We start from the raw sequence: 55,232 nt of genomic DNA on the forward strand, positions 1-55,232 counted from the left end.
AAGTAATTTTTACATACGCAAAACCAGTCTCGACTTCGTTTGGCAGGGAAACCGCCCCAACCGCCGCTGGTGCGCATCGCATTGTCGCCGGCCTTCAACCAAAGGCTGCGACGGGTCTGGCTTTTTGGAACTTTCGCGACGAACATACGTTCGGTTGGCGCAACCATCTTGAGCAGCATCATTGGGCAGCGTCACTGGATTCAGCGCCGAGTCGTAGGGAGCGGACGAAATGGCCCAACTGTGGGCGCGGCCATGAACCGGTTTGCCGCCTTGGCATTCGCCACGTTTCTGGCGATAACTTCGATCTGGGTACTGTTTCTGGTTTCTTAAGATTTGGCTTTGGTTGCGTGGGATTTGCCGCTGGTTTGTTAGGATTTGGAGGGGTTCTCGACAGGTTGACCGCTTAACGACATCCACGGCATGTGGTTCTGCCAGCCGGAGCCGCGTGCGTGAAGAAACTGTCGCCAGGAGCACACCGGCGCGCACATTCGGGGTTGGCAGCCACGCTGCCTGCAACGTTCCAATCGGTTTTCAGGAAACGGCGAGATCTCATGTTGCTGAGGGCGATCGTTCGAAACTGTGCCGTTCTTGGCCGCGTCGGCGCGACGACGCTACTTGCCGGGCTGCTTGCCGGCTGCCAGGGCGGCGTGCTCGACCCTCACGGGCCAGTCGGCGCGGCGCAGCGCACGATCCTGCTCAATTCGGTTGCCATCATGCTGGCCATCGTCATCCCGACGATCGTGGCGACGCTCGGCTTTGCCTGGTGGTTCCGGGAAACCAACACAAGAGCGCGGTATCTGCCGGAATGGGCCTATTCCGGACGCATCGAACTGGTGGTCTGGTCGATCCCCATCCTCGTCATCCTGTTTCTGAGCGGCATCATCTGGATCGGGTCGCATGACCTCGATCCAATGAAGCCGCTGGATTCCCAGCAACAGCCGCTTGAGGTGCAGGTCGTCTCGCTCGACTGGAAATGGCTGTTCATCTACCCCGAGCAGAACGTCGCGAGCATCAACCAGCTCGTGGTGCCGGCGGGCAGGCCGGTGCATTTCTCGCTTACCTCGGCAAGTGTCATGAACGCGTTCTTCGTGCCTCAGCTCGGCGGCATGATCTACACGATGAACGGCATGACGACGCAGCTTCACCTGCAGGCGGACCAGCAGGGCGAATTCTATGGGCGGTCGGCCCATTTCAGCGGCGACGGCTTTCCAGGCATGCAATTCGTGCTGCATGCTGTCGCGGTGGACGACTTCGACGCGTTCGTCAATTCGGCGCGAAGCCAGGGACAGGCACTCGACAAGGCCAGCTACCAGGAACTGGCCCGACAGAGCCTGGACGTGCCGCCTTCGACCTATCGCTCGGTCGAGCCGGATCTTTTCCATGAAATCGCGACGCAGGGCGTTCCGCCCGCGCCCGGCCCCCAGGCCGGTCGCCCCGAGCCGAGCGTATCGCCCAAGACAGGAGGCTGACAATGCTCGGAAAATTGAGCTGGGACGTCATTCCGTTCGATCAGCCTCTGCCGATGATCGCCTCGGCGGTCGTCGCCCTGGCAATCCTCGGCGTGCTGGCCTGGGTCTTCCTGGCCGGCCATTTCCCCTATCTGTGGCGCGAATGGATCACAAGCGTCGATCACAAGCGGATCGGCGTCATGTACACGCTGCTGGCGCTGCTGATGCTGCTGCGCGGCTTCAGCGACGCCATCATGATGCGGTCCCAGCAGGCCCTCGCCTTCCAGGCGCCCGGCTATCTGCCGCCCGACCACTTCAACCAGGTCTTTTCCGCCCACGGCACCATCATGATCTTTTTCGGGGCGATGCCGTTCGTCATCGGCCTGATGAACCTGGTCGTGCCGCTGCAGCTCGGCGTCCGCGACGTTGCCTTTCCAACGCTCAACTCGGTGAGTTTCTGGCTCACCGCCACCGGTGCGCTGCTGGTCAACATCTCGCTGGTGATCGGCGAATTCGCGCGCACCGGATGGCTGCCCTATCCGCCGCTCAGCGAGACCGCCTACTCGCCGGGCGTCGGCGTCGATTATTATCTGTGGGCAGTGCAGATAGCGGGCGTCGGAACGCTGCTCACCGGCATCAATTTCGTCACCACGATCCTGAAGATGCGGGCGCCCGGCATGAGTTACCTCAGGATGTCGATGTTCTGCTGGACCTCACTCGCCGCCAGCTTGCTCATCGTCGCCGCGTTCCCGGTCCTCACCGCGACGCTCGCGATGCTGACGCTCGACCGCTATTTCGGCTTTCATTTCTTCACCAATGAAGCCGGCGGCAACATGCTGATGTTCGTGAACCTGATCTGGGCCTGGGGCCATCCCGAGGTCTACATCCTCGTCCTGCCGGCGTTCGGCATCTTCTCGGAGGTTATCTCCACGTTCTCCAGCAAGCCGCTGTTCGGCTACCGCTCGATGGTGGCCGCGACGCTCTTCATCTGCATCGTCTCCTTCATGGTGTGGCTGCACCACTTCTTCACCATGGGAGCCGGCGCCGACGTCAACGCCGCGTTCGGCATCGCCACCAGCATTATCGCTGTCGGTACCGGCGTGAAGATCTACAACTGGATGTTCACTATGTATGGCGGCCGCATCCGCTTCGCGACGCCAATGCTGTGGTCGCTGGGCTTCATGGTGACGTTCGTCATCGGCGGCATGACGGGCGTGTTGCTGGCCGTGCCGCCGGCCGATTTCCTGCTCCACAACAGCCTGTTCCTGGTGGCGCATTTCCATAACGTCATCATCGGCGGTGTGCTGTTCGGCGCCTTCGCGGGATATACCTACTGGTTTCCCAAGGCATTCGGATTCCGGCTGCACGAGGGCTGGGGCAAGCTGGCCTTCTGGCTGACGCTGATCGGCTTCTACGCCACCTTCGTGCCGCTCTACACCGTCGGCCTGCTCGGCATGACCCGCCGCATGCAGCATTTCGACGTGCCGGCCTGGTATCCCTGGGTGCTGGTTGCCGGCGCCGGCATGTTAATCACCACCGCCGGCGTGGTCGCCCAGGTCATTCAGCTCGTCGTCAGCATCCGACAGCGCGCGGCGCTTCGCGATGTCACCGGGGATCCCTGGGACGGGCGTTCGTTGGAATGGGCCACACCCTCGCCGCCGCCGGTCTTCAACTTCGCCGCGCTTCCGCATGTCGAGGGCGAAGAGCCCTACTGGAGCATCAAGCAGCGGGCACGCGAGCAAAACCGGCTGCGCGACGAGCCTGAATACGAGCCGATCGAGATGCCGCGCAACAGTCCCACCGGGTTCATCTGCGCCTTCTTTGCGACCGTGATGGGTTTCGCCCTCATCTGGCACATCTGGTGGATGGTGGCGCTCGGCGCGCTCGGTGCTTTCGCCACCTTCGTCGTATTCGCGTGGCGCGACATACCCGAATACGTCATTCCTGCCGCCGAAGTCGCCCGGATCGACCGCGCCAACCGAAGTGCCCGCCGCGAGGCGCTGGCCACGTATACGGGGCCAAGGCCATGACCGCGATCGACGTTCGAGAGCGTGACCCCTACCACCTCGGCCATCGCGGGCACGGCCATGCCCCCGGCCATGGCGACGGCGGACCGGCACCGATCCGGATCGTCGTCGGCTACGGCTTCTGGATCTTCCTTCTGAGCGACATCGTGATGTTCTCGGCCTTCTTTGCGGCCTACGCCGTGCTGGCGGGCAAGACGGCGGGCGGACCAAGCGGAGCCGAGCTGTTCGACCTGCGCAACGTCGCGATCGAGACGGCGGCCCTGCTGTTGTCGAGCTTTACCTGCGGTCTCGCCAGCCTCGCCGTGACCGCGCGGCGAAGCTCCTGGTTCTATGTTGCGATGGCTGTCACTTTCGTGCTCGGCGCCAGCTTCATCCTGCTCGAGCTGCGCGAGTTCGCGCATATGATTGCCCGCGATGCCGGACCGACGCGCAGCGCCTTCCTGTCGGCGTTCTTCACGCTGGTGGGATGCCATGGCCTGCACGTGACGGCGGGGCTGCTGTGGCTGCTCACGATGATGGCGCAGATCTTCGCCAAGGGATTCCGCGACGATATTCTTCGGCGTTTCATGTGCTTCAGCCTGTTCTGGCACGCCCTCGACATCATCTGGGTCGCCCTGTTCACGGTGGTCTATCTCCTGGGAGCAAGTCGATGAGCAATGCTGACGACCGCCATGCGCAAAGGCGCGACACCGATGGCCTGGAGCGCTACGACATCGATACGGCGCCGGGTGACGAATACCTCGGCGACGCCGAGGTCGGATCCGGGTTACGCGGCTATGTGATCGGCCTCGGGCTGGCAACGCTGTTGACCATCGCCTCGTTCTGGTTGCTCGGAACCAACCTTATATGGGCACCGGGCATCCCGGTGGCGCTGATTGTGCTGGCGATCGCGCAGATGGGCGTGCATCTCGTCTTCTTCCTGCATATCACGACGGGGCCGGACAACACCAACAACGCCCTGGCGCTTGCCTTCGGCGTGCTGATCGTCGTCCTGGTGATCGGCGGCTCGATCTGGATCATGGCCAACCTCGACCACAATTTGATGCCGACGAATGCGATCATGAACATGAACCGCTAGTGACAGTTCCGGCCGTTGGCCGCAGTTCATGCGACAGCCAGCTCGGTCTCAAGCCCGTTCGAATGTGTCGACGACCTCGGCCGCTCCCAGGGCGCGGGGCGCGGCCTCCTTGAGCACATCCATCACCCTGTCTGAGGCTCCCGCATAAAAACCATGAGCCGCCGATGTTCCGATCGCCGCAACTCGGTCAAACCGGATAGCGCGCCGTTGCCCGGAACATTCGCCGAGGAAGCGGGTTTTTCGGTTCGGACGCATCGCCGCGGAATAACGGCAATGGGCCCGGCAATGGACGAAGGGCGGCGCGACATGACCGGGCTAAGCGGCACACAATCGGGCGGAGCAAAAGGTGTTGTGGTCGCGTTCTCCGCGCCGGGCGGCGAGACCATCTATGCCCACGAATGGGAGACCGTCGCTGCCGTCGCGCGCACGATTGCGGCGTTGAAGGGATTTTCCTTCCGCCAGGGCCTGCGTGACTGGGGCGGTGACAACGGCGGGCTGTATTTCGTGCCGGACGACAGCCTGCTTGCCGCCGATGCGGTCCAACTGGGCATCAACGGGCCCGACGACCTCTTCGGCGGTGTGGTGCCCTGGCGCCTCGCAACCACCAAGGCCATAACCCACGAGCTGGTGGACGGGTCGGCGGCACGGCCAAAAGATTGGCCAGCCGGCTTCGGCAGCGCCGTCGGCGCGGCCGTACTGCCCGGCTACACCGCATTTTCACGCGATGACGCGCTGCGCGCAGCGGAACGTCTGCTGCAGCTCGGGCTGGTCCGGTTCAAGCCACCGCGCGCTTCGCGGGGCCGCGACCAGCACACCGCCGCGACGGTCGCCGATATCGAAAGGCTGCTGGAACGATATCCATCCTCCGACCTAAGCGAATACGGGCTTGTTCTCGAAACGGAGCTTCGCGACATTGTCACGCTGAGCATTGGCAGAACCGCGATCGACGGAACATCGGTCAGCTATTACGGCGTGCAGCGGATGACCGCCGACAATGCCGGACAGCCCGTTTACGGCGGATCCGATCTGGTCGTCGTGCGCGGCGGATGGGAAGCGCTCGACAGGCTGCAGCTGTCTCCGGCGCTGACTTTGGCTGTGGCGCAGGCGAGGACCTACGACGCGGCGATGCTTGGCCATCCCGGATTCTTCGCCTCGAGGCGCAACTACGACATCGGCCAAGGTGTCGATTCCTCGGGCATCTGGCGATCGGGTGTGCTGGAAGCCAGCTGGCGGATCGGCGGCAGCAGCACGGCAGAGCTTGCGGCAATGGAGGCCATGACGCGTGACCCCGACGTACAGCTCGTGCATGCGTGCGCGGTCAAGCAATTCGGCAACACCGCGCAGATGCCGCTGGATGCAGAAATCCACTTCCACGGAGAGGACCCCGTGGAGGGCCAAATCACGCGTTATACCGTCGTCACGCAGGCGATCCGAGGACCCGTCAGGAAGCCAGCCGATCGTCATTTTAGGTCGAAGTGAACACGCTTTTGGCAGGGAACATCCGCGAATGGCCCGAGTTTGTTTCAGGCAGCCAGCCATTCAGAAACCGGAGGAAAAAATGATCGAGATGATTTCCGCTCCCCAAAACGTCGCTGCCTTTCGTGTCGCCGGCACTGTGACGGCGGAGGACTACGAAAAAATCATCCCGGCCATCGAAGCGAAACTGAGCGACCACAAGGACATCGGCGTCCTGACTGACCTTACCGACTTCGAAGACATGACGGCTGGCGCCTTACGGCGCGACCTGCAGTATGGGCTGAGCAAACTCCGCGAGCTCCACCGCTTCAAACGTGCCGCCGTGATTTCCGACAAGCAGTGGATCAAGGCAGCCACGGAAATGACGGACGCGCTGTTTCCGCAAATCGAGGCGCGGGTGTTCCCGGAAGACGAAAAGGCTCAGGCCCTGAAATGGGTAGCGGCCGTACAATAGCGGCGTTGCCTGGAGGAGTGGCCATGCCCTACGACAAACGACAGGATCCGGAAGGCCTCTGGGAGGTCTATGACAGCGAGAGCGACGAAGCCGTCGTGGTCGGCGGGTTGCCGCTTTCCGGTCTCGACGAGAGCGAAGCCGGTGAAGCGATTGAAAAGCTCAATCGGGGCGAGCTGACGTCGGACAACATCCCCGAGACGGTTCGGTCAGGGTGGCCTCCGACCAAGGACGGATTGTGATGACAACCGGACGGACGTCACCGAGGACGACCGGTCGCGGATCTACGGCGAGGCCTTGACGCCTAACGCGCGGGCCTTGTCCTCGAAGTCGTCGCGAATGTCCTCGATCGTCGGCAGATGCAGGCGTCGCAGCTGGGCGTGCAACTTTTTGGCAGCGTCGGAATTCAGGTCGCGCTTGAAATTGGTCGCGACCTCCTCAGCCGAGCCGTAACGGCGATAGCGCTCGATCTCGGTCTTCGTGGCCTGCTGAACATGTTCGAGCATCTTGCGCTCGGCATCGGATTTTCCGTCGGGTTTGGCCCGCATGACCGGATTGAAGGCTTTGCTGATAACGAATTCGACGAGTTCTTGCTGGGCGTGAGCCATGCTTGTTCTCCCTCGAAGAAGGCCTGTGTGGGCTTGGAACGGTTTCGCGGAAACGCCGAACCGCTCAATCTTTTTGTTTTGACGCAATTCCGAACGGAAAATCGTTCCACGCTTTTCCTGGAATTGCTCTAACCGCGGCAGCAATTGAAGGTTCCGTAGCTTCGTTACCGCTACAGGTCACGGGCGAAGGTCACAGCCGCGCTTTGGTGGTGCGCGGCGTTGCCAGGAGCAGGCTTGTTTCGCTGCCGGTAATTCCGGGGATCAGGCGGATACGTCTCAGCACCGCATCGAACTCGCTCAGCGTCTGGGTTCCGAGTTCTATCACCAGATCCCAACGGCCATTGGTGGTGTGGATCGTCGAGACCTCGGAGAAGCCGCCCAGCGCCCGGATGACGCGATCTGCGGCATGGCCTTCGATTTCGATCATCATGATGCCACGCACCCGCTGATCGACCGCGTCGGCGCGTAGAATGACGGTGTAGCCGACGATGACGCCTCCTCTTTCAAGTCGCTCGATCCGGGACCTTACCGTTGCCCGGGAGACACCCAGGCTAACGGCAAGGTCGGAAATGCTGCGCCGGGCGTCATGCCGCAAAGAGGTGATGATCTGCTCGTCGAGCTGGTCCATGATTGCTCACAACGGAAGTAGATGCTGCCACTATGGTAAGGCACTTCGACAAATTTGCCAATTTGATATGTTCATTCTTCCAGCGATGCGGGGTTCACTAAAGGCATCGTAATTTGGTGGGGTACGAGAATGCACTGCGTGATCGTGGGAGCACCGATCCAGGCCGGCTCTGGCCGGATGGGCTGCGAGATGGGGCCGAGCGCGCTGCGCACGGCCGGTCTGGCCGGCGCGCTGACCGAGCTTGGCCATACGCTGACCGACCTCGGAACGATTGTCCCTGCCGACATGCGCCCTGTCGTACACGGCAACGCGGTGGTGAAGGCGCTGCCGGAAATCGCCGCCTGGACGGCAGCGATCAGCGAAACCGCCTATGCTGCGAGCGCCGACGCAATGCCGATCTTTCTCGGCGGCGACCACAGCATTTCGGCCGGCACGCTCGCCGGCATTGCCCGCCGGGCAGCGAATGCCGGCCGGCCGCTCTTCGTGCTGTGGCTCGACGCCCACCCCGATTTTCATACGCTCGACACGACGACCAGCGGCAATCTGCATGGCGTGCCGCTGGCCTATGCCAGCGGGCAGCCCGGCTTCGAGGGCTATTTCCCCCGCCTCGCGGCGCAGGTGGACCCGGCTCGCATATGCGCGCTGGGAATCCGCAGCGTGGACCTGGCGGAACGGGATGCGTTGCGCAGAGCCGGCGTGACGGTCCACGACATGCGTTCGATCGACGAGCACGGCATCGCGCAACTGCTTCGCGCCTTTCTCGAACGGGTGAGCGCCGCCAACGGCATGCTCCATGTCAGCCTCGATGTCGATTTTCTCGACCCGTCGATCGCGCCGGCGGTGGGCACCACCGTTCCCGGCGGCGCCACCTTCCGCGAGGCGCATCTGGCGATGGAAATGCTGCATGACAGCGAGCTCGTCACCAGTCTCGACCTGGTCGAACTCAACCCCTTTCTCGACGAGCGCGGCCGCACCGCCACGCTTTTGGTCGACCTGACCGCAAGCCTGATGGGCCGGCGGATCATGGATCGCCCGACGAGGGGGTTCTGAGCCATGACCGTCAATTTGAACATCGTTCCGTTCGTCAGCGTCGACCGCATGATGAAGCTGGTGCTTGCCATCGGCATCGAGCGCTTCCTGGTCGAGCTTGCCGCCTATATCGAAGAGGATTTCAGGCGTTGGGAGCTGTTCGACAAGACGCCGCGCGTCGCCTCGCACAGCATTGACGGCGTCATCGAGCTGATGCCGACCAGCGACGGGCAGCTTTACGGCTTCAAATACGTCAACGGGCATCCGAAGAACACGCGTGACGGCCGCCAGACCGTGACCGCTTTCGGCGTGCTTGCCGATGTCGGCAACGGCTATCCGATGCTGCTTTCGGAAATGACCATCCTGACTGCCCTGCGAACGGCGGCCAGCTCGGCGGTCGCGGCGAAATACCTCGCTCCCGGGGCCGCCAGATGCATGGCGATCATCGGCAACGGCGCGCAATCGGAATTTCAGGCTATTGCGTTCAAGGCGCTGCTTGGCGTCGACAGGCTGCGCCTCTACGATATCGACCCGGCGGCCTCGACCAAATGCATGAAGAACCTTGCCGGCATGGGTTTCGACATCAAGCTCTGCGCGTCGGCGCAGGAGGCCGTTGAAGGTGCACAGATCATCACCACGGTAACCGCCGACAAGCGATCGGCAACAATCCTGACCGACAACATGGTCGGGTCCGGCGTGCACATCAACGCGGTCGGCGGCGACTGCCCGGGCAAGACCGAGCTGCATCGCGACATTCTGCTGCGCTCGGATATTTTCGTCGAATATCCGCCGCAGACGCGCATCGAAGGCGAGAGCCAGCAGCTCGATGCGGACCATCCGATCACCGAATTGTGGCAGGTGATGACAGGAAAGGCAGCAGGCCGGACGGACGCCGGACAGATCACGCTGTTTGATTCCGTCGGCTTTGCGATCGAGGATTTTTCCGCGCTACGCTACGTCCGCGATCAGCTTCAGCGGACCGGCCTTTACGAGGAACTAGACCTTCTGGCCGATCCCGATGAGCCGCGTGACCTGTTCGGCATGCTGCTGCGCGCCGAAAAAGTGGCCGGGCTGGCGGTTGCCCGCAGCTGAGCTGCGATCCCGTCGGTCAGTCCTTCTTTTCCTGGTACAGGCGCTCGGTCGCGCGCTCGCTTTCCCTGCGCTCCGCCGGGCCGCGACGGCGCTGGGTGAGCAGGGCGTAGGCGATCAGGATTGCCAGCAGCAGTGGACCGCCTGCAACAACGAGCAACCACAAACTAGTCTCAAACATCGAACCGTCTCCTTTCCCTCACAACCGGGAAGGACCAGAACCGTTCCTCCGTCTTGTCGGAGGTCGCCCGCACCGCGTGGCGTGATTCAGGATTTTGTGCCTCGAGCAGGACGTTCCACGCCTTGTCGGCATGCAGGATGCTCTTATCTAGAGTCTTATCATTCGGTCACAGGCACTCTCTGCAAAGTGAAGGGAACCACAAGGGCTTTCCGACATTTGGTTGTTCAAGAGACAAACGTGCAGCCACACCGGCTCCGGGGCTAGGAATACCATGCGTGAGAATCAATCCGACGTCTTCGATCTGTTTTCCGAGGTTTACAAGAATGCGGCGCAGGAGGAGATAAGCCTCCAGCAATATCTGCTTGCCTGCCGCGAGGACAAGTCGATGTACGCCTCGGCGCCCGAGCGGATGGTCGAGGCGATCGGCGAGCCGACCTTTGTCGATACCAGCAAGGACGAGCGGCTTGGCCGTATTTTTTCGAACCGGACGATCAAGATCTATCCGACCTTCGCCGACTTTTACGGCATGGAGGATACGATCGAGCGTATCGCCGGTTATTTCCGCTATGCCTCGCAAGGGCTCGAGGAACGCAAGCAGATCCTGTATCTCCTCGGCCCGGTCGGCGGCGGCAAGTCCTCGCTTGCGGAGCAGTTGAAAAGGCTGATGGAGCAGCGTCCGATCTATACGCTGAAGGTCGGCGGCCAGGTCAGCCCGGTCTTCGAATCGCCGCTCGGGCTGTTCGACCCCGACCGCATGGGCGACCTTTTGGAGGACAAATACGGCATCGCCCGGCGGCGGCTGAACGGCCTGATCTCGCCCTGGGCGGCCAAGCGCCTCGACGAATTGTCCGGCGACATCTCCAAATTCAGCGTCGTCAAGCTGATGCCGTCCAGGCTTCGCCAGATCGGCATCGCCAAGACCGAGCCGGGCGACGAGAACAACCAGGACGTTTCGGCCCTGGTCGGCAAGGTCGACATCAGGCAGCTGGAAAACTTCAGCCAGTCCGATCCGGATGCCTATTCCTATAGCGGCGGCCTGAACCGGACGACGCAAGGACTGCTCGAATTCGTCGAGATGTTCAAGGCGCCGATCAAGGTGCTGCATCCGCTGCTGACCGCGACCCAGGAAGGCAGCTACAACGGCACCGAGAATTTCGGCGCTTTCCCCTATCAGGGCATCATCGTTGCCCATTCCAACGAATCGGAATGGCTGCAGTTCAAGAACAACAAGAACAACGAGGCGTTCCTCGACCGCATCCTGGTGGTCAAGGTGCCGTATTGCCTGCGGGTCACGGAAGAGCGGCAGATCTACGAGAAGCTGTTGCGCGAAAGCGAATTGGCCTCCAGCCCCTGCGCTCCGGAAGTGCTCGATATCCTCAGCCGGTTCACCGTTTCGACCCGCCTGGCCGAACACGACAATTCGCCGCTCTACACCAAGATGCGCGTCTATGACGGCGAGAACCTCAAGGAAACCGATCCCAAGGCGAAGTCGGTCCAGGAGTACCGAAACGCGGCCGGTGTCGATGAAGGCATGACCGGCGTCAGCACCCGCTTCGCCTTCAAAATCCTGTCGCAGACCTTCAACTACGACACCGAAGAGGTCGCCGCCGATCCGGTGCATCTGATGTACATCCTGGAAGAGGCGATCAAGCGCGAGCAGTTCCCGAAGGAAACCGAGGCGGACTATCTCGATTTCATAAAGTCGGAGCTCGCCACCCGTTATGCCGAGTTCATCGGCCACGAGATCCAGAAGGCCTATCTGGAATCCTACAGCGAATACGGCCAGAACCTGTTCGACCGCTACATCGCCTATGCCGATGCCTGGATCGAGGATCAGGACTTCAAGGATACCGATACCGGCCAGATCCTCAATCGCGAGGTTTTGGACAACGAACTGTCGCAGGTCGAAAAGCCGGCCGGCATCGCCAATCCCAAGGACTTCCGCAACGAAGTGGTGAAGTTCACGCTGCGCGCGCGGGCCAGAAACCACGGCCGTAACCCGTCATGGACAAGCTATGAAAAGCTGCGCGAAGTCATCGAGAAGCGGATGTTCGGGCAGGTCGAAGATCTGCTGCCGGTGATCAGCTTCGGCTCCAAGCAGGACAGCGTGACGGAGAAGCGGCATACCGAATTCGTGCAGCGGATGATCCAGCGCGGTTACACCGAGCGCCAGGTCCGCCGGCTGGTGGACTGGTACATGCGGGTGAACAAGGCGGGTTGAAGCCAGCCCGGGGTAACATATGCCGATCTTCATCGATCGCCGACTGAACCCGAAGGACAAAAGCCTCGGCAACCGGCAGCGTTTCCTGCGGCGGGCGCGCGAAGAGTTGAAGCGCACCATCCGCGATCAGATCCGCACCGGCAAGATCGCCGACGTGGACGCCGAGCATGCCGTTTCGATGCCGGCGCGAGGCACCGGCGAGCCGAGCTTCAACGATGCCCGGAACAGCGGCAGCCGCCAGCACGTCCTGCCCGGCAACAAGCATTTTGCCCCAGGCGACCGGCTGCCCAAGCCGGGCCAGGGCGGCGGCATGGGATCCGCCCCGGGGAGAACCGAATCGGAGGACGATTTCCGTTTCGTGCTGTCGCGCGAAGAGGTGCTCGACCTCTTCTTCGAAGACCTCGAACTGCCTGATATGGTCAAGCTCAACCTCAAGGAGATCCTCGCCTTCAAGCCGCGCCGGGCCGGCTTCGCCGCGACCGGCTCGCCGACCAACATCAATGTCGGACGCACGATGCGCAACAGCCATGGCCGCCGCATAGCGCTCAGGCGTCCCAAGCAGGAGGCGGTCGACGCTGTCGCGCAGGAGATCGCGACGCTGGAGGCCAAGCCGCAAAACGCCGAGATGCGGCAGCGCATCGTGGCGCTGCAGGAAGAGCTTGAGCGGCTGGAGCGCCGCCGCAAGCGGATCGCCTTTGTCGATCCGGTCGATATCCGCTTCAACCGCTTCGACGCCCAGCCGGTGCCGAACGCCAATGCGGTGATGTTCTGCCTGATGGACGTGTCCGGTTCGATGGGCGAACGCGAGAAGGATCTGGCCAAGCGCTTCTTCGTGCTGCTGCACCTGTTCCTGAAGCGGCGCTATGACCGGACCGAGGTCGTCTTCATCCGCCACACGCACGAGGCGCAGGAGGTGGACGAGGAAACCTTCTTCTACAACACCCAGAGCGGCGGCACGGTGGTTTCCACGGCGCTCGAGGAGATGCACCGCATCGTCGAGCAACGCTATCCCAGCCGCGAATGGAACATCTATGTCGCCCAGGCCTCGGACGGCGACAATTTCGTCACCGATTCCGAGCGCTGCATCGCCCTTCTCGACGAACAGATCATGCGGCTTTGCCAGTATTTTGCCTATGTCGAGATCCTCGACGAGCGTGAGAGCCACATCTTCGGCGCTACCGACAACGGCACGTCGCTGTGGCGTGCCTACAGTGCGGTCAAGCTGAGATGGTCGAACTTCCAGATGAGCCGCATCGCCACGGCGGCCGACATCTACCCGGTTTTCCGCCAACTCTTCGCCAGACAGCCGGGTTATCAAAAGAGCGGTGAAAGAGGGGGCTGATGGCGAGCAAATCCGGGTTGCTGTTTTCCGGTTCCGACTGGGATTTCAGGACGCTGTCGCGCGCCTACGAGACCATCGAGGCGGTCGCCACCGAAGAGCTCCACCTCGACGTTTATCCGGTGCAGATGGAGATCATCTCGTCCGAACAGATGCTCGACGCCTATTCCTCTGTCGGCATGCCGCTGATGTACCGGCATTGGTCGTTCGGCAAGCACTACCTCTACCAGGAATTGCTCTACCGCAAAGGTGGGCGAGGGCTGGCCTACGAACTCGTCATCAATTCCAATCCCTGCATCGTCTATCTGATGGAGGAAAACACCATGGCCCTGCAGGCGCTGGTGACGGCGCACGCGGCGCTCGGCCATAACCATTTCTTCAAGAACAATTATCTTTTCCGGCAGTGGACGGACGCCGGCGCCATCCTCAGCTATCTCGACTTTGCCAAGGGCTATATTGCCCGCTGCGAAGAGCGGCACGGCGTCGATGCGGTGGAAGAGATCCTCGATGCCGCACATGCGCTGATGGAACAGGGCGTGTTCAGATATCACCGGCCGCCGAAGCTGTCGTCGGAAAAGCAGCGCGAGGGGATTCGCGAGCGCCTGGAATACGAGGAACGTTCCTACAACGATCTGTGGCGCACGCTGCCGCCTTCCAAGGACGGCACCAAGGTCCGCGAAACGGATACCATGACGGAGCGCAAGAAATCGCTCAAGCTGCCCGAGGAGAACCTGCTTTATTTCCTGGAGAAGAACAGCCTGATCCTGGAACCGTGGCAGCGTGAGGTCATCCGGATCGTCCGCGTGATCGCGCAGTATTTCTATCCCCAGCGGCAAACGCAGGTGATGAACGAGGGCTGCGCCACCTTCGTGCATTACACGCTGATGAACCTTTTGTTCGACCGCGGCCTGATCGGCGAAGGTGCCATGCTGGAAATCCTGCGCAACCATTCGAACGTGATCTTCCAGCCAGGGTTCGACGATACGCGCTTTTCCGGTATCAATCCTTACGCGCTGGGTCTCGACATGATGCAGGACATCCAGCGCATCTCGACCGCGCCGACGGCTGAGGACCGCGACTGGTTTCCCGATATCGCCGGCAATGGCGACTGGCGCCAGACCTTGCTGGACGCCTGGGCCAACCATCGCGACGAGTCCTTCATCCGCCAGTATCTGAGCCCTACCCTGATACGGAAATGGCGGTTCTTTGTCCTTGCCGATGCCGCCAACGACCCGCATTACGAAGTCGCCTCGATACACAATGAGCGCGGCTACGAGAGCGTCCGCGCCGCACTCGCCCACAGCTACGACATCGGCGCCAGCCGGCCGGACATCCAGGTGGTGGACGTGGACCTGCTCGGCGACCGGCATCTGCGCCTGCAGCACAAGGTCAAGGACGGCATCGTGCTGGAAGGCGGCAGCCGTGACGCCACGCTGCGCCATATCCGCAAGCTCTGGGGCTACGAGGTCAGCATGGTCGCGGTCGACGCGCAGACCGGCGCCACACTCCACGAACGGTCGACCAGCCAGATCGGGGAATGACCGAACCGGCCTGCAGGGAAGTCGGGTGGCGTCGCCTTTACCGGATCACCAACCACGCTGTGGTCAGGGAGCAGGAACATGCGCGTATTGATGATCGCCGCCTTCTTCTGGTCGCTGTCACGATGGCGCTGTCGCTTGCGCACGCTTTGGAGTTGCCGGGCAAGTTGCGCCTCAAGGAGGCTACCTACAAATCAGTGCAGGCGATCTACTATCCCGGCTTCACGATCGGCGGGTTTGCCGAGATCGGCGGCATCATTGCACTCGCCATCCTGCTCTACCTGACACCTTATCCAAGCGCTCGATTCTGGTGGACCTTGGCGGCGCTTGTCTTCCTGCTGGCGGAACATGCGACCTATTGGTTGGTCACGCATCCCGTCAATAATTTCTGGGTGCAAGACGTTGCCATGCCGCAATCAGCCGCGACGTTTTTTTCAATGTTTTCTCGAAAGCAGACCGGCGACTGGAGAGATTTGCGCAACGTCTGGGAGACTTCGCATGTCGCCAGGGCAGGCCTGGCGATGCTGAGCCTCGTCTCAATTGCTGTCGCCGCGACATTTTTTGCTGAATAGCGCCGAGGGGATCAAGACGGCGCCCTCGTCCGCCAATTTGCGGCCACGAACGCTGCATCCGTCAGATCGGGGAACGGGAACCGGCGCCATACTGTCTTAACGTTAAGCGATCCCGCCGTTTCAGCGGTCGGCGCGATGCTTGTTGTGGGCGCTTTCCTGGTGCTCGCCGCGGATGATGTTGCGGTCGTCGGGATCGGCAATGTCCTTGGGGTCCGATCTGAGCTCGGCACCGCGCCGGAACGCCTCGCGCTCTTGCCTGGTCTTTTTCAAATCCGCTTCCGCGTCGAAATCCTTGCCAGCGTTTTTCGTGTTCTCGCGCTCTTCGATGATGCGCAATTGCTGCTCATGAGTCTTCTTTCCGGCCATTGGTGACGTCCTTCTTTCGATTTTCCGCTTCCCCCAGGGTCCAAATTCGCTACAGCCCGAAAGGATAGGTCTCGGGAAGGCCTGTCCCCGCATGTTCCGGCCCAAGCGGCGTCACGGCACTGGTTTCATCGAACCAGACGAAAGCATCGAACTGGCGGGCGAGCGAGGCATCCGCATAGTGGCTGTGCAACTCGGTCTCCGGCCGGTAGATAACGCCGATAAAGCGTTCCAGCCGGCGCTCCAGAAGCCGTTGGCGCAGCGTGTCGTCGCGCTCGAAATCGAGCAGGAAAGGCGAGACGCCGCTGTCATGGCAAAGCCGCTCATAGCTGTCGTTGTGGGAAGGACGAACCGGTTTCACTTCCATGTCGCCGTCCCAGTCGGTGGCGGCGGCCACCGTCCCGGAATGCGTGCTGAGCCCAATCAAAGCAACCTCGTCGCCAAAACGCTGGCGGCAGAGCTGGCCGATGTTCACTTCGTCCCTGACGATCCCCATCTCGGTATAGCGGGCATCGCCGATATGGGAATTATGTGCCCACACCACCGCCTTGGCGGCCGGGCCGCGGGCCTGCAGCAGGTGCTCCAGTGTTTCGAACATGTGGGTGTCGCGCAGGTTCCAGGACTGCGCGCCGCCGTAATACATGGTGCGGTAATAGCGTTCGGCGGAGGCGACCAGGCGGGCGTTTTGGGTGGCGTCGAGGAAATCGATGCCGTCCTGCTGCGCATAGTCGAGCTCTCTGGAAAGCAGTTCCCGGCATTGCTCGAGCACGGCCTTCTCGCATTTCTGGTAGCCGGAGGTGAGTGCGACACGGCCATAGGTGGCCGGGTCGTTCTGCCACGGCGTCAGGCAGCCATAGCGCTCGCGTGCGATCCTTGCCGCCTGCGGATCGATCCGGTCGAGATATTGCAAGACCGCCGCGATCGACCCGCCCATATTGTAGATGTCGAGGCCATAGAACCCGGCCCGCCGGGAGGATATCCTGATCCGCTCATTATGCTCTCGCATCCAGTCGACGAACGCCGCGACGTCGGTGTTGCGCCACATCCAGGTGGGAAAGCGCTGGAACGGCGGATCGGCGCCCGGCCGCGGTGGCCGGTGACGGACGTAGCGGTCGATCGCCGCGGCATCGGGCCAGTCGGCCTCGACCGCGACGATGGTGAAGCCATGCTTCTCGATCAGCCTGCGAGTGATCGCGGCGCGCGCGCGGTAGAACTCCGACGTGCCGTGGCTGGCTTCGCCGAGCAAGACGACGCGGCGGTCGGCAAACCGGTCGAACAGCGCACCGAAGGCGGGATCGTCGAAATCCGGAAGCGGTTCGGCGGCGGTCGCTATCATCTGCGGCAGGCTGCTTCTGCGCTGATGCCGGTGCGGAAGATCGGCCGCTATTTGGCTGTCGCTGCCTGGCTCGCCCCAGCCTTGCTCGCCGATCAGTGGAACAAACCGCACGCCGCCGAAATCCTCCTCGGTGTAAGTTGCTGCGCCAGTCCGGGTGACTTTGAGCAGGCGCTGCGAGTCGAATTCGTCGCCGACCGGGATGATAAGCCGGCCGGCGACGTCGAGCTGTTCTTGCAGGGCGAGCGGTGCGCCGGGCCCGGCGGCCGCAACCAGGATCGCATCGAAGGGTGCCGCCTCGGGCCAGCCCTTGGTGCCGTCGCCGGTGCGGACTTCGATATTGTCGTAGCCAAGCTTTTTAAACCGCTGCCTTGCCGTTTCAGCCAACGCGGCGTGGCGCTCGATCGTGTAGACGCGTTCGACGATCCGGCTCATTACGGCAGCCGCATAGCCCGAGCCGGTGCCAACCTCGAGGACGTGGTCACCGGCTCCGATCTCCGCCATTTCGATCATCAACGCAACGATGTAGGGCTGCGATATCGTCTGACCTTCGGCGATCGGCAGCGGCCCGTCCTCATAGGCAAATTCTTCAAAACCAGGCTCGACGAAAGCCTCGCGCGGCACCTCGCGCATCGCCTGAAGGACATTGCGGTCGCGAATGCCACGGCGGCTTAAGTGAATGTCGACCATTTGGTTGCGGGCATGGGAGAGATCGAGCATTTTTCTGCTCCTCCTATGGGCCTCCGCCACAATCGCCCAAGCTGCTCAAACGGCACTTTGGCCGGTCCATGTCCCAGGGCCTCGGCAGTCCGCCTGGATTCATACAATGCGGTGCACCTTCCTAACCGTTGGCAAGCCCCGAGGTTCCCCAAAGACCGACCCGCTTTTGTCGGGCTCGCCAGGTTGCAGGATCGGCAAGCGGCGCTGGCGGCCGCCCAAACTTATTTCGAGGCAAATCCTTTCTCCGGCGCGACGCCACCCCAGATAACGACGGACGAGGGTATTCCGGAGGCATTTCTATGAACGACGAGGCCCGCACCACTGCGCAAACAACCGGCCTTGACCAGATCGATGTGATGGACCGCTACTGGCGCGCCGCGAACTACATTTCGGTTGGCCAGATCTATCTGCTCGACAATCCGCTCTTGCGCGAGCCTTTGCTGCCCGAGCACATCAAGCCGCGGCTGCTCGGCCATTGGGGCACGACACCCGGCCTCAATTTCATCTATGTGCATCTGAACCGGATCATCCGTGAACGTGGTCTCGATGTTCTGTTCATCTGCGGTCCGGGTCACGGCGGCCCGGCAATGGTCGCGAACACCTGGCTCGAGGGGACCTACAGCGAGATCTATCCCGAGGTCGGCAAGGACGAAGACGGCTTGCGAAAGCTGTTCCGGCAGTTCTCGTTTCCCGGCGGAGTGCCGAGCCACGCGGCTCCGGAGACGCCCGGCTCGATCCACGAAGGCGGAGAGCTCGGTTATGCACTGGTCCATGCCTTCGGCGCCGCCTTCGACAATCCGAACCTTGTGGTCGCCTGCGTCGTCGGCGACGGCGAAGCCGAGACCGGTCCGCTCGCCGCGGCCTGGCATTCCAACAAGTTCCTGAACCCGGCATCCGACGGCGCCGTCCTGCCGATCCTGCATCTCAATGGCTACAAGATCGCCAGCCCGACGATCCTCGGCCGCATGGAAGACGAGGCGTTGCGCAGCCTGTTCCTCGGCTATGGCTACGAAACCTTCTTCGTCGAAGGTCATGAACCTGCTGCGATGCATCGGGAGATGGCCCGCACGCTCGATACCGTGCTCGACCGGATCCACTCCATCCAGGAGCCTGCACGAGCCGCGGGCTGGAAGGGAGAGCGGCCGCTGTGGCCGATGATCGTGCTGCGCAGCCCAAAGGGCTGGACTGGGCCGAAAGAGGTCGACGGTAAGAAGGTCGAGGATTTCTGGCGTTCGCACCAGGTACCGGTATCGAACGCACGCGGCGATGCGGCGCACCGCCAGATCCTCGAAGACTGGATGCGCAGTTACGAGCCGGAAAAACTGTTCGATAAAGGCGGCCATCTCCTGGCGGAGCTCGCGGCGCTGGCACCTACGGGGTCACGACGCATGGGCGCAATCCCCTACGCCAATGGCGGCCTGCTGAAACAGGACCTCGTGCTTCCCGACTGGAAAGGCCTGGCGCTCGACGTACCGCGTCCGGGCGGCACTGTGGGAGAGGCGACGCGCACGGTCGGAAGCTATCTTCGCGACGTGGTCCGCTTGAACGCCGAGGCCAGGAATTTCCGGCTGATGGGACCGGACGAGACATCCTCCAACCGCCTCGACGACGTGTTCGAGGTTACGGACCGCGTCTGGATGGAGCGGATCGAGCCCTACGACGTCCATCTTTCCCGTGACGGCCGCGTCATGGAAGTGCTCAGTGAACATCTTTGCCAAGGCTGGCTGGAGGGCTATCTGCTGACCGGCCGCCATGGCCTGTTCTCGTGCTACGAGGCGTTCGTCCACATTGTCGATTCCATGGTCAACCAGCACGCCAAATGGCTGAAGACCTCCGGCGAACTTGCCTGGCGCAAGCCGGTCGCCTCGCTCAACTACCTGCTGACCTCGCATGTCTGGCGGCAGGATCACAATGGTTTCAGCCATCAGGACCCGGGCTTTGCCGATTTCGTCGCCAACAAGAAGGCCGACACGGTCAGGCTCTATTTCCCGCCCGACGCCAACACGCTGCTGTGGATCACCGACCATTGCCTGAAAACCTACAACCGCATCAACGTCATCGTCGCCGGCAAGCAGCCGGCGCCGCAATGGCTGTCCGCCGAAGACGCGGAAGCGCACTGCAAGGCCGGTGCCGGCATCTGGGAATGGGCCGGGACGGTTGCCAAGGGCGAAGATCCGGATGTGGTTCTCGCTTGCGCCGGCGACGTGCCGACGCTGGAGACGCTTGCCGCAGCCGACATCCTGCGCTCAGGCATTCCGGACCTGCAGATCCGCGTCGTCAATGTCGTCGACCTGATGATTTTGCAGTCGAATTCCGAGCATCCGCATGGCTTTGCCGACGACAGATTCGACGCGCTGTTCACCAAAGCCAAGCCGGTCATCTTCGCCTATCACGGCTACCCCTATCTCATTCACCGCCTGACCTACCGGCGCGCCAACCACGACAACATGCATGTGCATGGCTTTCGCGAGGAAGGCACGACGACGACGCCGTTCGATATGGTGGTGCTCAACCAGCTCGACCGCTATCATCTGGCGCTCGCCGCGATCGCGCGCGTGCCGGGGCTGGCCGAGCGGGCGAAGGATCTTGCCGCGGCGCTGCATGGGAAATTGGCTGAGCACACGGCCTATGTCCGCGAACATGGCGAGGACATGCCCGAGATCCAGAAATGGTCCTGGCCACAGGACAGCGCGACGAGGGCCGGCGATTGATGCGACGATCGATCCTTGCGTTGAATGCCGGCTCGTCGAGCATCAAGTTCCGACTTTACGATCTTGCAGCGTCCGCCGAGCTGGATCTTGCCTCGCGCGGTTCACTGGATCTGGGCGATGCGCCAAGGCTGACCGCGAAAGCCGCCGATGGGGAGCTGCAGTGCGATCGGCCACTTGCCGCAGACGCATCACGCGACATGGGCATCGGCCAGATGCTGCAATGGATCGAGAACGAACTTGGCGGAAGGAAACTGATCGCCGCCGGACATCGCATCGTCCATGGCGGACGCGAGTTCGTCGAACCTGTCCGCCTGATGCCGACAATTATCGAGGCTCTCGACAGGCTGACGCCGCTTGCGCCACTGCACCAGCCGCGCAGCCTCGCGCCGATCCGGGCGCTTGCCGCGTTGCGACCCGACCTGCCGCAGGTCGGATGCTTCGACACGGCCTTCCATCGGACCATCGAGCCTCTGGTCAGCCGTTTCGCGCTGCCGCGCCACTATGAGGCAGACGGCATCCACCGCTACGGCTTTCACGGGCTTTCCTACGAATATGTCGCCGGCCGGCTCAAGCAGATATCGCCCGATCTGGCGGCGAAAAGAACCATCGTCGCCCATCTCGGCAACGGGGCGAGCCTGTGCGCCATGCGCGACGGGCGAAGCGTCGATACGACGATGGGCTTTTCGGCGCTTGACGGCCTGGTCATGGGCACACGCTGCGGCGCCATCGATCCGGGCGTGCTTTTGTACCTGCTATTGGAAAGAGGGATTTCGGGAGAGGCGCTGCAAGACATGCTCTACGAGGAATCCGGCCTGCTCGGCGTGTCCGGCATTTCCGGCGACATGCGCACGCTGGAAGCCAGCGACGACCGCCGGGCGCGCGAAGCGGTGGAGCTTTTCGCCTTCCGCGCCGCCAGGGAGATTGCCGCCCTCGCCAACACGCTGGGCGGGTTCGAATGCCTGGTGTTCACCGGCGGCATCGGCGAGCACTCGGCTCCGGCCCGCAAAGCGATTTGCGACAGGCTTGGCTGGCTCGGCGTGGCGATCGACGAGGCAGCCAACAGCTCCCATGCCGCGCTGATGAGCCAGGCGGAGAGCAAGGTCGAAGTCCGCGTCGTGGCGACCGACGAAGAAGGTGTCATCGCCCGCCACACGCGCAAGGTGATGGAGGGGCCCGGCTGATGCGGATGGCCTCGAATGACCCCGCTTGCGGCAGCCCTGCTCGTGCGGCTACGAAGCGAGCGCGGCCGATCTGTTGAAGACGATGGTCACTCGCGTTCCTTTGCCGGGGGTCGAGTCCACCTCGAACCGGGCTTTGGCGTTCTCGGTCAGCGATTGCGCGATCAACGCTCCGAGCTTGCCGGGTTTCGGCCAGGTCTCGCCTTCGGGCAGGCCGATGCCGTCATCGGCGACAACGATGCGAAAGCCGTCGCCGTCGACAACACTGCGCAGCGTGATTGTCCCGCCTTCGCGACCCAGAAAGGCGTGTTTCAGCGCGTTCGTCAAAAGCTCGTTGACCACCAGGCCGGTTGGCATCGCCACGTTGATGGACACGGGATAGGTGTCGACCTTCATATCCAGCCGGATGCCTTGCACGGCGTGCGACGTCATCACTGCGGAAGCGATCTGGCTGAGATAGACGCCGAGGTCAACTTCGGCCTTCTGTTCGTCGGCCGACAGCGCCTGATAAAGAATTGCGAGTGCATCGACGCGGCCGGCGAGACGCTCGAAGCGTTTCTGATCGGGTGACGCCGCGCTGCGGGCCTCCAACCTGATGAGAGCCGTGATCATCTGGAGATTGTTTTTCATCCGATGCTGCAATTCGCGCAGCAGCATGTCCTTTTCACGGATGCGTTGTTCGAAGGCCTCGCTGTCGCTTGCCTTGTGCGCGGTGACATCGACAAGGGCGACCAGTCGAAAGGACCGTCGCCCGCGCTCGTCCTCGATCAGGTTCGAATAAACGTCGACCATGACCGGCTCTGTGCCGGCACGTTGCATCCTGAAAGTCCCCGCGCGATCGATATCCTCGACGATGGCCCGGGCCAGCGGCCGGTCCTTGTATTCGCCCAAGCCTTGTCCGCTCAGCGCAGCCCAGTTGCGGCGCTCCAGCTCTGCGACGGAAACGCCTGACAGTTTCTGGAACTCGGAATTGACGTAAACAACACGTTCATCGCCGCCCAAATCGGAAATTGCGATCGCAATCGGCAGCTGGTCGAGGAACCTTTTATAACTGTCACTGTCCAGGGCGCCCGCCAGGTCGAGGTTGTCGAGCAATTGCTGGAGCTGCTCGGTTTTTTCGGCTTCGGCGGACATTCCAGGCTTTCGATGTTTCGGGTAGGACCATGGTCAATATCAGGTCGCTCGCCAACTGCGAAGTCCGCTCATTGCCACCGCGCGGCTAGGCATGGCGGAGAACCGAGACCGTGGTTGAGAAGCGCCTGAAGGCTCAGTTCGAATGGCTCTGCTCGACCAGATGGTATCTGTACCGGTCACGAATATGCTCGTTGAAGAACCGGCCCTTTGACGAGGCTTTGCGGAATGCCGCGTGGACCTGCGGCGGCACGTCCTCGTAATCATAGCGGTTTCCGCTCGGGACGAACCATACGGAGAGTACCCTCGTCGCCGGCTGGTAATCGATGTTCCTGATTGCAGTTGAAGGCATCCTCGACAGGTCCAATGCTCGGCAGTGCTCCATTCCATGCCGTCGTGTGAATAACCCTGCACGGAGAGCGAGGTTCCTTGCTGCCGAAGCAGCCTTGCCGCTACGGGGCGGCTTCACCAAATACGGTTGATGCCATCGCCCAAGACATCGGCTGCAGCCCGCCAGGGCGATCTCTTTGCCGCCACCGACGACCGGCCGGAAGGATTCCGCTACCGGCCCGAACTGATCACGCCGGACGAAGAAGCAGCGTTGGCGAGCCAGCTCGCAAGCCAGCCATTTCAGGCTTTCGACTTTCATGGCCATCTGGCAAACCGGCGGATAGTCGGCTTCGGGCTGCGCTACGACTACGACCGGCGCGCAGTCGTCGAGGCACCGCCGATACCCGGCTTTCTGCTGCCGCTCAGGGAAAAGGTTGCAGCCTTTGCCCGCCTGCCCGCCGAGACCTTCGTGCAGGTTCTGATCAATGAGTACCGGCCGGGCGCCGGTATCGGTTGGCACCGCGACAAGCCTCACTTCGAGGCGGTCGCCGGCGTTTCCCTGCTGGCCGCGTGCAGCTTTCGCCTGCGCCGGAAAAACGGCACGCGATGGGACCGCAAGACGGTCACCGTCGAGCCAAGATCGGCCTATCTGATGACGGGCGCCGCGCGCAGTGAATGGGAGCACAGCATCCCGCCGGTTGCCGAGCACCGCTATTCGATCACGTTGCGCACGCTGCGGCCGCAACGCGCTTAAAGCAGAGCGGTGAGGAAGCCCAAGCACTGCCCTTAAGAACTGGGCTGAAACAAATTCATCCGTCGCCATGCCGACTGGCAAAGTCCGCCAACATGGCGCGCTGGCCTTTCAGGATCTTATGGTTGGCTTCAGGCAGGGAGAACCAGCCCGCTCTGTCGACTTCGGCGAATTCCTTCATCGAGCCGGACCTTGGCGGCCATTCCATGACGAAGGTGTTGCTGCTGATGGCGTCGCTGTCGAAATCCGCCTCGACGCACCATGCGATGACGAGCTTGCCGCCCGGCTGCCGGTAGCTGCCAAGGTGTTCGAAACCTCCATCGATGGCGACGCCGAGTTCCTCTTCGGCCTCGCGTTTTGCCGCCGCTAGCTCGTCCTCGTTCTCGTCGATCAAGCCCTTCGGGATCGACCATGCGCCGTCGTCCTTCTTCGCCCAGAATGGGCCGCCCGGATGCACCAGCAAGACCTGGAAATGTCCTTCGCTTCGGCGAAAGATCAGCAACCCTGCGCTGCGTTTGGCCATTGCGCTATTCCCCTGACGAAAATGAAACGAACGTTCTCGTCCGGGCGGGCCTATGGAATAGCCTGCCACGGCGGAACGATTTCCGCTCGCAGCCGTTCCGTCCGTTCGGCAAATGAGTGATCGACATGGCGACGCCACGAGCTGCCTGGAAGGGCTTTATGAAAGTCGGATCTGTTTCCTGTGGCGTCAAGATCATCGGCGCCGTCAGCGAGGCCGAGAAAGTGCATTTCAGGATCCTGAACCGCAAGGACGGTCTTCCGGTCAAGAGCGCCTATATAGACGAGGAGACCGGCGACACGGTCGAGGCGGCCGAGCAGGTAAAGGGCTACGAGGTCGAAAAGGGCGAGTTCATCCGCATTGAGCCGGACGAAATCAAGAAACTGAAGATGGTATCGCAGCATACGCTCGAGATCGGCGAGTTCGTGCCTGCCGCCGAAATCGACGCACGCTACCTCGAAAAACCCTACTATCTCGTTCCGGCCGACGCGCCCTCCACGGAGGCTTTCGCGGTGATCCGGGACGCCATGGCCAGGAAAAAGGTAGCAGCCCGCTCCTGCGTCGTGCTCTACCAGCGAGGCCGAGAGGTGCTGATCCAACCGCTGGGCAAGGGCATGGTAATGACGGAATTACGCAACCACAATGAAGTGGTCGCGGCGGACGCGGTGTTCGAAGGGCTGAAGGATCGCAAGGTCGATCCGGAGATGCAGGAAATCGCGCAATTGCTGATCGACAAGAAGCCGGCCAAATTCGACCCGTCGAAGTTCGAAGATACTTATGAACAGGCGCTGGTTGCGATGATCGAAGCCAAGCGCAAGGGCAAGAAACCGCCCAAGCCGGCACCCGAGCCGAGGACGAACGTCGTCAATCTCGCCGATGTTCTGCGCAAGAGCCTGGCGCAAGAAGGCGGCAAGGCTCCGAGCAAAGGTCCGGGAACGGCCGCGAAACGCAAATCAGCCTGAATGTCCGAAAGCAGACCGAACGGAACCGAAAACGCTCGCGCGCATTTAGATGACGAAGCAATCCGTCGGCAAGCCAAGCGGAGCGGGGGACTGGTGGACGTCGTTGAACTAAAGACTGGCGGAATCCCGCAAGTTTCCTCCGCCGATCTGATGCAGGCGTTGCCTGTGGCCGTCTACACCACCGACAGACAAGGCTACATCACCTTCTTCAACGAAGCCGCTGCCGATCTTTGGGGATATCGTCCGGTTATCGGCCAGGACCGCTGGTGCGGGTCATGGAAGCTTCGCCACCTCGACGGGCGACCGATGGCGCACGACGAATGTCCGATGGCCGTTGCCTTGCTGGAAGAGCGGGACGTTCGTGGGGGCCGGGCGATCGTCGAGCGGCCGGACGGCCAGTTCATCCCGTTCAGCGCGCACCCGGCCCTGCTTCGCGATGCGACCGGCGAGGTCGTCGGCGCCATCAACACCTTGCTCGACCTCCGCACCCAGGCGCTGGCTGACGACGTCGGCATAAGGCTCGCTGCCATCGTCGAATCCTCGATGGACGCGATCGTGTCGAAAGACCTGAACGGCATTATCACCAGCTGGAACGACGCCGCACAACGCCTGTTCGGCTACACGCCCGCCGAGGCGATCGGCCGCCCGGTGACGATCCTCATCCCGCCCGACCACGTGGATGAGGAAGCCATGATTATCAGCCGCATTCGCGCCGGCGAACGGATTCCCTCATACGAGACTATCCGGCAGCGCAAGGATGGCACCCTGGTACCGGTTTCGCTCACCATCTCGCCGATACGCGACGGCATCGGGCGTATCATCGGCGCCTCCAAGATCGCGCGCGACATCAGCCCCCACAAGGAAAGCGAACGGCGCATCCGCACACTCATGCGCGAAGTCAACCATCGCGTTAAAAACCAGTATTCGGTGATCGTCTCGATGATCCGCGAGACCAGCAAGCTGGCGGGTACGCCAGAGGCCTTCCTTTCACGGGTCCGGGAACGCATCATGGCGCTTTCGGAATCGCACGACCTCCTGGTCGATGCGGAATGGCGTGGCGCGACCATCGGCGAATTGATCCATGCCCAGACCAAGGCCTTCGCGACACAGGCCCGGCTGTCGATGAGCGGGCCGATGATCATGCTGCAGCCGAACGCCGTGCAATATCTCGGCATTGCCTTTCACGAGCTGGCCACCAATTCGGTAAAGCACGGAGCGCTGTCGCGCCATGACGGACGGGTCGAGGTCGAATGGACCGTGATGCCAGCCGCCGATGGCAGCGACGGCTTCCGCCTTGTCTGGCGGGAACTGGACGGGCCATTGGTGGATGAAAACACGCGACGCGGTTTCGGAACGGTTGTGCTCAAACGCGTCACGCCGCAGGCGCTCAGCGGCACCGGACGCCTGGAATTCGACAGGAGCGGCATCACCTGGACGCTGGAGGCGCCGCTGCACTTCGTGCAGATGTCGATGACTGGCATCGCGGCTGATTGAAGGCCGCTACACCGGCCGCGGCTTGGCGGCCGTGTGGCAACGCAATCCCTGTGGAGGCAATCAGGAGGAGCAACGATGAGTTGGCTGGGCACCTGGCGGAACCAGTACGGGTCGGTGGTCGAAATAACCGGCGAAGAAGGCGGACGGATCAGCGGAACCTTCAGGACGGCGCTGGAGGACAGCGCCTTCTTCGGCATGACGGTGCCGCTGTTCGGTGCCTGCCATGGAGACGTCATGGGCTTCACCTGCGCGGCCGAAGGGCGGGTCGGAGCCGCAGCGGTGAGCTATACCGGCATCCTCAGGAACGGGAAGCTGGAGATGCTGTGGCACACTGTTGCCGATGCCGCTTTGTCGGCGGAAAAGGAAGGGGCGCCGGCCCGAGCCAGGAAACTCCCCGCCTGGCGCGCCTTTGGAACCAGCCTCGACAGTTTTGAACGCGTCTCCTGACGTGTCGCGCCTGCTGCGGCGGCATTCAGCACGCAAGTGAGGGAGCAGGGCGTCCCGTTGTGCATCGGAACTCGCGCTGACTATGGCGCGTTGGTGCGCCAGGAATGCGCTGTTCGTTACGGGGTCGATCCGATGAGCGTGCTGTATCGCGCGGCAAAAATCGCCGAACAGGCCCATGCCGCACAGGCGGACAAGACTGGAAGGCCTTATATCGAACATTGCCGCCGGGTCGTCGATGCCGTCGAAACGCTCGACCAGAAAGCCATCGCCTATCTTCACGACGTCATCGAAAAAGGCGACGGCTGGAACCGCGACCGGCTTGAGGCGGCCGGGTTTGGACCGTCCATCGTATCTGCCGTCGATGCCATGACGCGGCGGCCGAACGAGGACGATGCCGCCTTCGTTCGCAGGGCCGCGGCTAACCCGCTGGCATTGCCGGTCAAGCGCGCCGATCTCGCCGACAATCTATGGCAGGCACGGCAGATCGGTGCCTCGACGGCGAAATACGAAGACGGCCTGCGCATCCTCAAGGAAGAGTTCCCGAGCTGACGGACAGCTGGCGGCTGTCGCCGATGTGGGTCTACTCGGTGACGTGCGGCGTGTGCCGCTTGTCTTCCGCGGGATCGGCGTCGATCCGCGCCCTGCCGGGATCGAACGCACCATGGCGGGCGATCGCCAATGCCGGGGTGTCGGGCGTCTCGTAGGCCCACATGAAGTCTTCTGCCGACGAACCGACCGCATGAACACGCCAATAGCTTGCCGTGCCCTTCAGCGGGCCGTGGCTCGTCGTGTTCGTCTTCTCCAAGAGGTCGAAATAGATGTCCTCGAAGGGTATGTAGAAAACAGGATCATGGCCGTCTTCATAGAGCACCTTTGCCCGCTCGCTCGACGCAATAATGGCATCGGAGAACCGGACGGTCACGGTTCCATCAAACGGGACAATCCTGAGCGGGCCTGGGCGGGGGGCGGAATCTGCGGCTAAGGACTGCATTCGACTTCTCCGTTGACTGCGCTGCCTTCCCGAAACGTGTTGTTGCCCGTCTGAGTTCCAGACCGCGGGCGCGCCGAGGCCGGTGGTGGAACGGTTTTGCAAGGTCGTCGTTGTTTCAGACCTCCGCACGCGCCATAATCGCAATGGCCGCCACTCACCGACTCAACCGCAAATGGATCACATGCTGGATCGATCGCCTACCCTTCCAAGGTCGCTTGGCGCTGCGCTGCGAAGGGAAGTGCCGCGGTTTACGGTACCCGGCAATGAAATTTCGTGCACCACGGTCGCATCCTACAATGTGCATAAATGCGTCGGCACCGACGGCAGGTTCGATCCGGAGCGGGTCGCAGCCGTGGTCAAGGAACTCGACGCCGATATCATTGCTTTGCAGGAGGCCGACGAAAGAACCGGAAGCAGGCAGGGACTGCTGGATCTCGCAGCGCTCGAGCGGGACAGCGACCTCGTCCCCACCCATGTCCCGGAAAACCGCCGCAGCCATGGCTGGCACGGAAATCTGATCCTGGCGCGACGCGGCGTGGTCGAAAGCGTGAACCAGATCCGGCTGCCCGGCCTCGAGCCGCGCGGCGCGGTTATCGCGGACCTGGAGCTGAAGGGCGTCTCGCTCAGGATCATAGCCGCGCATTTCGGCTTGCTGCGGCGCTCGCGCTCGCAGCAAGCCAACGCGCTTGTCGAAGCCACGCACCCGGTTCTGCGGCCGACAATCTTGCTCGGCGATCTCAACGAGTGGCGCGTCCGCAACAGGTCTTCGCTGCTGGCCCTGCTGCCGCATTTCGGTCCGATCGATGCGGTTCTGCCGAGCTTTCCGTCGCGCTTTCCGCTGTTTGCGCTCGACCGCATCCTGGCCAGGCCGCCGCACCTCATTTCCAGCATCGAGGTGCACAAGACGCCGCTGGCGCAGCGCGCCTCCGACCATCTGCCCATCAAGGCCCGCCTGAACCTGGACGCGATAAGGCAGCCGCGACTGCAACCAGAATGAACCTGAAGGGTTGTTAGTCAGATTTTCAGATCGTTTGCTTCGCTGACGTTCGCCGGTGCATTTCATGGATACAGCCATTTCGCGGTTTGCCCAGGACAAGATCGCGGCCGGTAATAGCGGACTGCTGCTGATCGCCGACAATTATGACGCGTTTGCCGCGCGAATCCTTGCCGCGCGCAGTGCTACCAGCAGCCTCGACCTGATGTACTATCTCTGGCACGACGACCATAGCGGCCGGCTGCTTATGCAGGAGGTCGTCAAGGCGGCGGAGCGCGGTGTCCGCGTCCGCCTGCTGCTGGACGATATCAATCCGCGCAACAGCGACGCCGCTTACCTGGCGCTCAACAGCTACAAGAACATCGAGCTGAGGCTATTCAACCCCAGCGGCATGAGGAACGGCAGCATCTTTCGCTCGCTGGAGATGGTCGCCCGGCTGTTTGCGATGACCCGCCGCATGCACAACAAGGCCTGGATCGCCGACGAGAGCCTGGCCATCGTCGGAGGAAGAAACATCGGCGATGCCTATTTCGACGCTGCGGAGACGAATTTTCGTGATCTCGACCTGTTGCTTCTCGGTCCTGCCGTAGGGCAGACGATGCAGATCTTCGAGGCGTTCTGGAATTGCGAGGCGGCAAAGCCGATCCAACTGCTCAATCCGGCTACGGCGGGCTCGCGCGCCGATTTCCTCGACAATCTCGATGCGACCGCGGACGGCCAGCTTTTGAACAGCCTGCGTGCCTGGCGCACGATCACGGAGTTCATTGTAGCGCACAGCGACGTCTGCTGGACGAAAGGCGTTCGCGTCATTTCCGATCCGCCGGAAAAGGTGCGCGGCAAGAGGCGCAGGAACTGGCTGACAAAGGAGCTGCTTCCCGCTATCGCGGCGACCAGGCAGCGCCTCGAAATTGTCTCGCCCTATTTCATCCCCAGCCGCACCGGGTTGGCCATCCTGTCGAAGCTGGTGGACCGTGGCGCCGAGGTTGCAATCCTGACCAACTCGCTCGCCGCGACGGACGTCGCCGCCGTGCACGGCGCCTATGCCAAATACCGCCGCAAGCTGCTTAAAAAGGGTATCCAGCTTTTCGAATTGCAGCCATTCGACCGCCAGGCCAACATCTCCGTTTTCGGCTCAAAGGGAGCCAGCCTCCACACCAAGGCCTTCACGGTCGACGACACGTTGGGGTTTGTCGGTTCCTTCAATTTCGATCCGCGTTCGGTGTCGTTGAATGCGGAAATGGGCGTGCTTTTCCATGATACCAATCTGGTGATGGAGTTGCGCCGGCGGTTCGAGCGCGAAAAGTCGGCGCAGACGAGCTACCAGCTGGTCTTGGACAAAGGCGCCTTGCGGTGGCTCGGCATGGCGGATGGCGAGATGCGGCAATACTCGCATGAACCCGAGGCCAGTCTCTATCGGCGCATCGTTGCAGCGCTGGTTGGATGCCTGCCTATCGAATCGCAATTGTAGAGGCGACGGATTTGCCGGAACGCAACTCTTTGCTGGAACGGAACTCCGGGATGACGAGTTGTAACCGTTGTCCGGAGCATGCCGATGAAGACCACGATATACAGTTTTCTTGCCGAGCTCTTGCCATTCTGGATGGCGCATAAACGCAAAATGCGCGCCGACCGTGTCGCTGAGCGGCCGACACGATCTGCCGCAGATGACGATGTTCGGCCGTCCGGCGACCCGAATCGCGCAACACCGGCGCGACGGCGCAACGCGTCTTAGGGCGGGATGCCTTCAAATTACATCCCGCTCCAACTGTCTGGTTAGCCGCATTTCTGCGACGCCAAATGATTTCCCTGGCTGCAAAGCTCTAGCTCCTTGGCGATCACGCTATTGTCAAGTATCGCTATTCGAAATCCGGCGTTGCCAAGCATCCATTTTGCAGCACGTACGTTAATGGCACTACAGTTTGCCGCTACAGGTGAGCCCCATGAGTGATAGTGCGATAGAATTCTTGCAGGACTGGATTCACGAAAACGTTCATGTGCCGCCGCCTCCGATCAGGCTTGAAAGAGAGGCGGAAATCCTCGCCAGGGAATGCGAGGAAGAGGCGGCCGACGCCGGCGTACCCATCGAAGACATCGAGGAAGAGGTTGGCGACCTCAAGGATCTGCTCGTCGCCAAGCTTGAAGACGCAGCCGAGGACGAGGCCCGGCATCTGAATGGCGATGGCCAAAGGGCTTCCATGCCCGCGGCCGAGCAAAAGCCGTCCGTGCAAAGCCGTTCCGGAGCCGCTGTAAGGGTATGAACGAGGTGCGCCGCTTCGGCCTATTGTCCGATCAGCGTCAGCCCGAACAGGATCATCAGCCAAAGCCCGGCAGCAGCGACCGCAAGACGCGGCAGGACGCCGGCGCTGGGCAGATGCATGAACAGGATGGCGATGACGGCAGCCTTGGCCGCGGCGATCGTCAGGTTGAGTGCCGAATTGAAGGCGCCAAGCGCCAGGAAGGACGAGCCGACAGTCAGGGCCAGCAAGGCCAGAAGCCCGACATAGGCAAGCGTGAGTTTGCGGAACTCGCTCATCTGTTGATCAGATAGAGGACGGGGAACAGGAAGACCCAGACGATATCGACGAAATGCCAATAGAGGCCGATTGCCTGCACGCGGCGGAACCGGCTGGCCTCGATCGTGCGCGGCCACAGAGCGAGGATGCCGCCGATGACGATTACGCCGCAAATCAGATGCAAGGCATGCAGTGAGGTCATCGCGAAATAGAGGCCGAAGAAGAATTCGGCATGGACAGGATCCGGGCCCTTATAGATGAAAGGCGCGCCGAGCACCGGCGCCAGCCCTTCGCCGAATTCCCTGGCGTACTCCGTCGCCTTGATCGCCAGGAAGACGACGCCGAGCAGCGCCGTCGCAGCCAATGCCCGGCCGGCGGCGCGCCATCGCCGCGCGGCCGTGTACATATGGGCGAGCGCCATGGCGAAACTGCTGGTGATCAGGACGACGGTATTGGCCGTGCCCAGTGGCAGCGACAGATGCTTCGCCGCGCCGGCGAAGGCGTCGCCATAACTCAACCGGGCAAACATGAAGACGAGCAGGATGGCGCCGAACAGCATCGCCTCGGAGCCGATGAACACCCACATGGCAAAGCTGGCGGCTGCCGTTTCGCGAGCCGGCCGGTCGAAGGCGATGCTTGTCATCGGTGACTTCAAACCAGATCCTCCACCGGGTCCGACCGTTTCTCGGTCAGGCCTTTCATCGGATAATCGTAGGCTGGCCTGGTGACGGTCGGCATGCGATCGAAATTATGCGCCGGAGGCGGCGAGCTTGTTTGCCATTCGAGCCCGGTGGCTCGCCATGGATTATCCGGCGCCCGCGCGCCTCGAAACAGCGACCACGCCAAATAGAGGAGCGGCATCAGATAGCCGATCGCCAGCACCACGGCGCCTGCCGACGACAGGATGTGCCAGAAAGCGAATTCCGGCGGATAGGTATGGTAGCGCCGCGGCATGCCCAAAAAGCCGAGCACATATTGCGGAAAAAAGGTCAGGTTGAAGCCGATGAAGGTCACAGCCGCGGCTATACGGCCCCAAATCTCCGAATACATGCGGCCGGTGAGCTTCGGCCACCAGAAATGCAGCCCGGCCATGTAGGCGGTCACCATGCCGCCGACCATGATGTAGTGGAAATGGGCGACGACGAAATAGGTGTCGTGAACGTGGACGTCGACGGCGAGGGCGGCAAGGAAAAGGCCGGCCAGCCCGCCAAAAGTGAATAGCGCCAGGAAGAACAGGGCATAAAGCATCGGCGTCTCGAAGCTGATTTCGCCCTTGCGCAGCGTCAGGCTCCAGTTGAACACCTTTATCGCCGATGGGATCGCGACGCAGAAGGACAGGAACGAAAACACCACGCCGGCATAGGCCGACTGCCCGCTGACGAACATGTGGTGGCCCCAGACGAGAAAGCCGAAGACGGCGATCGCCATTGAAGCCAGGGCGACGGCCTTGTAGCCAAACAGTGGCCGGCGGCTGAAGCACGGCAGCACTTCCGAGACCACCCCCATGCCCGGCAGGATCATGATGTAGACGGCGGGGTGCGAGTAGAACCAGAACAGATGCTGGAACAACAGCGGATCGCCGCCGAGGTCGGGATTGAAGATGCCGATGCCGAAGACGCGCTCCAGCACGATGAGGATCAGCGATGCTGCAAGCACCGGCGTTGCCAGCACCATCACCAGGCTGGTGGCGTACAGCGTCCAGACGAAGATCGGCAGCCGGAACCAGGTGAGGCCGGGCGCCCGCAAGGTGTGGACGGTAACGATGAAATTGATGCCGGTCATGATTGTCGAAAAGCCGACGATGAAAACGCCAAATGCCGCGGTCGAGACAAAGCCGTTGGCATAGAGCGTCGACAGCGGCGTGTAGAAGGTCCAGCCGGTGTCGACGCCGCCCAAAAGCACCGAGGCGAGCGCGAACAGGCTGCCGAACATGAAGACATACCAGCTGGCCAGGTTGAGGCGGGGAAAGGCAAGATCGCGCGCGCCGATCATCAGCGGCAACAGGAAATTGCCGAGCGTCGCCGGGATCGACGGCACCAGAAAGAACCATACCATGATGATGCCGTGCAGCGAAAACAGCCGGTCGTAGACATCGTCGGAGACCAGGTCGCCGGCCGGCGTCGCAAGCTCGATGCGCATCAGCACGGCAAACGCACCGCCGAGGAAGAAGAAGGCCGTCAGCGAGACGAGATAGAGCCACGCTACCCGTTTGTGGTCGGTTGTCAGCAGCCAGGCGCGCGGCCAGGCACCCTCACTGAGATAGTTTGCCGGCGCCAAATCGCGATTCATTGCGGCGCCTCGCTGTTTGCCGCCGGGAACGAGGGAAATTGGAACGAACGCGACTTGAGATAGGCCATCAGCATCTGCAACTCGGCTTCATCGACCAGACCGTCGAAGCTCGGCATCACCGGCTGGTAGCCGGCGGCGATTTCCTTGTTCGGGACAAGGATCGAATCGCGCAGATAGCGTTCGTCGGCGATGACCGTCTGCCGGTTCGCCAGCGCCACCGGCCGGCCGAAAATCCCATCGAGGCCGGGCGCCCGCACCTTACTGGAATTGCCATGACAGCCGGAGCAGCCGAGCGCGCGGAACAGTTTCCCGCCGCTCGCGGCGAGGCTTTCGCCTTCATCTTGGCTGCCCAGCCACGACGCATATTGCTCCGGAGCCAGCACCGTTACCCAGCCGCCCATTTCGGAATGCTGGGTGCCGCAATATTCGGCGCAGAACAGATGGTAGCGGCCCGGTTCGGTGGCAATGAACCAGACGTTGGTGGTGCGTCCCGGCACCGCATCCTGCTTCACCCGAAAGGCCGGCACATAGAAGGAGTGGATGACGTCCTGCGATGCCAGCGACACCACCACCGCCTTGCCGACCGGCACGTGCAGCTCGTTGATCTCACGCTGGCCGCCGGAATGGCGGAACTCCCACATCCATTGCTTGCCGAGGCCGGCGATCTCGATAGCGTCCGGCGGCGGATGGTCGCGCCGCACAAACAGGACTGCGCCCCAGCCGAAGAAGATGAAGGCCATCACCAGGCTGGCAATGCTCCATGTCATCTCCAGCGGCAGGCTGCGGGCACGCGCCCCGGTACGGTCGGCGGCGGAGCCGACGCGATATTTGACGGCGTAGCCGACCACGAGAACGGTCAGGAACAGGCCGAGCGCGGCCGCGAAGGCCAGCAATGTATAGAACAACGCATCGATGCTGCTTGCGATCGACGAGGCTTCCGGCGGGAAAAACCGGATACCGAAGCTCACGCCCGCCTCCTGCGCGCCAGCTGCAGTATGGCCGTCGCCAACCCCACCACCATCACGATGCTGGCGAGCTTCAAGGCAGCCCAAATCGCCGGCGTATATTGCCCCTTAGAGGTATCGAAGCCGGCGCAGAGCAGGAAGGCATGATCGGCGATCGAGCCGAGCTTGCCGGAAGATGCCTCGACAAGGGCAAGCTTAAGATCGCGCGGCGTGAAGCTCAGCGCCGGCAGCACCTGCGCTATCCGGCCTTTCGGCGTCAGCGCGATGACGGCGATCGGATGGGCGAACTGGTCGATCCTGGCGCGTGTGTCGAAGCTGATGCCAGCCTCCGCCGCAAGGGCGGCACCGGCGCCGTCGGCACTGGTCAGGAACCGCCATGCCGACAGGTTCCTCGCGTCGGCCACAGCGGCGACGGTGGTTTGCGCATCGCTCGCATCACCGGCCGTGTCGGCGGCATCGATCGAGACGAACAAAGCGCGATAGGTTTCGGGATCGAGCGACGTCTTTTTCAAATCCGAAGCGACCGCCTGTTGGGTCACACCACAAAGGTTCGGGCATTTGTCATAGCCGAAAATCAGCAGCGCCGGCCGGCCCGCAAGCGTTTGGCCGATCGTGCGCTGCACGCCGGATGCATCACGAAACACCCGGTCGAGGCTGAGCTGTGCGCCGATCTCGGGATCGAAGGCCGGGCGTGCGACGGCTGAGGCGGGCAGCACCACGAGGAGGGAAAAAGCGGTTAGCCAAGCCTTCACGGCCGGCCTCCCTGGCCTGGCGCGGTCCGGCAGCGAGCGGCCTGTGGCGCGCGTGGTATCTCGGCCTCGACCAATCCGCAGTCGGCGCCGGCGGCCGCCGGCGGCTGCCCCCAGTTCGGCAAACCGTGGCTGACGATCGCCCACATGGCGTCCTCGATCGGAATGCGAGCAATGCCGGCGGTGCGGTCGACCCAGCCGACTTTGTTCAGTGCCTGCTCCTCCGCCTTGCGGAAGGCGGCTAGGTCGTCTTCCGGAAAGCGCTGCAAGGCGGGACTGGCTCGGTTGCCGGCCGACGATGGCCCCGGCAGCGGCCACAACGGTCTGGTGTCGAAGACGAGCCCGAGGACGATGGCTGATGCCGCCAGGAACAGCAGCAAGCCGGCCGCGAAGGCAAGCAGCGCGCCCGGCCAGATATCGCGCGTTTCGGGATGGCGGGCCGCCCTAGCCATGCGCCGGCCCCCGGCGCCAGAAGCCGATACCGTCCGGCCGGCCAAGCACGAAAAGCAGCAGCGCAAGCCAGAGGCCGCCGGCTCCTGCCAGCGCGGCAAGGTCGCACCAGAACGCTGTCACACCGCCACCGGCAAGCGGCGGTCTGATCCGCCACAGGACATCGACATAATGGCCGGCCAGCACGATGCCGCAGATCGACAGAAGGCCGGCATGGCTGCGCTTTAGATCCCGGCTGAGCAACCCGGCAAAGGGGATCGCGAATTGCAGCGCAATCAGCAGCCAGAGCAGATATTGCCAGCCATTGCTGCTGCGAATGAGGTACCAGCGGATCTCGTTCGGCAGGTCGCCGCCCCAGGTCACCAGCCATTGCATGAACGACAGGTAGGCCCATAGCAGCACGAAGCCGAACAGCATGTTGGCCAAATCCTCGCTCAGCGCGACATCCTCCTCGCCGCCCGGCATGACCTCGATCGAGCGGTTCGCACACAGCACCGTCATTGCCAGAGCGTAAGCGCCGACGACTTCGGCGGATGCTTCCAGCAGCGCATAGATCGTCGAGGAGAACTCCGGCTCGAGCGAGAGCATCCAGTCGATGGCAAAGATCGTCACCGTCAGCCCATGCGCAATCAATCCAGCGGCATAGGCCTTGCCGCGGCCGGCGCTGCCGCGGCCGCTATCGGTCGTTGTCCAGTCGAGCACGCGCCACGCCAGCACCAGCCAGATCGCAGCGCAGGCGGCAAAGCGCAACAAAAAGAACGGAACGTTCAGATAAGAGAATTTCAGGCGCACCGTCTCGGGCAATGCAGCCGCGTCGGCACTCGCCCAGGGAAAGACCAGGTCGAGCCTGGGCAGAACCGGCAGCAGCAGAAGCAGCGCCAGCGGCAGCGTCGTGACCAAGCCGCGTAGCGGCTGGCGGATTGCCTCGCCCCAGCGGCCACCGGTCAGCCCATGCACCATCAGGATGGTCAGCGCACCGAGCGGCAGGCCGAGCAGGAACAGCGCCGCAGGCAGCCAGCCGGCCAACATGGCTCTGAGGTCGAAGGCCAATCCCGCGGCGCAAAGCACAAGTCCGGCGGCGGCCACGGCAAGCGCCGGCAAAATCAAACGTTCGGTGGCAAGCCGCATCATCGATCTGGCTCCGCATTGAGCTCGGCGCGGAGGCTTTCCGGCAGTTCGGCAATTGGCGCCTCGCGCGAATATTGCAGGGCGCGGATATAGGCGACGATCGCCCAGCGGTCGGCAGGCGGGACGCGCGCCGCGTAGGAAAACATGGCGCCATAGCCGTAGCTGATGACCTCATAGAAATGCCCGTCACTCGCCTTGCGCAGCGCGTCCTGATGATAGGTGGGCGGCGCTGGAAAGCCACGCTCGACGACCATGCCGTGGCCGTCGCCGGTGCGGCCGTGGCAAGGCGAACAGAAGATGTCGAAGCGCTGCCGGCCTCGCCGCAGCAGCGTCATGGTGACCGGATAGGGAAACGTGTCCGGCACCGGCGAAAGATCGGCATCGCGTGCGACCGTGTCCTCGGCCGGCGCCCGCGCCGACATGCCGTTGGCGAACTGGTTGCTCTTTTCGAGCGGATCGTAGCGCGGCTGGTCCTCCATGTCCTGCCGGCAGCCGGCGAGCAGCAAGGCTGCCGCCAGCAGACTCGTGCGCATGTTCACGCCTCCACCTCCTCGACGGTTTCGGCGCCAAGCCGGGTCAGCTGGCCCTTGGTCACGCCCTTGCGGAACTTCGGATCGGCGGCTTCGACGAGCAGGTAGAACTTGCCGCCGCGCGCGTAGGTGAAGCTCGTGGCATTGAAGACCGGGTGGTAATATTCGGGCAGGCGATTGGCGGCCAGCCCGCCGAAGAATGCGGCCAGCGCGGCGCCAAGTATCGCCGCCTCGAAGGCAATGACGAGAAAGGCCGGCCAGGAATGCAGCGGCCGGCCGCCGACATTGAGCGGATAGTCGATCTCGACCGAATAGAGGATCAGCCCGTAGACAAACACCGCGCCAGCGACGGCGCCGCCAAGGATGGCCCACGGCAAGCGCGTCTTGCGCATGCCGAGCATCTCGGCCAACCCACGCACATAGAATGGCGAGAACGCGTCCATGCGCCGGTAGCCACGCGCCCGCATGGTGCGGACCGCCTCGGTCAGCGCTTCGGGATCGGCGAAAGCCGCGATGACGCCGTAAAGTCTCATCCTGCGCTGCCCCTTTCCTCGGCCAGCTCCTCGACCTCGAAGATGGTGATGGCCGGGAGGATGCGGATGAACAGGAAGACCAGTGCTAAGAAGGTGCCGATCGAGCCGAACAGGATGCCGAAGTCGAGCCACCTCAATGACTGCTCGCCCCAGGACGACGGCAGGTAATCGCGGCTTGGCCCGGTGACGACGATGACATAGCGCTCGATCCACATGCCGACGTTGATGATGAGTGCAATGGCGAACAGCCCCGGCATGTTGAGGCGCACCCGTCGGAACCAGAGCAATTGCAAAACTGCGCCGTTGCAGGCGAGCATGGCCCAGAACAGCGGCGCATAAGGTCCGAAGGCGCGCTGCCACATCATCGTGCGCTCGTAGATCTCGCCCGAATACCAGGCGAAGAAGGCCTCGGACGCGTAGCCATAGATGACGATCATGCCGGCGGCGATCATCAGCTTGGCGGCATTGTCCATGTGCCGCAGCGTGATCAGATCCTGGACCGAAAACGCCCAGCGCAGCGGGATGGCGATGGTGAGCACCATGGCGAAGCCGGACAGCAGCGCTCCGGCAACGAAATAGGGAGGAAAGATCGTCGAGTGGAAGCCCGGCGTGATGGCGAAGGTGAAGTCGAGCGAGACGATCGAATGCACCGAGACGACCAGCGGCGTGGCCAGTGCCGCCATCAGGAAATAGACCGTCTGATAGCGCGCCCAATGAAAGGCCGAACCGCGCCAGCCGATTGCCAGTATGCCGTAGAACAGCTGCGCCGGGCGCGATTTCGCTCGGTCGCGCAGGACGGCGAGATCGGGCAGCAGGCCCATATACCAGAACATCAGCGAAACGCTGGCATAAGTGGCGATCGCCGCGAAATCCCAGACCAGCGGGCTGCGCCATTGCGGCCAGTGCATATGGGTGTTGGGCAGCGGCAGCAACCAGTAGAAGAACCACGGGCGGCCGAGATGCAGGATCGGGAAAAGCCCGGCCATTGCAACGGCAAACAGCGTCATCGCCTCGGCAAAGCGATTGATCGAGGCGCGCCATGGCTGGCGCAGAAGCAGGAGCACGGCCGAGATCAGCGTGCCGGCATGGCCGATGCCGATCCACCAGACGAAATTGCCGATCATCGTGCCCCAGACGACGGGGACGTTGATGCCGTAGGCGCCAACGCCGACCGAGATCAGATAGGTGATCGAATAGAGGAAGATGAGGACGAAGACGAAGCAGGAAAAAAAAGCTGCCCAGAAATAGCGCGGCAGCCTGCCGTCGAGGACGATCGCACTGATACGGCCGCTGATCTCCGGAAGGTCGTGCCTGCCATGCAGAACGGGCAATGCGCCCGGTTTTGCAGCAAAAGCCTCAGCCATCGGCTTTCCCGCCTGACGAGAGACGGCCATTGATATTTATGATCTTGCCGAGATAGGTGGTGCGCGGTCGCGTATTCAGCTCCTCGAGCAAGGCGTAGTGATGCGGTGCCGCTTTTTCCTGCGCCACCCTGGCGCCCTTGCTGTTGAGATCGCCGAAGACGATCGCCTGCGTCGGGCAGGCCTGCTGGCAGGCGGTCACCACCTCGCCGTCGGCGATGGCGCGGTTTTCGATCTGAGCCTTGATGCGCTTTTCGGAAATGCGCTGGACGCAGTAGGTGCATTTCTCCATCACGCCGCGCGAACGGACGCTGACGTCTGGATTGTGCACGGCCTGTTCAGGTCCCGCGGCATCCTTGTCGAATTCCTGGAAGTCCAGGAAGTTGAAGCGCCGCACCTTGTAGGGGCAGTTCTGCGAGCAGTAGCGCGTGCCAATGCAACGGTTATAGACCTGCGCGTTGAGCCCGTCATGGGTGTGGGTGGTGGCGTTGACCGGACAGACGACCTCGCACGGCGCCTTCTCGCAATGCATGCAAGGCACCGGCTGGAAAAAGACGTCGAGATCGTCGAGCGGGCCGGAATAGTAGTGGTCGATCCGCAGCCAATGCATTTCATGGCCGAGTGCCGACTCGTCCGGCCCGACGGTGGCGATGTTGTTTTCCGCCTGGCAGGCAGAAACACAGGCCATGCAGCCGATGCATGCCGACTGATCGATCGACATGGCCCAGGCTTCCTGGCTGTATTGCCAGTCAGGATAGAGCGACTCGCTTGGCGTCGGCGGCACGCCGTCGCGCACGAAGTGCGGATCTTTGCGAAAGGCATCGAGCGAGGCATGGCGAACGATCGCCCTGCCCTCCATCGCCTGGTGGTGTTGTGTGGTGATGACCCGTGCGCTGCTGTCGCGCGGCGTGATCATGGCGCCATAGACGATCCAGGGAGCCTCAGGGCTTCGCAGCCTGTACGCGTCGTGGCCGTCAGCGAGTGCTGCCACCGAACCGAGCTTCCGGCCGAAACCCAGAGCAAGCGTCACGGTGTCGTCGGGATGGCCAGGCATGATCCAGACCGGCGCATCGATGTCCATGCCGTTCGAGGCGATGTTGACGACCCGGCCGTTTTCCACCTGAAGCCGTCCTGATGTCGCCGGCGACATCAGGGCTGCGTTGCCCCAGACGATCTTGCTCAGCGGCCGCGGCAGCTCCTGCAGCCAGGACGAATTGGCATTGCGTCCATCGCGCAGCCAGGGATCGGCAACGAAACGGATTTCGACGCCTTTTGCCGCTTCGATGCGCGGCTTCAGGCCGCGCAAATCCGGGGGCATCGCGACATCGGCTGGAATGCTGGCACTGCCGGACACAAAGCCGTCGCGAAGCGCCTTTCGCCACGCAGGATCGTCCAGTGTCTGCGCCCAGGTCCGGCGGACGAGCTGCAGCGCAGAAACAGCTAATTCACCGCCAAGCACGGCGAGGAGTTCATGCACGGTCCGCCCCCGGTAAAGCGGCCTGATCAGCGGCTGCACGATCGACGCGGTTCCGTCATGGGCGCGCAGGTCACTCCAGCTCTCGAGATCATGCGCAGCAGGGATATGCCAGTGTGCGACGAAGGCGGTTTCGTCGCGGTGGAGACCCCAGTGGACAAGAAGCTTCAGCTGCGAAAACACGTCGTGGACATCAAGTCCCGCAGGCGCAGTGTGGAGAGGATTGGCGCCAAGTATGACAACGGTGTCGATGTCCCGCGCGGCGATCGCCTGGCAAAGTGCCGCGAGGTCGCCCTCGATGGGCATCGCGTCGGGCGGCTCGATCAGTTCCACGGTGTTGCCAAGCGCACCAAGCCGCGCATTCATGGCAAGAGCGGCGGCATGGACGAACGGCGTTTGATGGGCGCCCGGCACGATCAGCGCCGAGCGGCCGGCCGCCTTCAGGTCGTTCGCGGCGGCAGCCAGCCAGGTCGGGTCCAATGCCAAGGCGCTTGGCGCCGCTTCGCCGCCAAGCACGGCGCTCAGCGCCGCTGCGACGGTTTCGACCTCGCTCGGCCGCACCGGCCGGCGATGATCGGCGGCAGCGCCGGTGATCGTCGGCGTCGACTCCACCGCATAGAGCCGGCTCATCGTATCGTCCGCCCGGCGCACGCGGCGTCTTGCAGCGAAATCACGGGCGTAGGCGAGACGACCGGGGCCTTCGCCCAGGAAATCCGCGTCGAGACTGAAAATCACGTCGGCGCGATCAAACCGGCAGACCGGTGCAAGCGCCCTGCCGAACAGGATCTGTGTGGCTTCGGTGCCGGACGGCGTCGCCAGGGGATCGTGCCGGAACAGCCTCAGCCTGGGATAGCGCGCGCGCAGCGCCTCGAGCTGCGCCTTCATGGTGGGCGAGGTCGTTGCTTCGATCAGCAGCGCCGTGCCAGCTCCAGCGAGCCGCGAGGTGAGCTCGGCCATGTCGGCAAGGAAGTCGTCATAGGCTGCGGGTTCGCCATGCTTCAGCGGCATGCGCGAGCGATCGGGGTCGAACAGCGACAGCACCGCCGCCTGCATGACAGCGTCCGTCGCGCCGCGCGAGGCCGGATGGTCGGGATTGCCTTCCACCTTGGTCGGCCGGCCCTCATGGCTTTCGACCACCGCACCGATGCCGTAGCCGTCGCTCGACAGCGTGGTCGCGTAATAAAGCGGCCGGCCGGGAACGATGTTTTCCGGCTGGCGGATATAAGGCAGGATGTCTTCGGCCCGGCTGCAGGCGGCAAGCCCGGCCAGCGACAGCGATGCACCCATCAGCTTCAGCAGCGTGCGCCGGTCGAGCCGCGCCGGGATGCGCTCGGCGATCGAAGGAAATTCGGCATCGACGAAGCGGCGGAATTCCGGTGTATCGGCGAGTTCGTCGAGGCTCCGCCACAGCTCCGGACCAGGCGAAAGCCGTTCGCGCAGGCCGGCCATGTCTGGAGCCGCAATCGGCTTGTCAGCGGTGGCAGACATAACAGTCGGTCATGGTCTCGGGGTGGATATCGAGAAGGCTGATGAGCGACCGGCGGATTTCGGCGATGCCGGCCGGCGGCTTCCAGTGCATCAGGAACACGTCCTGCGGCGGACGCAAATTGGGCTCGGGATCGCGATGGCATCCCAGGCACCATTCCATCGACAGCGCGTGCGCCCGCCGTATCAGCGGCATGTCGTCGACCTCGCCATGGCACGTCTCGCAGGCGACGCCTTTGGCGATATGGATCGAATGATTGAAATAGACGAAGTCGGGCACACTGTTCACCCGCTGCCACTGCAATGGCTGCCCGGAGGCAAGGCTCGCCCGTACCGGCGCCAGCATGTCCGCGTTGGTGAAGAGCTGCGAATGGCAGGTCATGCACACCTCCGTCGCCGGCAGACCAGCCGATGACGAAGTCTCGACGCCGCTATGGCAATAACGGCAATCGAGGCCGAGCTCGCCGACATGGTGCCTGTGGCTGAACGGCACTGGTTGCGCCAACGGCCGGCCAACGCCGGTGACGAAGTCCGAACGCAGGATGGCGGTACCGCCGAGAGCCGCAAAGATGGCCATGAAACACGCGCCCCACAGAGCGAAGCGTGAAATGCCGTTGGCGCTCCTTGAAAAGACCTGCGGCATCCCCTCGCCGATTTCACATCCAGCAACCGTATCCACCCCCCAAAGCCCCTAACTGCGGCTGCGTGGGTAAGTTCCGGCCGGGGCAGCGGAGATCACAGAATGGTTACCCCGCCCTGGCCCATCGGGTCGGCTGACCGGAAACCATCGAACACTCCATGCGTTCGGATGAGGTCACGTTTCGTTTCACCCGGACAACCATCATGACCATCCCCGACCTCCATCCCATTCGCCGCTGGGCGCGCGCGGCATGAATCTCGCCGCATCATTCGCCAGGCGTTTCGTCGAAGGCACGCTGGCCGGCTACACAAGCGAACGCCACCCGATAGGGCGACGGTGGATCACCCTCAGCGAGCGCATCCTGTCAATGGCCCGGTCGGACAATGGCATCATGCAAAGCTTCAGGAACGCGGCCTTCAGCGTCGTCGGCCATCTACCGCGGCTGCAACGGCCACTGCTGGAGCGGGTCGCCGGGCTGAAGGAATGAAGTGGTCGCATAAACCTTTTCGCCGGACGTGCGTTGTTGGGTTTCAAGCCAGGGAGATGACCATGCAGATGAAATCGGAAATCGCCGGCGAGGCCGCCAAGCAACGGCACATCCAGCGCCGTATCGACGAGAAGGACAAGTCCAAGTCCAAGGGCAAGCCAAAAGGCGCCATGCAGGCCGGTGCCCGCAAATATCCCGAGCCGCCCTTCCCCGAGCAGCACCAGCCGAAGCCGGGGCATGAATGGGCGATCGAGCCGGCGCCGCTTTACGATGCGCCATTTTATATCGGATCGAAAAAGCTCGACGGCAAAGTGGCCGTCATTACCGGCGGCGATTCAGGCATCGGCCGCGCGGTGGCCGTGCTCTATGCACGTGAAGGCGCCGATGTGGCGATCGTCTATCTGTCGGAGGACAAGGACGCCGAAGAGACCAAAAGGGCCGTCGAAACCGAAGGCCGGCGATGCATCCTGATCAAGGCCGATGTCAGCGAACGCGGCCACTGCCACAACGCGGTGGCTGAGATCGTGCAGCAGTTTGGGCGGATCGACGTGCTGGTCAACAACGCCGCTTTCCAGGTCCATTCCAGCGATTTCAGCGAGCTGACCGAGGAGCATTTCGACACCACGCTGAAGACCAACCTCTACGGCTATTTCCACATGGCGCAGGAGGCCGTTCCGCACATGAAACCCGGTTCGGCGATCATCAACACCGGTTCAGTGACCGGCATCGAGGGATCGAAGCAACTGGTCGATTACTCCATGACCAAGGGCGGCATTCATGCCTTCACCCGCGCGCTCTCGGGCAACCTTGTCGACAAGGGCATAAGGGTCAACGCCGTGGCACCAGGCCCGGTTTGGACGCCGCTCAACCCCTCGGACAAGGAAGCCGGCGATGTTTCGAAATTTGGCGCCGACACACCGATGAAACGACCGGCACAACCGGAAGAGATCGCGCCAGCGTATGTGTTCCTCGCCTCGCCGCACTGCTCGAGCTACATCACCGGCGAGATATTGCCAATCGTCGGCGGCTACTGACGACATGTATTTCATAGCCTTGGCCACCGACTACGACGGCACGCTGGCGCATGAAGGGATTGTCGCCGAAAAGACACTTGCGGCGCTTCAACGCTTCAAGAAGAGCGGCCGCAAGCTCATTCTCGTCACCGGGCGCGAGCTGCCCGACCTGAAACGCGTCTTTCCCGAAGTCGCGATCTTCGACAAGGTGGTCGCGGAAAACGGGGCGCTGATCTACACGCCGGCCAGCGAGGAGGAGCGGACGATATCTCCGCCGCCCGCCCCCGAGTTCATCGCCAAACTCAGGAAACACGGTGTCAAACCGCTTTCGGTCGGACGCTCGATCGTCGCCACCTGGGAACCGCATCAGGTTACCGCGCTCGAGGTCATCAAGAAATTGGGGCTGGAGCTGGAAATCATCTTCAACAAGGGCGCGGTGATGATCCTGCCCAGCGGCATCAACAAGGCGACCGGGCTGACAGCCGCGCTTCAGGACCTCAGATTGTCGCCGCACAACGTCGTCGGTGTCGGCGACGCCGAAAACGACCACGCCTTCCTGCGCGCCTGCGGCTTCAGCGTCGCCGTCGACAACGCACTGCCGGCAGTCAAGGATACGGCGGATCTCGTGACACGAGGCGCGCGCGGAAAAGGCGTCGAGGAACTGATCGCCAAGGTGGTCGAGCGCGATCGCGAGCTTGTGCCAAGCCGCGATGGCATTCTGCTTGGCTCGGACGATGGCAAGGAGGTGTATCTGTCGCCAACCGATACGGTGCTGATCGCCGGCAGCTCGGGCATCGGCAAATCGACCTTGGCGACCGCATTGACGGAGCGTTTTGTCGAGAGAAAGTTCCAGTTCTGCATCTTCGATCCGGAAGGCGACTACGATGGCCTCGAGGGCGCCGTCCGGCTGGGCGACGGCTCGAACGCGCCGACGAAGACGCAGTTGCTCGATCTCCTGGAGAAGCCGGACAACAATCTGGTCGTCAACGGCCTGGCGCTGCGCGTCAACGAGCGGCCGGACTTCTTTGCCGACCTGCTGCCGGGCCTTGGCGGTGTTCGCTTCCGCACCGCGCGACCACACTGGCTGATCATCGATGAGGCGCATCACCTCTTGCCGAAGCGGCGCGACGACACGCCAATGGTTCTGGCGATGGAATTGCCGGGCACGATCCTGATCACCGTTCATCCGGATGCGATCTCAACCGAAGCATTGCGGCTGGTCACCGCCGTCATCGCACTCGGCCCCAAGGCGAAAAAGGTCGTCAAGACGTTCTGTCGCGAGACCGGCACCGAACCGCCAAAGGACAAGGATCTGAGCTCTCCAAAAGACGAGCACGTGCTGTTCTGGCGGCCGCAGGCGCACAAGAAACCTGCCATGGTCGAGCCGATCGAGCCGCGGCAGTCGCTCAAGCGCCATAGCCGCAAATATGCCGAGGGCCAGCTCGACGAGAAGGGCAGCTTCTATTTCCGCGGCCCCGACCATGCGATGAACCTGCGCGCCCATAATCTGATGATTTTCGCCCAGATCGCCGAGGGCATTGACGATAAGACCTGGGAACATCATTTGCGCGCCGGCGACTATTCCAAATGGTTTCGCCACCAGATCAGGGATAAGGAGCTGGCGCGCGAAACCGCCGAAGCGGAGAAAGACGACACACTTTCGGCGCAGGAGAGCCGCAACCACGTCCTGGACGCAGTGCGCCGCCGCTATACCGCGCCCGCCACCGCGCCGAAGGAATAGATGCAAACTGCGCCTAGCCGGTCCGAAGCCGGGCTGAGTTGGAGAGGTCAGACGATCAGGTGATCGATCCTGATCGGCAGGTCGCGAATGCGCTTGCCGGTGGCGTGGTAGACCGCGCTCGCGACCGCCGCGGCGGTCCCGACATTGCCGAGTTCGCCCAAACCCTTGACGCCGGCCGGGTTCACCTCGTGGTCAATCTCCGGAACCAGTATCACTTCCAGCTGCTTCACGTCGGCGTTGACCGGCACGAGATAGTCCTGCAGGTCGCGATTGACGTAGCGCGCATGACGCTTGTCGATTTCCGTCGCCTCGTGCAAGGCTTGGCCGATGCCCCAGATCATGCCGCCCATCAGCTGGCTGCGAGCGGTGCGGGTGTTCATGATGCGCCCGGCGGCAAAGGCGCCGACGATGCGCGGGACGCGGATCTCGCGCGTATGGCTGTTGATGCGCACCTCGACGAATTCCGCGCCAAAGGCGTATTTCACCGAATCCTTGTCCTGGTCGCCGCCGTGGAACTCCGATTGCCCGGCATAGAGCTTCTTCAGCGCCTCCGGTGACGATCCCTTTGGCGCGAATTCGGCATATTCCTCGATCGCACCGATCTGCATCGTCTTGAAAACATCCGACAGCTTGGCCGATTTGCCGTTGTCCGCGACGATTTTCTCTTGGCTCATTTCAAGCTTGGCGTTGCCGGACCCGGCCAGCGGCCCGGCTTCGGCGACGGCCGCGGCGAAGAGCTTTGCGCGGACGGCATCGCAGGCCTTCAGCACCGCCGAGCACACGCTTGCCGTCGAAATCGACCCGCCGGACACCGGTGCCGGCGGCAAGGCGCTGTCGCCCATTTCGACGCTGATCTTGTCCATTTCTATCCCGAGCCGTTCGGCTGCCATCTGCGCTGCCACCGTGCGCACGCCGGTGCCGATCTCATGCGAGCCGCATTGGACGCGAACCTCGCCGTCAGTGGTCAGGCGGACGCGGGCGGCGCATGGCGCAGCCGCCGTCGGATAGATTGCGGTGGCGCAGCCCATGCCGACCAGCCAGTCGCCGTCACGCATCGAGCCAACCGCGGCCTCGCGCTTGGACCAGCCGAAGGCCTCGGCGGCCTGGTCGTAGCATTTCACGAGCGAGCGGCTGGAGAAGGGCTTGCCGCCGATCGGCTCCTTCTGCGGCTCGTTGACGCGGCGGAACTCGACCGGGTCCATGCCGAGCGCCACCGCCATCTCGTCCATGGCATTTTCCAGCGCATAGACATAGGGCGTCTCCGGCGGCGAACGCATGTAGCCAGGCGTATTGCGGTCGGCATGCACCAGCGAGACGTGGGTCAGCACCGAGCCGTAATCGTACATGCGTCCGGTGGCCGAAGTGCCACCGACGACATAGGGATCGGGCCGCGACGTGACTTCCCAGCCTTCGTGTGCAAAGGCGGTGATGCGGCCGTCCTGGTTTGCGCCGATGCGGATGCGGTGCCGGGTCTCCGCCCTGTAGGTCTGCGTGCCGTACGCCTGAATGCGGCTGACGACGCAGCGCACCGGCCGGCCGACGCGGCGGGCCGCAACGGCAACGATCGCCGTGCGGGCCGTCATCGGCCCCTTGGAGCCGAAGGCGCCGCCGACATAGGGACTGACGATCCGCACATTGGCCGGATCGATCTTCAACTGCCGGGCGAGCTCGGCCTTCCAGCCGGTGACGTTCTGGCTCGGTTCATAGACCGTGAGCTGATCGCCCTGCCAGACCGCCGTCGTCGAGAACAGCTCGATCGGGTTGTGGTGCTGGGTCGGCGTCGAATATTTCTCGTCGATCTTCACTGCGGCTGCGGCATAGGCAGCATCGAAGTCGCCGGCTTTGACGTCCTCCTTGAACAACGGACTCTTGCCGGCGGCCGGCTCCATCTCCGTTCCCCTGGAATCGAAGCCGGCGCTGGGCGTCTCTTCGGCGTAGTCGGCGCGGATCAGCGCCGCGGCTTCCTCGGCCGCCTCGAATGTTTCAGCCACCACCAGCGCGATGATCTGGCCGTCGTGGAAAATGGCCTTGTCATGCAGCGGCGCGATCGAACTTGCACCGGTGTTGCCGAATTTCGGCTTGTCGATGCCGTCCATGTCGCCGACGCTGACGATATCGAGAACGCCGGGCACCTTACGCGCCCTTTCGAGCCGGACGGCGGTGATGCTGCCCTTGGCGATGCTGCTGGTAGCAAGTGCGCCATAGGCCATATTGGCGGTTGGAAGATCAGCCGAATAGCCGGCCTGTCCGGTGACCTTCAGGCGGGCATCGATGCGCGGAACGGGATTTCCCATGTTCTCTTTCGGCGCGGGAGCAGCTTGGTTCATGGGTCAGACCTTCATGTCGCGCGTTTCGAGCAGTGCCCGCACAAGCGTGCGCTTGCCGAGCGGTATCTTGAACGCATTGTGTTCGCGCGGTTTCGCCTCGGCGAACGCGGCTTCGGCGGCAGCTTCGGCCGCCTCATCGTCGAGTGCCTTGCCGCTCAGTGCTTCCTCGGCCGCCTTGGCCCGCCATGGCACGGTTGCCACGCCGCCAAGCGCAATGCGCGCCTGGCTGACGGTGTCGCCGTCCATATCCAGAGCCACGGCCGCCGAGGCCAGCGCGAACGCATAGGACTCGCGGTCGCGGATCTTCAGGTAGCGTGAGCGGCGGCTCCAGGCGCCAAGCGGCACCTCGATGGCCGTGATCACCTCGTCGGAGGCCAGTTCGGTCTCAACGTTGGGCGTATCTCCCGGCAGGCGATGTAGCCTCGAAAACGCTATCTTGCGCATACCGCGCCTTGCCTCCACCTCGACCGTCGCGCCGAGCGCGATCAGCGCTTGGGCGAAATCGCCGTGGTAGGTGGCGATGCAGGCGTTGCTGGTGCCAAGGACCGCATGTTGCCGGTTGAAGCCTTCCATGGCCGCGCAGCCGGAGCCCGGCTCGCGCTTGTTGCATGGCCAGGAGGTCTCGCGAAAATACTCGCACCGCGTCCGCTGCAACACATTGCCGGCCAGGCTCGCCATGTTGCGGATCTGGCCGCTGGCGGCGAACTTCAGGCTTTCGGCAAGCATCGGGCAAAGGCGCTTGATCTCGCCTGTGTCAGCAGCCTCGCCCATGCGGACCAGCGCGCCGAAGCGGATGCTGTCGTCGCCGACCTCGATCTGCCGCAGGGCCCTGTCACCGAGACCATTGAGATCGACCAGCCGTTCCGGCCGGGCCACGCCAAGCTTCATGTAGTCGGCCAGATTGGTGCCGCCGGCGATGAATTGCGCGGCGGCCTCGGTCGGCGGAACACCCTCTGCGGCAAAACGGGAAGCAATGGCGGCCGCCGCGGACACGCTGGCCGGTCTCTCGTAAACGAAGGGGCGCATCTCAGGCTTTCCTTGTTTCGTCCCGGGCCTGCACGATGGCCGCGACTATGTTGGGGTAGGCAGCGCAGCGGCAGAGATTACCGCTCATATACTCGCGGATATCGTCCTCGGAGCCGGCATGGCCTTCGTTGATGCAACCGATGGCGGACATGATCTGGCCGGGCGTGCAGTACCCGCATTGGAAGGCGTCATTGTCGATGAAGGCCTGCTGCATCGGATGCAGATTGCCGTCGGCGGAAGCGAGCCCTTCCACCGTGGTGATCTCATGGCCCTTGTTCATCACGGCGAAGCTCAGGCACGACAGCACCCGCTTGCCGTCGACAAGAACGGTGCAGGCCCCGCACTGGCCATGGTCGCAGCCTTTCTTGGTACCCGTCAGGCCGACATGGTCGCGCAGCGCGTCGAGCAGGCTGGTGCGATTGTCGAGGGCGAGATTGTAGGGCTGCTTGTTGATGCGCAGTGAAATCGCCGACAGATCGCGCGGCTCGGCCGAAGCGGCAGGTTGCGGGGCGGCGGCTTTTGCCGACGTGGCCATGAGCGGCCCTGCCCCAGCCGCCGAAACGGATCCGGTCATGAAACTGCGTCGGCTCAGGCTGGCAAGAGGGGTTTCGGACATGGCTGGCTCCCGGCTGGCTGGGTCTCAAGCCGGCCGAACCAGTCACGCAAGGCAAGGTTCCTCCGCCTCACGTGGCTGTGATCCTATGTTCATCCGAACCGTGCCGGGGAACTCTCGAGCCGGCTTGCCGTTCAACCCCGATCGGACAGAACCGAAATGGCGTCTGGAGCGAGATCATGAAGTCACAGATTGTTGCCGAAAGCGCCGGCCAAAGAACGTTCGTCGTTGTGCTTGATCCCGGCGAAGAGGCGTTTGCGCAGCTGACCTCGTTTGCGGCCGACCACGGCGTTGGCAGCGCGTCGCTGAGCGCGCTCGGCGCTTTCGAAAGGGCAACTGTCGGCTGGTTCGACCCTAGGGAAAGGACCTACCGGAAAATTCCCATCCGGGAACAGTGCGAGGTGCTGAGCGCGATTGGCGATGTTGCCATCGGCGACGACGGCAAGCCCAGCCTGCACGTCCATGCCGTGCTCGGATTGAGCGACGGCAGCACAAGGGGCGGCCATCTGCTGGACGCCATCGTTCGCCCGACGCTCGAGGTCACGCTGGTGGAAACGCCTGGACATCTGCGCCGCAGGCACCGTCCCGAGCTCGGTGTCGCGTTGATCGACCTGGAGGCTTGATCCGAGCCGATCACTTCGTTGATTTAACTGCGGTCGTTTCGGGGGCGACTTCCCAACCGAAGACGCTGCGGCCGCCGAGCAGATGCGATTGCTCGAACTCCCCGGCGACGATTTCCTTCAGGCTCGGCCCGGTGGCATAGCGCTCGACTTGCCGCGACTGGTCGTCCAGCCGCCGCAAGGCGCCGACCTCTTCCTCACGGCCGAGCCTAGCCTTCTGGACAGCCGACTTCAGCACGCCGATCGTCTCGTCATAGACCTTCAACGGCACAGGGAACGGATGCCTGTCCTTGCCGCCATGCGCCAGCGAGAAACGTCCTGGATCGGAAAAACGGCATGGCGCGCCATGCACGACTTCGGCGACCAGCGCCAGCGCCCGCACCGTGCGCGCGCCGACATTGGGCACCAGGAGAAGGCCGGCGAAATCCGCCGGGCCGCGCTCGGCCGCCGCCGCGATGTTGCCGTGCAGGCGGCGCATGACGACATCGCTTTCGCGTACATCGTGGTGCGCCGGCATCACCAGATGCGGCAGCAGCTTCTGTGCCGGCTCCGGCACTGGCGCCGAACCCCGCTCCAAAGCGGCAAGCTCCCTCACGATGCGATCCGGTCCAAGATCGTGCAGAAGGTCCAGTTGTCCCTGGCGCGACGCTTCGGCGCGGCGGTCGGTCAGGTTGACGATCTCGCCCTGGTTGGCGCCTTCGATGGCGGCATGCGGCTGGTCGACAAAGCTCTTCAGGCCCTCCGACAGCCAGTGATAGCGGCGCGCCACCTTGCTGTCGCCGTTCATGCCTTGCTGCACCACCACCCACTTGCCGTCATCGGTGACGATGAAGCCGTGCAGATAGAGATCGAAACCGTCCTGGACCGCGGCGCTGTCCACCTTGGCGACAAGCCGGCTGGCAGTCGCCAGGCCCTGCCCGTCGAGGCCGACACGCTCGCCGATCAGGGCAAGCTCGTGCGGGGTCTTGCGCGAATGCGCGCCGCGGCCGCCGCAAACGTGAATGCCGAGCTCGCTGGAAAGCGGCGACAGGCCGCGCTTCAAGGCACTGACGACGCTGGTGGTGATGCCGGAGGAGTGCCAGTCCATCCCCATCACGGCGCCAAAAGACTGGAACCAGAACGGATGCGCCAGCCGGCGCAGCAATTCATCGCGGCCGTAATGGTGGATGATCGCCTCGCACATGACCGCGCCAAGCCGCGTCATGCGGTCGCCGAGCCATTTCGGCACGCGCCCGCCGTGAAGTGGAAGGTCAGCACTTCCCGATCGCTGTGCCACGCTCTTTTGCTTGCTCCTTGAGTCCTGCCTCGACAGATAGGTATCGAAAGTGCCGCGAAGAAGCGATGGCCTGATTCAGGCCGCGATCGTTGCGAGCCGCTAGAGCTGTTCCAGGAAAAGTGTGAAACGGTTTTCCGTCCGGAATTGCGCAGAAACAAAGCGATAGAGCGGTTCGGCGTTTCCGTGAAACGATGAACCGCTCTACCGGGCAGGCTCGCTGAGGAGATCAAACTTCTGGATCTCGCAATGCTCGCCCACCGATGCCAGCAGATCCATTGGCGGTGCGCCAGTGTCGGGCCGCCTCCAACTGATCTCGAACGAGAACACAGGGTCCTTGAGATCTGGGCGCCTCTCTATTGCGACGAGGCGTGCCTGGTAGCCAAGCGGCCCGATGAGCGCATCGAGCTCCTGTCGAGCCGCGGCCTTCCACGTCAGTGCCAACTGGGCATGGTGTTCGCGCGACATTCGAAGGTCCACCCATTTCAGGACCAGCAAAGTGGCCAGCGTCAGCGCCGTGCCGGCCGCGCCCAAGCCGTATTGGCCACCACCGAAAGCCAATCCGATCGCCGTCATCACCCACAACGTGGCCGCTGTGGTGACCCCGCTGACAAGATTGCCGCGGCGAAGAATGGCGCCACCGCCGATAAAGCCGACGCCGGTCAACACGCCCAGCGGAAAGCGCAGGACGTCCATCGATGCAAACGAATCCGGGTGCTTGCCAACGGTCTCCAGCAGAATACTGGCCTGGATCATTGTGATGGCGGCGGCCAATCCCACCAGCACGGTGGTGCGTAGCCCCGCCGCGTGCCCGCGCGCCTCCCTGTTGAGGCCTATCAAAAGGCCTGCGAGCGCGGTCAGAAGCAGCCGTGCCGCGATGTCTTGCCAAACCGGAACAACGAGGAGCATCGCGGTCACCCGTCAGGCCAAGCGCTGCTGGCCTGGATTGGCGCCAGGGTCAAAGCGAACAAGGGTAACAGCGTCTTCATCGCAAATTCTTTTCGTCGATAAGCAACAAACGATGCGCTTAGGTTTTGGTTGCGCAGCCGACGATTCACCTCGGCTATGGGCAGCGACGGAACAAAACCTTCGGCCCGGGGTTGGTGGGTTCACGCCAACGAAGGATTTTCAAACATGGTCCGCTTGCTGGTTGCCGGAGCCGTCGCTTATCTGGCCTATCGCATTACCAAGGAGATCGGCGGGTCCGACGAAGTCGATCCGCTGTCGCCTGCGCCCGACCAGACCGGCCGCAAGGTGGCGAGGCGGCAAAGCAGGGCCCAGGGGAATGGCCGACGGCGGTAGCGAATGCCTCAGCGGCGGCGCGGACCAGCCATGACCGCATTTCCGTTGCCGCTCGACCTTCGTCCGATGGAAGCCAAAGCCGCCGACGCAATTCCTGGCGGCGACGGGCTTTGGCAGTACGAACCGAAATGGGACGGGTTTCGGTGCCTCGTGTTCAAGGGTGACGATGCCGTCGATCTGCGTGCAAAATCGGGCAAGCCGCTTGGCCGCTATTTTCCCGAACTGATCGCGGTGCTGCGCGATGTGAGGTCGCGACGGTTTGTTGCCGACGGCGAGATCGTCATCGAGGTCGACGGATCGTCCTCGTTCGAGGCCCTGCAAATGCGCCTTCATCCAGCCGAAAGCAGGATCCGCAAGTTGAGCCTGGAGACGCCTGCCATGCTGGTCCTGTTCGATATGCTGGCCGAACCCGGCGGCAAGATTATCATCGAACAACCCCTCACCGACAGGAGACGGGCGATCGAGGCCTTTGTCGCGTCGGCGGGACGGCGCGAACTGCGCCTGTCCAAATGCACGCACGATGCCGCTACCGCCGAGCGCTGGCTGCAAGGCGCCGGCCATGGCTCGACCGACGGTGTTGTTGCAAAACTGATCGCCGAGCCATACCAGCCCGGCGAGCGCGCCATGGTCAAGGTCAAGCGGCTGCGCACTGCGGATTGCGTGGTCGGCGGCTTTCGCTATCTCGCCGGCAGCAACGAAGTCGGATCCCTGCTGCTTGGCCTCTACAATAACGAAGGCAGGTTGGACCATGTCGGATTCACCTCGACCATCGGCAAGGACGACAGGGCGGCGCTGACCAGACGGCTGGAAAAACTGCGGGCCAAACCGGGTTTCACCGGCGAGGCGCCGGGCGGGCCAAGCCGCTGGAGCACGGAGCGCAGCGCACAATGGGAACCGATAAAGCCTGAACTGGTGGTCGAGGTTCGTTTCGACCATGTGACAGGCGACCGGTTCCGGCACGGAACCAAGCTGTTGCGCTGGCGGCCGGACAAGGAGCCCCGGCAATGTACGTTCGAGCAGATGGAGTAAGTCCCGCCGGAGGCAACGCTTCAAGGCGCTCTTGGTGTTCCGTTCTGCCGCCTACGACGGAACCGATGCAGAAT

Annotated in this window: 55 protein-coding genes; 29 read left to right on the forward strand and 26 right to left on the reverse strand. The window is 62.9% G+C overall.

From position 1 onward, the window contains the following. Positions 1–551: 551 nt before the first annotated feature. The 7 genes from cyoA to NKH29_RS07025 all read left to right on the forward strand — a co-directional run bounded on the left by cyoA (position 552) and on the right by NKH29_RS07025 (position 6,722). Positions 552–1,469: a ubiquinol oxidase subunit II gene (gene cyoA, locus NKH29_RS06995; protein WP_352963245.1), complete on the forward strand. Its 918-nt coding sequence runs from the start codon at positions 552–554 to the stop codon at positions 1,467–1,469. A gap of 2 nt (positions 1,470–1,471) precedes the next feature. Further along, positions 1,472–3,478 (forward strand): cytochrome o ubiquinol oxidase subunit I, encoded by a 2,007-nt coding sequence (gene cyoB / locus NKH29_RS07000; protein WP_352963243.1) that lies wholly within the window; start codon positions 1,472–1,474, stop codon positions 3,476–3,478. Beyond that, positions 3,475–4,128, forward strand: coding sequence for a cytochrome o ubiquinol oxidase subunit III (gene cyoC, locus NKH29_RS07005; protein WP_352640329.1), 654 nt, complete (start codon positions 3,475–3,477; stop codon positions 4,126–4,128). Before cyoB ends, cyoC begins: the two co-directional genes overlap by 4 nt. Beyond that, complete coding sequence (cyoD, locus tag NKH29_RS07010) at positions 4,125–4,553, forward strand: cytochrome o ubiquinol oxidase subunit IV (RefSeq protein ID WP_023720496.1); 429 nt, start codon at positions 4,125–4,127, stop codon at positions 4,551–4,553. The genes cyoC and cyoD overlap by 4 nt, the downstream gene beginning before the upstream one ends. A gap of 273 nt (positions 4,554–4,826) precedes the next feature. Further along, positions 4,827–6,032, forward strand: coding sequence for a DUF3182 family protein (locus NKH29_RS07015; RefSeq protein WP_352963241.1), 1,206 nt, complete (start codon positions 4,827–4,829; stop codon positions 6,030–6,032). A 79-nt stretch (positions 6,033–6,111) separates the two neighbouring features. Next, positions 6,112–6,483 (forward strand): SpoIIAA family protein, encoded by a 372-nt coding sequence (locus tag NKH29_RS07020; RefSeq protein ID WP_352859073.1) that lies wholly within the window; start codon positions 6,112–6,114, stop codon positions 6,481–6,483. A gap of 23 nt (positions 6,484–6,506) precedes the next feature. Further along, a complete protein-coding gene (locus NKH29_RS07025; RefSeq protein ID WP_352481451.1) occupies positions 6,507–6,722 on the forward strand; it encodes a hypothetical protein in 216 nt (71 codons plus the stop codon). Positions 6,723–6,764: 42 nt separating this feature from the next. On the opposite strand, the gene NKH29_RS07030 is transcribed toward NKH29_RS07025, so the two are convergent. Both NKH29_RS07030 and NKH29_RS07035 read right to left on the reverse strand, forming a co-directional pair. Then, positions 6,765–7,088, reverse strand: a complete 324-nt coding sequence (locus NKH29_RS07030; RefSeq protein WP_352481450.1) for a hypothetical protein — start codon at positions 7,086–7,088, stop codon at positions 6,765–6,767. A 190-nt stretch (positions 7,089–7,278) separates the two neighbouring features. Continuing rightward, positions 7,279–7,716: an Lrp/AsnC family transcriptional regulator gene (locus tag NKH29_RS07035; RefSeq protein WP_352481449.1), complete on the reverse strand. Its 438-nt coding sequence runs from the start codon at positions 7,714–7,716 to the stop codon at positions 7,279–7,281. Positions 7,717–7,845: 129 nt separating this feature from the next. Between NKH29_RS07035 and rocF the strand changes: the two genes are divergently transcribed. Both rocF and ocd read left to right on the forward strand, forming a co-directional pair. Then, positions 7,846–8,766: an arginase gene (rocF, locus tag NKH29_RS07040; protein ID WP_352999271.1), complete on the forward strand. Its 921-nt coding sequence runs from the start codon at positions 7,846–7,848 to the stop codon at positions 8,764–8,766. Between the two features lie 3 nt (positions 8,767–8,769). Next, on the forward strand, positions 8,770–9,837 hold the full coding sequence (gene ocd / locus NKH29_RS07045; protein ID WP_023720502.1) for an ornithine cyclodeaminase: 1,068 nt from the start codon (positions 8,770–8,772) through the stop codon (positions 9,835–9,837). 16 nt (positions 9,838–9,853) lie between these two features. Here the strand turns inward: ocd and NKH29_RS07050 are convergent, their stop codons facing one another. Further along, positions 9,854–10,015 (reverse strand): hypothetical protein, encoded by a 162-nt coding sequence (locus NKH29_RS07050; RefSeq protein ID WP_023720503.1) that lies wholly within the window; start codon positions 10,013–10,015, stop codon positions 9,854–9,856. 271 nt (positions 10,016–10,286) lie between these two features. Here NKH29_RS07050 and NKH29_RS07055 point away from each other — a divergent pair, with 271 nt between their 5' ends. The 4 genes from NKH29_RS07055 to NKH29_RS07070 are packed head-to-tail and all read left to right on the forward strand — an operon-like array spanning position 10,287 to position 15,685. Next, positions 10,287–12,236 carry a PrkA family serine protein kinase gene (locus NKH29_RS07055; protein WP_023720504.1) on the forward strand — a complete coding sequence of 650 codons (1,950 nt, stop codon included), beginning with the start codon at positions 10,287–10,289 and terminating at the stop codon, positions 12,234–12,236. A gap of 19 nt (positions 12,237–12,255) precedes the next feature. Further along, complete coding sequence (locus NKH29_RS07060) at positions 12,256–13,578, forward strand: YeaH/YhbH family protein (protein ID WP_023720505.1); 1,323 nt, start codon at positions 12,256–12,258, stop codon at positions 13,576–13,578. Next, positions 13,578–15,116: a SpoVR family protein gene (locus NKH29_RS07065; RefSeq protein WP_352548030.1), complete on the forward strand. Its 1,539-nt coding sequence runs from the start codon at positions 13,578–13,580 to the stop codon at positions 15,114–15,116. The genes NKH29_RS07060 and NKH29_RS07065 overlap by 1 nt, the downstream gene beginning before the upstream one ends. Next, on the forward strand, positions 15,113–15,685 hold the full coding sequence (locus NKH29_RS07070) for a DUF1772 domain-containing protein (RefSeq protein ID WP_352548028.1): 573 nt from the start codon (positions 15,113–15,115) through the stop codon (positions 15,683–15,685). Before NKH29_RS07065 ends, NKH29_RS07070 begins: the two co-directional genes overlap by 4 nt. 120 nt (positions 15,686–15,805) lie before the next feature. Here the strand turns inward: NKH29_RS07070 and NKH29_RS07075 are convergent, their stop codons facing one another. Together NKH29_RS07075 and NKH29_RS07080 are read right to left on the reverse strand one after the other, a co-directional pair. Continuing rightward, on the reverse strand, positions 15,806–16,051 hold the full coding sequence (locus NKH29_RS07075; protein WP_023720508.1) for a hypothetical protein: 246 nt from the start codon (positions 16,049–16,051) through the stop codon (positions 15,806–15,808). A 49-nt stretch (positions 16,052–16,100) separates the two neighbouring features. After that, positions 16,101–18,101, reverse strand: coding sequence for a protein-L-isoaspartate(D-aspartate) O-methyltransferase (locus NKH29_RS07080; protein WP_352481446.1), 2,001 nt, complete (start codon positions 18,099–18,101; stop codon positions 16,101–16,103). Positions 18,102–18,400: 299 nt separating this feature from the next. On the opposite strand from NKH29_RS07080, the gene NKH29_RS07085 reads away from it, so the two are divergent. Together NKH29_RS07085 and NKH29_RS07090 are read left to right on the forward strand one after the other, a co-directional pair. Beyond that, positions 18,401–20,812, forward strand: a complete 2,412-nt coding sequence (locus tag NKH29_RS07085) for a phosphoketolase family protein (RefSeq protein ID WP_352481445.1) — start codon at positions 18,401–18,403, stop codon at positions 20,810–20,812. Then, positions 20,812–21,993, forward strand: a complete 1,182-nt coding sequence (locus tag NKH29_RS07090; protein WP_023720510.1) for an acetate/propionate family kinase — start codon at positions 20,812–20,814, stop codon at positions 21,991–21,993. Before NKH29_RS07085 ends, NKH29_RS07090 begins: the two co-directional genes overlap by 1 nt. Positions 21,994–22,041: 48 nt before the next feature. On the opposite strand, the gene NKH29_RS07095 is transcribed toward NKH29_RS07090, so the two are convergent. Both NKH29_RS07095 and NKH29_RS07100 read right to left on the reverse strand, forming a co-directional pair. Next, positions 22,042–23,124, reverse strand: a complete 1,083-nt coding sequence (locus NKH29_RS07095) for a sensor histidine kinase (RefSeq protein WP_023720511.1) — start codon at positions 23,122–23,124, stop codon at positions 22,042–22,044. 133 nt (positions 23,125–23,257) lie between these two features. Further along, a complete protein-coding gene (locus NKH29_RS07100) occupies positions 23,258–23,473 on the reverse strand; it encodes a KTSC domain-containing protein (protein ID WP_352481443.1) in 216 nt (71 codons plus the stop codon). Between the two features lie 129 nt (positions 23,474–23,602). Here NKH29_RS07100 and NKH29_RS07105 point away from each other — a divergent pair, with 129 nt between their 5' ends. After that, on the forward strand, positions 23,603–24,205 hold the full coding sequence (locus NKH29_RS07105; RefSeq protein WP_352481442.1) for an alpha-ketoglutarate-dependent dioxygenase AlkB: 603 nt from the start codon (positions 23,603–23,605) through the stop codon (positions 24,203–24,205). Between the two features lie 55 nt (positions 24,206–24,260). Here the strand turns inward: NKH29_RS07105 and NKH29_RS07110 are convergent, their stop codons facing one another. Beyond that, positions 24,261–24,725 (reverse strand): NUDIX hydrolase, encoded by a 465-nt coding sequence (locus tag NKH29_RS07110; RefSeq protein WP_023720514.1) that lies wholly within the window; start codon positions 24,723–24,725, stop codon positions 24,261–24,263. Between the two features lie 125 nt (positions 24,726–24,850). Here NKH29_RS07110 and ku point away from each other — a divergent pair, with 125 nt between their 5' ends. From ku to NKH29_RS07130, 4 genes are all read left to right on the forward strand, one after another. Beyond that, positions 24,851–25,684, forward strand: a complete 834-nt coding sequence (gene ku / locus NKH29_RS07115; RefSeq protein ID WP_352909716.1) for a non-homologous end joining protein Ku — start codon at positions 24,851–24,853, stop codon at positions 25,682–25,684. 93 nt (positions 25,685–25,777) lie between these two features. Then, entirely contained in the window at positions 25,778–27,178 is a 1,401-nt protein-coding gene (locus NKH29_RS07120; RefSeq protein WP_352999273.1) for a PAS domain-containing HWE histidine kinase family protein, read from the forward strand. Between the two features lie 75 nt (positions 27,179–27,253). After that, positions 27,254–27,625: an avidin/streptavidin family protein gene (locus NKH29_RS07125; RefSeq protein WP_352909710.1), complete on the forward strand. Its 372-nt coding sequence runs from the start codon at positions 27,254–27,256 to the stop codon at positions 27,623–27,625. 132 nt (positions 27,626–27,757) lie between these two features. Beyond that, complete coding sequence (locus tag NKH29_RS07130; RefSeq protein ID WP_023720518.1) at positions 27,758–28,174, forward strand: HD domain-containing protein; 417 nt, start codon at positions 27,758–27,760, stop codon at positions 28,172–28,174. A 31-nt stretch (positions 28,175–28,205) separates the two neighbouring features. Here the strand turns inward: NKH29_RS07130 and NKH29_RS07135 are convergent, their stop codons facing one another. After that, positions 28,206–28,616: a DUF427 domain-containing protein gene (locus NKH29_RS07135; RefSeq protein WP_352473066.1), complete on the reverse strand. Its 411-nt coding sequence runs from the start codon at positions 28,614–28,616 to the stop codon at positions 28,206–28,208. Between the two features lie 181 nt (positions 28,617–28,797). On the opposite strand from NKH29_RS07135, the gene NKH29_RS07140 reads away from it, so the two are divergent. The 3 genes from NKH29_RS07140 to NKH29_RS07150 all read left to right on the forward strand — a co-directional run bounded on the left by NKH29_RS07140 (position 28,798) and on the right by NKH29_RS07150 (position 31,868). Beyond that, positions 28,798–29,613: an endonuclease/exonuclease/phosphatase family protein gene (locus NKH29_RS07140; protein WP_502899431.1), complete on the forward strand. Its 816-nt coding sequence runs from the start codon at positions 28,798–28,800 to the stop codon at positions 29,611–29,613. A 64-nt stretch (positions 29,614–29,677) separates the two neighbouring features. After that, positions 29,678–31,078, forward strand: coding sequence for a phospholipase D family protein (locus tag NKH29_RS07145; protein ID WP_352495087.1), 1,401 nt, complete (start codon positions 29,678–29,680; stop codon positions 31,076–31,078). Positions 31,079–31,550: 472 nt separating this feature from the next. After that, positions 31,551–31,868, forward strand: a complete 318-nt coding sequence (locus NKH29_RS07150) for a DUF768 domain-containing protein (RefSeq protein WP_023720522.1) — start codon at positions 31,551–31,553, stop codon at positions 31,866–31,868. Between the two features lie 20 nt (positions 31,869–31,888). Here the strand turns inward: NKH29_RS07150 and NKH29_RS07155 are convergent, their stop codons facing one another. Genes NKH29_RS07155 through NKH29_RS07210 form a run of 12 tightly spaced genes read right to left on the reverse strand, consistent with a single transcriptional unit; the run spans position 31,889 to position 43,730 of the window. Then, positions 31,889–32,143 (reverse strand): cytochrome C oxidase subunit IV family protein, encoded by a 255-nt coding sequence (locus NKH29_RS07155; RefSeq protein ID WP_352791025.1) that lies wholly within the window; start codon positions 32,141–32,143, stop codon positions 31,889–31,891. After that, positions 32,140–32,766 carry a cytochrome c oxidase subunit 3 gene (locus NKH29_RS07160; RefSeq protein WP_352495088.1) on the reverse strand — a complete coding sequence of 209 codons (627 nt, stop codon included), beginning with the start codon at positions 32,764–32,766 and terminating at the stop codon, positions 32,140–32,142. The genes NKH29_RS07155 and NKH29_RS07160 overlap by 4 nt, the downstream gene beginning before the upstream one ends. Positions 32,767–32,774: 8 nt before the next feature. Further along, positions 32,775–34,412, reverse strand: coding sequence for a cytochrome c oxidase subunit I (gene ctaD / locus NKH29_RS07165; RefSeq protein WP_352999274.1), 1,638 nt, complete (start codon positions 34,410–34,412; stop codon positions 32,775–32,777). Further along, entirely contained in the window at positions 34,409–35,380 is a 972-nt protein-coding gene (coxB, locus tag NKH29_RS07170; protein ID WP_352999276.1) for a cytochrome c oxidase subunit II, read from the reverse strand. Before coxB ends, ctaD begins: the two co-directional genes overlap by 4 nt. Then, complete coding sequence (locus NKH29_RS07175; RefSeq protein WP_352481433.1) at positions 35,377–36,129, reverse strand: SCO family protein; 753 nt, start codon at positions 36,127–36,129, stop codon at positions 35,377–35,379. Before NKH29_RS07175 ends, coxB begins: the two co-directional genes overlap by 4 nt. After that, complete coding sequence (locus tag NKH29_RS07180) at positions 36,126–36,578, reverse strand: hypothetical protein (protein ID WP_023720528.1); 453 nt, start codon at positions 36,576–36,578, stop codon at positions 36,126–36,128. The genes NKH29_RS07175 and NKH29_RS07180 overlap by 4 nt, the downstream gene beginning before the upstream one ends. After that, entirely contained in the window at positions 36,571–37,707 is a 1,137-nt protein-coding gene (locus NKH29_RS07185; protein ID WP_352481432.1) for a hypothetical protein, read from the reverse strand. Before NKH29_RS07185 ends, NKH29_RS07180 begins: the two co-directional genes overlap by 8 nt. After that, entirely contained in the window at positions 37,704–38,237 is a 534-nt protein-coding gene (locus NKH29_RS07190) for a c-type cytochrome (protein WP_352495090.1), read from the reverse strand. Before NKH29_RS07190 ends, NKH29_RS07185 begins: the two co-directional genes overlap by 4 nt. Positions 38,238–38,239: 2 nt before the next feature. Beyond that, positions 38,240–38,767, reverse strand: coding sequence for a DUF3341 domain-containing protein (locus tag NKH29_RS07195; RefSeq protein ID WP_352791458.1), 528 nt, complete (start codon positions 38,765–38,767; stop codon positions 38,240–38,242). Then, on the reverse strand, positions 38,764–40,131 hold the full coding sequence (gene nrfD, locus NKH29_RS07200; protein ID WP_352791460.1) for an NrfD/PsrC family molybdoenzyme membrane anchor subunit: 1,368 nt from the start codon (positions 40,129–40,131) through the stop codon (positions 38,764–38,766). The genes NKH29_RS07195 and nrfD overlap by 4 nt, the downstream gene beginning before the upstream one ends. Further along, positions 40,124–43,090 carry a TAT-variant-translocated molybdopterin oxidoreductase gene (locus NKH29_RS07205; protein WP_352999278.1) on the reverse strand — a complete coding sequence of 989 codons (2,967 nt, stop codon included), beginning with the start codon at positions 43,088–43,090 and terminating at the stop codon, positions 40,124–40,126. Before NKH29_RS07205 ends, nrfD begins: the two co-directional genes overlap by 8 nt. After that, positions 43,074–43,730 carry a cytochrome c3 family protein gene (locus NKH29_RS07210; RefSeq protein WP_023720534.1) on the reverse strand — a complete coding sequence of 219 codons (657 nt, stop codon included), beginning with the start codon at positions 43,728–43,730 and terminating at the stop codon, positions 43,074–43,076. Before NKH29_RS07210 ends, NKH29_RS07205 begins: the two co-directional genes overlap by 17 nt. Positions 43,731–43,977: 247 nt before the next feature. On the opposite strand from NKH29_RS07210, the gene NKH29_RS07215 reads away from it, so the two are divergent. From NKH29_RS07215 to NKH29_RS07225, 3 genes are all read left to right on the forward strand, one after another. Next, a complete protein-coding gene (locus tag NKH29_RS07215; RefSeq protein WP_352548013.1) occupies positions 43,978–44,214 on the forward strand; it encodes an FAD-dependent monooxygenase family protein in 237 nt (78 codons plus the stop codon). A gap of 62 nt (positions 44,215–44,276) precedes the next feature. Then, the gene (locus tag NKH29_RS07220; protein ID WP_352481428.1) at positions 44,277–45,248 is read left to right on the forward strand and encodes an SDR family oxidoreductase; all 972 of its coding nucleotides are present in this window, start codon (positions 44,277–44,279) and stop codon (positions 45,246–45,248) included. A 4-nt stretch (positions 45,249–45,252) separates the two neighbouring features. Beyond that, positions 45,253–46,968 carry an HAD family hydrolase gene (locus tag NKH29_RS07225; RefSeq protein ID WP_023720538.1) on the forward strand — a complete coding sequence of 572 codons (1,716 nt, stop codon included), beginning with the start codon at positions 45,253–45,255 and terminating at the stop codon, positions 46,966–46,968. A 47-nt stretch (positions 46,969–47,015) separates the two neighbouring features. On the opposite strand, the gene NKH29_RS07230 is transcribed toward NKH29_RS07225, so the two are convergent. From NKH29_RS07230 to NKH29_RS07240, 3 genes are read right to left on the reverse strand one after another with little or no spacing between them, the layout of a single operon-like run. Continuing rightward, positions 47,016–49,295, reverse strand: coding sequence for a xanthine dehydrogenase family protein molybdopterin-binding subunit (locus NKH29_RS07230; protein WP_352999279.1), 2,280 nt, complete (start codon positions 49,293–49,295; stop codon positions 47,016–47,018). Between the two features lie 3 nt (positions 49,296–49,298). Continuing rightward, positions 49,299–50,321, reverse strand: coding sequence for an FAD binding domain-containing protein (locus NKH29_RS07235; RefSeq protein WP_352481425.1), 1,023 nt, complete (start codon positions 50,319–50,321; stop codon positions 49,299–49,301). Position 50,322: 1 nt separating this feature from the next. After that, on the reverse strand, positions 50,323–50,937 hold the full coding sequence (locus NKH29_RS07240; RefSeq protein WP_352999281.1) for a (2Fe-2S)-binding protein: 615 nt from the start codon (positions 50,935–50,937) through the stop codon (positions 50,323–50,325). Positions 50,938–51,113: 176 nt separating this feature from the next. Here NKH29_RS07240 and NKH29_RS07245 point away from each other — a divergent pair, with 176 nt between their 5' ends. After that, the gene (locus NKH29_RS07245; protein WP_352481423.1) at positions 51,114–51,557 is read left to right on the forward strand and encodes a PPC domain-containing DNA-binding protein; all 444 of its coding nucleotides are present in this window, start codon (positions 51,114–51,116) and stop codon (positions 51,555–51,557) included. A 10-nt stretch (positions 51,558–51,567) separates the two neighbouring features. Here NKH29_RS07245 and NKH29_RS07250 read toward each other — a convergent pair whose 3' ends face one another. Both NKH29_RS07250 and NKH29_RS07255 read right to left on the reverse strand, forming a co-directional pair. Next, positions 51,568–52,830 carry a DUF763 domain-containing protein gene (locus NKH29_RS07250; RefSeq protein ID WP_352999283.1) on the reverse strand — a complete coding sequence of 421 codons (1,263 nt, stop codon included), beginning with the start codon at positions 52,828–52,830 and terminating at the stop codon, positions 51,568–51,570. A 201-nt stretch (positions 52,831–53,031) separates the two neighbouring features. Beyond that, positions 53,032–53,736 (reverse strand): MgtC/SapB family protein, encoded by a 705-nt coding sequence (locus NKH29_RS07255; protein WP_031194456.1) that lies wholly within the window; start codon positions 53,734–53,736, stop codon positions 53,032–53,034. Positions 53,737–53,961: 225 nt separating this feature from the next. On the opposite strand from NKH29_RS07255, the gene NKH29_RS07260 reads away from it, so the two are divergent. Then, complete coding sequence (locus tag NKH29_RS07260) at positions 53,962–54,129, forward strand: hypothetical protein (protein ID WP_023720543.1); 168 nt, start codon at positions 53,962–53,964, stop codon at positions 54,127–54,129. A 30-nt stretch (positions 54,130–54,159) separates the two neighbouring features. Then, positions 54,160–55,158 carry an ATP-dependent DNA ligase gene (locus NKH29_RS07265; protein WP_023720544.1) on the forward strand — a complete coding sequence of 333 codons (999 nt, stop codon included), beginning with the start codon at positions 54,160–54,162 and terminating at the stop codon, positions 55,156–55,158. Positions 55,159–55,232 lie beyond the last annotated feature (74 nt).

The organism is Mesorhizobium sp. M1295, assembly GCF_040318135.1.
Taxonomy (GTDB): domain Bacteria; phylum Pseudomonadota; class Alphaproteobacteria; order Rhizobiales; family Rhizobiaceae; genus Mesorhizobium.

Excerpts from the sequence above, each read along its gene's own strand:
- NKH29_RS07095 (WP_023720511.1), bottom strand. The coding sequence starts at position 23,124 with ATGTCCGCCGAAGCCGAAAAAACCGAGCAGCTCCAGCAATTGCTCGAC.
- NKH29_RS07130 (WP_023720518.1), top strand. The coding sequence starts at position 27,758 with ATGAGCGTGCTGTATCGCGCGGCAAAAATCGCCGAACAGGCCCATGCC.
- ku (WP_352909716.1), top strand. The coding sequence starts at position 24,851 with ATGGCGACGCCACGAGCTGCCTGGAAGGGCTTTATGAAAGTCGGATCT.
- NKH29_RS07160 (WP_352495088.1), bottom strand. The coding sequence starts at position 32,766 with ATGACAAGCATCGCCTTCGACCGGCCGGCTCGCGAAACGGCAGCCGCC.
- cyoD (WP_023720496.1), top strand. The coding sequence starts at position 4,125 with ATGAGCAATGCTGACGACCGCCATGCGCAAAGGCGCGACACCGATGGC.
- NKH29_RS07215 (WP_352548013.1), top strand. The coding sequence starts at position 43,978 with ATGAATCTCGCCGCATCATTCGCCAGGCGTTTCGTCGAAGGCACGCTG.
- NKH29_RS07145 (WP_352495087.1), top strand. The coding sequence starts at position 29,678 with ATGGATACAGCCATTTCGCGGTTTGCCCAGGACAAGATCGCGGCCGGT.
- NKH29_RS07240 (WP_352999281.1), bottom strand. The coding sequence starts at position 50,937 with ATGTCCGAAACCCCTCTTGCCAGCCTGAGCCGACGCAGTTTCATGACC.
- ocd (WP_023720502.1), top strand. The coding sequence starts at position 8,770 with ATGACCGTCAATTTGAACATCGTTCCGTTCGTCAGCGTCGACCGCATG.
- NKH29_RS07195 (WP_352791458.1), bottom strand. The coding sequence starts at position 38,767 with ATGAGACTTTACGGCGTCATCGCGGCTTTCGCCGATCCCGAAGCGCTG.
- NKH29_RS07030 (WP_352481450.1), bottom strand. The coding sequence starts at position 7,088 with ATGGCTCACGCCCAGCAAGAACTCGTCGAATTCGTTATCAGCAAAGCC.
- NKH29_RS07230 (WP_352999279.1), bottom strand. The coding sequence starts at position 49,295 with ATGAACCAAGCTGCTCCCGCGCCGAAAGAGAACATGGGAAATCCCGTT.
- NKH29_RS07080 (WP_352481446.1), bottom strand. The coding sequence starts at position 18,101 with ATGCTCGATCTCTCCCATGCCCGCAACCAAATGGTCGACATTCACTTA.
- NKH29_RS07255 (WP_031194456.1), bottom strand. The coding sequence starts at position 53,736 with ATGCTCCTCGTTGTTCCGGTTTGGCAAGACATCGCGGCACGGCTGCTT.
- NKH29_RS07210 (WP_023720534.1), bottom strand. The coding sequence starts at position 43,730 with ATGCCGCAGGTCTTTTCAAGGAGCGCCAACGGCATTTCACGCTTCGCT.
- cyoA (WP_352963245.1), top strand. The coding sequence starts at position 552 with ATGTTGCTGAGGGCGATCGTTCGAAACTGTGCCGTTCTTGGCCGCGTC.
- NKH29_RS07225 (WP_023720538.1), top strand. The coding sequence starts at position 45,253 with ATGTATTTCATAGCCTTGGCCACCGACTACGACGGCACGCTGGCGCAT.
- NKH29_RS07110 (WP_023720514.1), bottom strand. The coding sequence starts at position 24,725 with ATGGCCAAACGCAGCGCAGGGTTGCTGATCTTTCGCCGAAGCGAAGGA.
- NKH29_RS07245 (WP_352481423.1), top strand. The coding sequence starts at position 51,114 with ATGAAGTCACAGATTGTTGCCGAAAGCGCCGGCCAAAGAACGTTCGTC.
- NKH29_RS07185 (WP_352481432.1), bottom strand. The coding sequence starts at position 37,707 with ATGATGCGGCTTGCCACCGAACGTTTGATTTTGCCGGCGCTTGCCGTG.
- NKH29_RS07220 (WP_352481428.1), top strand. The coding sequence starts at position 44,277 with ATGCAGATGAAATCGGAAATCGCCGGCGAGGCCGCCAAGCAACGGCAC.
- cyoB (WP_352963243.1), top strand. The coding sequence starts at position 1,472 with ATGCTCGGAAAATTGAGCTGGGACGTCATTCCGTTCGATCAGCCTCTG.
- rocF (WP_352999271.1), top strand. The coding sequence starts at position 7,846 with ATGCACTGCGTGATCGTGGGAGCACCGATCCAGGCCGGCTCTGGCCGG.
- NKH29_RS07060 (WP_023720505.1), top strand. The coding sequence starts at position 12,256 with ATGCCGATCTTCATCGATCGCCGACTGAACCCGAAGGACAAAAGCCTC.
- NKH29_RS07140 (WP_502899431.1), top strand. The coding sequence starts at position 28,798 with ATGCTGGATCGATCGCCTACCCTTCCAAGGTCGCTTGGCGCTGCGCTG.
- NKH29_RS07070 (WP_352548028.1), top strand. The coding sequence starts at position 15,113 with ATGACCGAACCGGCCTGCAGGGAAGTCGGGTGGCGTCGCCTTTACCGG.
- NKH29_RS07235 (WP_352481425.1), bottom strand. The coding sequence starts at position 50,321 with ATGCGCCCCTTCGTTTACGAGAGACCGGCCAGCGTGTCCGCGGCGGCC.
- NKH29_RS07265 (WP_023720544.1), top strand. The coding sequence starts at position 54,160 with ATGACCGCATTTCCGTTGCCGCTCGACCTTCGTCCGATGGAAGCCAAA.
- NKH29_RS07125 (WP_352909710.1), top strand. The coding sequence starts at position 27,254 with ATGAGTTGGCTGGGCACCTGGCGGAACCAGTACGGGTCGGTGGTCGAA.
- NKH29_RS07035 (WP_352481449.1), bottom strand. The coding sequence starts at position 7,716 with ATGGACCAGCTCGACGAGCAGATCATCACCTCTTTGCGGCATGACGCC.
- NKH29_RS07085 (WP_352481445.1), top strand. The coding sequence starts at position 18,401 with ATGAACGACGAGGCCCGCACCACTGCGCAAACAACCGGCCTTGACCAG.
- NKH29_RS07155 (WP_352791025.1), bottom strand. The coding sequence starts at position 32,143 with ATGAGCGAGTTCCGCAAACTCACGCTTGCCTATGTCGGGCTTCTGGCC.
- NKH29_RS07100 (WP_352481443.1), bottom strand. The coding sequence starts at position 23,473 with ATGCCTTCAACTGCAATCAGGAACATCGATTACCAGCCGGCGACGAGG.
- NKH29_RS07190 (WP_352495090.1), bottom strand. The coding sequence starts at position 38,237 with ATGCGCACGAGTCTGCTGGCGGCAGCCTTGCTGCTCGCCGGCTGCCGG.
- NKH29_RS07205 (WP_352999278.1), bottom strand. The coding sequence starts at position 43,090 with ATGTCTGCCACCGCTGACAAGCCGATTGCGGCTCCAGACATGGCCGGC.
- NKH29_RS07055 (WP_023720504.1), top strand. The coding sequence starts at position 10,287 with ATGCGTGAGAATCAATCCGACGTCTTCGATCTGTTTTCCGAGGTTTAC.
- ctaD (WP_352999274.1), bottom strand. The coding sequence starts at position 34,412 with ATGAATCGCGATTTGGCGCCGGCAAACTATCTCAGTGAGGGTGCCTGG.
- NKH29_RS07135 (WP_352473066.1), bottom strand. The coding sequence starts at position 28,616 with ATGCAGTCCTTAGCCGCAGATTCCGCCCCCCGCCCAGGCCCGCTCAGG.
- NKH29_RS07020 (WP_352859073.1), top strand. The coding sequence starts at position 6,112 with ATGATCGAGATGATTTCCGCTCCCCAAAACGTCGCTGCCTTTCGTGTC.
- NKH29_RS07050 (WP_023720503.1), bottom strand. The coding sequence starts at position 10,015 with ATGTTTGAGACTAGTTTGTGGTTGCTCGTTGTTGCAGGCGGTCCACTG.
- NKH29_RS07260 (WP_023720543.1), top strand. The coding sequence starts at position 53,962 with ATGGTCCGCTTGCTGGTTGCCGGAGCCGTCGCTTATCTGGCCTATCGC.
- NKH29_RS07015 (WP_352963241.1), top strand. The coding sequence starts at position 4,827 with ATGGGCCCGGCAATGGACGAAGGGCGGCGCGACATGACCGGGCTAAGC.
- NKH29_RS07090 (WP_023720510.1), top strand. The coding sequence starts at position 20,812 with ATGCGACGATCGATCCTTGCGTTGAATGCCGGCTCGTCGAGCATCAAG.
- nrfD (WP_352791460.1), bottom strand. The coding sequence starts at position 40,131 with ATGGCTGAGGCTTTTGCTGCAAAACCGGGCGCATTGCCCGTTCTGCAT.
- NKH29_RS07075 (WP_023720508.1), bottom strand. The coding sequence starts at position 16,051 with ATGGCCGGAAAGAAGACTCATGAGCAGCAATTGCGCATCATCGAAGAG.
- cyoC (WP_352640329.1), top strand. The coding sequence starts at position 3,475 with ATGACCGCGATCGACGTTCGAGAGCGTGACCCCTACCACCTCGGCCAT.
- NKH29_RS07150 (WP_023720522.1), top strand. The coding sequence starts at position 31,551 with ATGAGTGATAGTGCGATAGAATTCTTGCAGGACTGGATTCACGAAAAC.
- NKH29_RS07025 (WP_352481451.1), top strand. The coding sequence starts at position 6,507 with ATGCCCTACGACAAACGACAGGATCCGGAAGGCCTCTGGGAGGTCTAT.
- NKH29_RS07180 (WP_023720528.1), bottom strand. The coding sequence starts at position 36,578 with ATGGCTAGGGCGGCCCGCCATCCCGAAACGCGCGATATCTGGCCGGGC.
- NKH29_RS07105 (WP_352481442.1), top strand. The coding sequence starts at position 23,603 with ATGCCATCGCCCAAGACATCGGCTGCAGCCCGCCAGGGCGATCTCTTT.
- NKH29_RS07065 (WP_352548030.1), top strand. The coding sequence starts at position 13,578 with ATGGCGAGCAAATCCGGGTTGCTGTTTTCCGGTTCCGACTGGGATTTC.